This is a genomic window from Streptomyces sp. MGP-P1 (assembly GCF_057766565.1).
This window is the reverse complement of sequence record NZ_JBYMEM010000001.1, coordinates 1,490,143-1,547,365: the sequence shown is the minus strand read 5'-3', so window position 1 is coordinate 1,547,365 and position 57,223 is coordinate 1,490,143. Positions and strand designations below refer to the sequence as shown.

The window sequence follows — 57,223 nt, the reverse complement described above, 5'->3', positions numbered from 1 at the left end:
TGGCCAAGCTGTACGCCACCGAGACCGCGCAGTACGTCGTCGACGCCGCCGTCCAGCTGCACGGCGCCCGCGCCCTGCGCCGGGGCCATCTGCTCGAACACCTCTACCGCGAGGTCCGCGCGCCGCGGATCTACGAGGGCGCGAGCGAGGTGCAGCGCACCATCATCGCCAAGGAGCTGTACGCGAGCGCCGCCCAGCGGTCCGAGCCCGTGCGGTCCGAGCCCCTCGCCCAGCAGCGCCCTGACGAACAGCCCCGTGACCAGCTGTCCCGTGACGGGCAGTCCCTCGCCCAGCAGCGCCCTGACGAACAGCCCCGTGACCAGCTGTCCCGTGACGAGCAGTCCCTCGCCCAGCAGCCCGCCGCCCCGGAGCCCGTGGAGCCCGCGGGTCTCACCCAGGAGCCGCCCGCATGAGTCCGTCCCACCGGATCAACCCGGCCGAACTCTCCCCGCCCACCGGCTTCAGCCATGCCGTCGTCGCCACCGGCGGGCACCTGGTCTTCCTCGCCGGCCAGACCGCACTCGACCCGGAAGGAGAGGTCGTCGGGGCCACCCTGCCCGACCAGTTCGCCGTCGCCCTGGGCAATCTGCTCACCGCTCTCCACGCGGCCGGCGGCGCCCCCGCCGACCTCGCCCGGGTCACCGTCTACGCCACCGACATCGCCGACTACCGCTCCCACGCCCCCGAGCTGGGCCGGATCTGGCGCAGGCTCGCGGGGCGCGACTACCCGGCGATGGCCGTCATCGGCGTCGCGAGGCTCTGGGACGAGCAGGCGATGGTCGAGCTCGACGGGGTCGCCGTCCTGCCCTGAGGCCCACGCCCGACCAGCGGCGCGGCCCCGCGCCACGAGACCCGGGTGATGCTCCGCGGCTGCGACGCCACCGGCAACACGCCGTACCGCGACCACAGCGGACCCTGCGCCGGACACGGCTGAGGCGTCTCCCGGAGACAGCGGCCGGGACGTGCGCGGCGCGCCGGTCGAGTGAATGAGCCGGAGAGATATATCTGTATTTAGTGCCTTTTATCTCGGATGCTCCGCCGCCCGAACCGGACACCCCTCGGTGATCGCGCTCATCGTCGCCCACTTCGCGCTCGCGGCCTGCGCGGGCCCGCTGGTGCACCGGCTCGGCCGACGGGCGTTCGTCGTGCTGGCCCTGCCGCCGGCGGCGGCCACCGTCTGGGCCCTCACCCGCTGGGGCACCGCCGCGTCCGGAGGGGCGGACACCTGGTCCTGGCAGTGGATCCCGGACTACGGCGTCGCCCTCGACCTGCGCCTGGACGCGCTGGCCGAACTGATGGTGCTGCTCGCCGCCGGGGTCGGCGCGCTCGTCCTGCTCTACTGCGCCTCCTACTTCACCGACGACACCCCGCAACTGGGCCGCTTCGCCGGGAACCTGCTCGCCTTCGCGGGCGCGATGCTCGCCCTCGTCCTCGCCGACGACCTGATCACGCTCTACGTGTTCTGGGAACTGACCACGGTCTTCTCCTACCTGCTGATCGGCCACGGCAGCGAACACCGGCACAGCCGCCGCTCCGCCCTCCAGGCCCTCGTCGTCACCACGTTCGGCGGCCTCGCCATGCTCGTCGGCTTCCTGATCCTCGGTCAGGCCGCCGGGACCTACCGGATCTCCGCGATCGTCGCCGACCCGCCCGGGACGACCCTCGCCGTGTCCGTCGCCGTCGTCCTCGTGCTGTGCGGGGCCCTGACGAAGTCCGCGATCTGGCCGTTCTCCATGTGGCTGCCGAACGCCATGGCCGCGCCGACCCCCGTCAGCGCCTATCTGCACGCCGCCGCGATGGTCAAGGCCGGTGTCTACCTGGTCGCCCGGCTCGCCCCCGCCTTCGCCGACGTACCCGTCTGGAAACCCGTCGTGCTCGTCCTCGGCGGCGCGACCATGCTGCTCGGCGGCTGGCGGGCGCTGCGCCTGAACGACCTCAAGCTCGTCCTCGCCTACGGGACCGTCAGCCAGCTCGGCTTCCTCACCCTGCTCGCCGGGACCGGCAACCGGGACGCCGCTCTCGCCGCCGTCGCGATGATCCTCGGGCACGCCCTCTTCAAGGCCCCGCTGTTCCTCGTCACCGGCATCGTCGACCACGCGGCCGGCACCCGTGACCTGCGCGCACTGTCCGGGGTCGGCCGCTCCCTGCCGTACGTCGCCGGTGTCGCCGCCCTCGCCGCCGCCTCCATGGCCGCCCTCCCGCCGCTGCTCGGCTTCGCGGCGAAGGAGGCCGCGTTCGAGGCGCTGCTGCACGGCTCCGCCGCCGACCGGTGGGCGCTGGCCGTCGTCGTCGCGGGCTCCGCACTGACCACCGCGTACAGCCTGCGGTTCGTCTGGGGCGCGTTCGCCCGCAAGCCCGGCGTCCCCGACACCCCCGTCCACCGCGTCGGGTGGGCCTTCCTCGCCCCGCCCGCCCTGCTCGCCGCCCTCGGCCTGGTCCTCGGCCCCGGCGTCGGCTGGACCGACCGGCTGCTGGGCGCGTACGCCGACACGTTCCCGGCCGAGGGGAAGCCGTACCACCTCGCCCTCTGGCACGGATTCGGCCTCGCGCTGCTCCTGTCGGCGCTCGCCTGGGCCGCCGGCGCCGTGCTCTTCCTCGGCCGCGCCCACGTCTCCCGGCTCTCCCGCCGGATCGCCTGGCCCACCGCCGACAGCGTCTTCGGCCATCTCCTGCTCGGGCAGGAACGTCTCGCCCTCCAGGTCACCGGCTTCATCCAGCGCGGCTCCCTCTCCGTGTACCTCGCCACCACCCTCCTCGTCATGCTCGCCGGGCAGCTCACCGTCCTCATGGTCGACACCCCCTGGAACGGAGCCGTGCGCCCCCGGCTCTGGGACAACCCGCTCCAGGGCGCGGTGGCCGCCCTGACCTGCGCCGCCGCCCTGCTCTGTCTGACGGTGCGCCGGCGCATGAAGGCCGTCGTCCTGGCCGGCCTCACCGGATACGGCACCGCCCTGCTCTTCGTCGTCCAAGGAGCACCCGACCTGGCGCTCACCCAGTTCTGCGTCGAGACCGTCTCGATGATCGTCTTCGTGCTGGTGCTGCGCCGGATGCCCGTCCACTTCCACGAGACCGTCAGCACCTGGCGGCGGGCCGCCCGCATCCCGACGGCCCTCGCGGCGGCCGCCACCGTCGGCGTCGGCATGTGGGTCGCCGCTGCCGCGCGCACCGCCGAACCGGCCGGCGCCGCCATGGTCCGGGAGGTCGCCGACCACGGGCTCAAGGACGTCGTGGCCACCATCCTCGTCGACCTGCGGGCCTGGGACACGATGGGGGAGTCCGCCGTGCTCGCCGCCGCCGCGATCGGCGTCACCAGCCTCATCTACCTGCACCGCCGCAGCGAGGGCACCATGGTCCAGGAGGAGTTGCGGGGGCGTACCGCCTGGTCCCTGTCGGCGCACCACTCCTCCCGACTGCCGCAGGGCGACGACGCGGCCCCCGAACGCGGCTGGCTGGCCGCCGGAGCCACCCTCGCGCCCGAGCACCGCTCGATCGTCTTCGAAGTGGTGGCCCGGCTGCTGTTCCACCCGATCCTCGTGCTCTCGGTCTATCTGCTGTTCTGCGCCGAGTCCCTGCCCGGCGGCGGGTTCGTCGCGGGACTCGTCGCCGGACTCGCCCTGATCACCCGCTACCTGGCGGGCGGCCGCTTCGAACTCGCCCAGGCCGCCCCCCTGCAACCAGGACTCTTCACCGGCCTCGGCCTCTTCATCTCCACCGGCGTGGGCCTCCTCGGACTCGCCGAGGGCACCGTCCTGCACGCCTTCACGTACTACGGACACCTACCGGTCTTCGGCGCGTACCACCTGAGCACCTCGGTCCTCTTCGACTTCGGCGTCTACCTGCTGGTCCTCGGCGTCGTCCTGGACATCGTGCGGGCCCTCGGCGCCAAGATCGACCGGCAGATCGAACGGGCGGCGGGCGTCCTCGCCCCCGAAGGCGGCTCCGAGGCGGGAGGGACCCCCCGATGACCGTCAGCGCCTCGCTTCTCGCCACCGCCGTCGTGCTCTGCGCCGTCGGCGGCATCCTCATGCTCACCCGCCCACTGACCCGCATCCTGCTCGGCGCCGTCATCCTTGGCAACGGCATCAACCTGCTGGTCCTCTCCTCCACCGGCCGGGCCGGTGCGGCGCCCCTGCTCTACGGGGTGTCCCTGAGCCGGGTCACCGACCCGCTGCCCCAGGCCATCGCGCTGACCGCCATCGTCATCACCCTGGCCACCACCGCCTTCCTGCTGGCCATGGCCTACCGCAGCCACCAGATCACCGGCACCGACGAGGTCCACGACGACCTGGAGGACCGCCGCGTCGTGCTGCGCGCCGAAGTGCTCGGCGAACGCGCCGAGTTGCGCGAACAGTTCCGGTCGGGGGCCGAACCCACCGCCGAGGAGCGCGAACGCTACCGGGAGGAGCGCCGCCGGCTCCGCGACCGGCTCCGCGCCGACCGCGCCCGCCAGGCCCGGGGCCGCGACGCCTCCGGCAACCTGTGGAACGACGTGCTGGGCGCGGACCCGGAGGACTACGCACGTGACGGCGACGCCAAGGCGGACGACCGCTACCCCCGCGACCGAGGAGCCGACGGATGAACGCGCTCGTCCCGCTGCCCGTGCTGCTGCCCCTGTGCGCCACCGGCCTCAGCCTCGCCTTCGGCACCCGCCTGGGGCGCTTCCAGCGCTTCATCAGCGTCGCCGTGCTGTCCGCCGTGCTCGCGCTCTCGGTGGTCCTCATGATCGCCGCAGACCGGCAGGGCCCGCTCTCCGTCCACCTCGGCGACTTCGCCCCGCCGCTCGGCATCACCCTGGTCGCCGACCGGCTGTCCGGGCTGATGCTCACGGTCTCCTCGGCCATCACGCTCTGCGTGCTCGTCTACTCCCTCGGCCAGGGCATGACCGACCGGGACAAGGAGACCCCGCTCGCCGTCTTCCACCCCGCCTATCTGATCCTCGTCGCCGGGGTCTCCTGCACCTTCCTCGCCGGCGACCTCGTCAACCTCTACGTCGGCTTCGAGATCATGCTGGTCGCCAGCTTCGTCCTGCTCACCCTCGGCGGCACCGGACCCCGGATGCGGGCGGGCTCCACCTACGTGATCATCTCGCTGTTCTCCTCGATGCTCTTCCTCACCGCCATCGCCATGACGTACGCGGCCACCGGCACCGCCAACTTCGGCCAGCTCGCGGGACGGTTGGCCGACCTCCCCATCGGCGTGCAGACGCTGATCCAGGCGCTTCTGCTGACCGTCTTCGCGATCAAGGCGGCCGTCTTCCCCCTCGCCGCGTGGCTCCCCGACTCCTACCCCACGGCCCCGGCCCCCGTGACCGCCGTCTTCGCCGGACTGCTCACCAAGGTCGGCGTCTACTGCATGCTCCGCACCGAGACCCTGCTCTTCCCCGGCAACCGTCTCGGCGACCTCCTGATGGCCGTCGCGCTGGCCTCGATGGTCATCGGCATCCTCGGCGCGGTCGCCCAGACCGACCTGAAGCGGTTGCTCTCCTTCACCCTGATCAGCCACATCGGTTACATGGTCTTCGGGATCGGCCTCGCCACCCGCGAGGCGTACGGCGGGGCCATCGTTTACGTCGCCCACCACATCACCGTCCAGACGACCCTGTTCCTCGTCGCCGGGCTCATCGAACGCCGGGGCGGCACCACGGAGCTGACCCGGCTCGGCGGGCTGGCCAGGGCCGCGCCGATGCTCGCCGTGCTGTTCTTCGTCCCCGCGATGAACCTCGCCGGGATCCCCCCGCTGTCCGGCTTCATCGGCAAGCTCGGGCTGATGCGCGCCGGCGTCGCCGACGGCGGTGGCTGGGCCTGGCTGCTGGTCGCGGGCTCGGCGGCCACCAGCCTGCTGACGCTGTACGTGGTCGCCAAGGTGTGGAACCTGGCCTTCTGGCGGGCCGCCCCGCCCGGCCAGGCCGCAGCCGGCACGGTCCTGGAGTCCGGCGACGACAGCGACGACGACGCGGACGCGGGCCCCGACCTGATCCGCGGCACCGGTGACGAGGGCATCGCCCCGGCCCACCGCCCGGCGGGGCAGGCCGTCGCCGCGACCCTGCACGGACGGGCCGTCATCACCACCAGCCGGCTGCCCCGCCCGATGATCGCGGCCACCGCGGCGACCATCGGGATCGGCCTCGCCTTCACGGTGTTCGCCGGCCCGCTCACCGCCTTCACCGACCGCACGGCCGCCGAGATCCTCCGGCGGACCCCTTACGTCCAGGAGGTGCTGGGCCGGTGAAACGCATCCTGCGCCTCTCGTTCCGCAACGCCGACCTGCCGCCGCTGAGCTGCGAGTTCGGCACCCGCCGACGTGTGCTGGACCTGCCGCTGATCGCCTGGCTCACCGTCATCTGGGTGCTGCTCTGGTCCACCCTCACCTGGGCCAACGTCATCACCGGCCTGGTCGTCTCGGTCGCCGTCTGCCTCGCCTTCCCGCTGCCCCGGGTCGACCTCGGACTGCGGCTCCACCTCTGGGGCATCCTGCGCCTGGTCGGCTACCTCGTCTGCGACATGTACACATCGGGGGTGAAGGTCACCCGGCAGATCTTCTCCGGCCTGCCGCACCGGGCCGCCGTGATCGGGGTGCCCCTGCGCTGCCGCAGCGACCTGATGCTCGCGGCCACCGCCGTCGCCGTCTCCAACGTCCCCGGCGGCTCCATCATCGAGGTGCGCCGGGCCACCGCCACGGTCTTCCTGCACGTCCTGGACGCCGACCGGCCCGAGGAGCTCGAAGCCGCCCGGCGCCAGGTGTGGCGGATCGAGGAACTGACCGTACGGGCGTTCGGCACCCCCGACGAGATCGCCCGGGTCGCCGAACCCCCGCCACCGCCCCAGCTCGCCGCAGGGAGACCCGCACCATGACCGCGCCCGAACAGGTCGACCACATCCTGCTGACCGCCGCCGTCGTCCTGATCCTGCTCGCCGGGGCCCTGCTGCTGGCCCGGATCTGGCGGGGCCCCTCCATGCTGGACCGGGCCATCTCCCTGGACGTGTGCGCAGCCCTGATCATCGCCGGCCTCGCCGCCAAGTCGGCGTTCGCCCGGGACCCGTTCTACTTCCCGATCATGCTGGTGCTGGCGTTCCTCGGGTTCACCGGCTCGGTGGGCATCGCCCGCTTCATCGCCGTACGCGACCGGCCCCGCGACACGTCCCGCTCCCCGCGCCCCGACGACACCGAGGAGGGCCCGGGATGAATCTCTGGCACCAGATCGCCGACACGGCCGGCGCCGCACTGCTCCTCGTCGGCGCCGCGATCTGTCTGCTCGGGGTGATCGGCATGATCCGGCTCCCGGACGTCCTCTCCCGCAGCCACGCGGCGACCAAGCCGCAGACCCTCGGCATGATCCTGGTCCTGGCCGGGGTCGCGCTGCGCCTGCGCGGCGGCATGGAACTCGCCACCCTCGGTCTCATCGCCTTCTTCCAGATGCTCACCGGCCCGGTGGCCTCGCACCTGGTGGCCCGTTCCGCGTACCGCACCGGGCAGATCGAACACGGCGACCTGCTCTTCGACGAACTGGACGAGCAGCTCACCGACGGCAGGTGAGCACGCGCCGGAGTGCGCTCACGCCCCGCTGCCCCGGAGGCGAGGGGGCTCCGTGTGCGGGCTCCCGGGGAGCTGGGCGAGAACCTCACCACCCGGGGCATCGACCTGCTCGCCCTCCCCACCGGCACCCGCTTGAGGATCGGCGACGACGCGGTCGTCGAGGTCACCGGTCTGCGCAACCCCTGCCTCCAGATCGAGGCCTTCCAGGAAGGGCTGCTGAAGCAGGTCGTCGGCCGGGACGCGACGGGCGCGGTCGTGCGCAAGGCGGGTGTCATGAGCGTGATCCTCCGGGGCGGTGTGGTCCGCCCGGGCGACACGGTCGCCGCCGAACTCCCCTCCGGGCCGCACCGCCCGCTGGAACGCGTCTGATCCCCACACCGTCCTGTCCCCGCCAAAGCGCCCACGAGCCGGTGTGCGCGTGCCATGATGCGGGCAATGCCGGACGCTGGGGGGCGTATGGGAAGCACGGGCACAGTGCTGCGCGAACTGCGCGGCGCACAGAAGAGCGCCAAGGGCGTCTCGCTCTATTCGCGGTACGTGAACCGGCCCGCCGGGCGGGTGCTCGCGGCCGGGGCGTACCGCCTGGGTATGACGCCCAATCACGTCACGCTGACAAGCGCGCTTTTCACGTATGGAGCGGCGACGTCGGTCGCGCTCGTCGAGCCGTCCTGGGCGCTCGGCGTCCTGGTCTGGGCGGCCCTGGCGGTCGGCTTCGCCTTCGACTCCGCCGACGGGCAGCTCGCCCGGCTCACCGGCAGGGGAGGGCCCGACGGGGAGTGGCTGGACCATGTCGTGGACTGCGGGAAGCTGCTGCTCGTCCACGCCGCGGTCCTGATCTCCTTCTACCGCTTCGGCGAGCTGCCTTCCGAGGCCTGGCTGTTGCTGCCGCTGGCCTTCCAGCTTGCGGCGGTGGTGACCTTCTGCGCGGGGCTGCTGCGCGAACAGCTCGGCAAGGCGGCGGTGAGCGCCCGGGGTCCGTCCTGGGCGGCGCCGGACGCGGCGGCGCCCGTCTCACGGGTGCGGGCCGTGGCGCTGCTGCCCGCCGACTACGGGGTGTTCTGCCTGGTGTTCCTGCTGCTCGGCGCACCCGGGGCCTTCCGCGCCGGGTACGCCGTGCTCGCGGTGGTGCAAGCGGTGTTCCTGGCGGCCTTCCTCGCCAAGTGGTTCAGGGAGCTGAAAGCGCTCCGGGCCGGTTGACGAGCACGTCCAGCGCCCGGCGCAGCTGGGTGCTGGACGTGTGCACGGTGTACGGGAAGTAGACGACCTCCACGCCCACTTCGGCGAAGTCGCGCTCCAGCTTCTCCCCCTTGTCCGTGCCCCGCCAGTCGTCTCCCTTGAAGATCACGTCGAACCGGACCTGCTGCCAGGTCTCGACCTTGTCCGGCACGGTCTCCACGAACGCGGCGTCCACGAAGCGCACGCTGCGGACGATCTCCAGTCGTTCGCGGAGCGGGATCACCGGCGTGTGGCCCTTGGCGAGGGCGGCCATCTCGTCCGACACGACCCCTGCGACCAGGTAGTCGCACTGACTGCGGGCATGCCGCAGGATGTTGAGGTGCCCGACGTGGAACAGGTCGTACACCCCGGGTGCGTAACCCACCCTGTGCTGCACCATCCGTATCTCTCCCCCCACGGTGAACGTGATCCGGTGATGTTCCACCGACCTTACTGTGAAGAACACTTGTGCAAGCCGTGAACGGATAAGCTCGGCAGGGGCTGTTCCCCGGTGGGGGCAGCGGCTGTCGTGGGGGGAAGGCGATCGTCCGATGTCCGAAGCACCAAGGCCCAGTCCGATCCGAGGCCGCCGACTTCTGGTGGTTTCGACCAACTACGCACCGGAGCTCACGGGCATAGGCCCGTACGCCACGCAACTGGCCGAGCACTGGGCCGCGTCCGGAGCCCGGGTCCGGGCGCTCACCGGTATGCCGCACTACCCCTCCTGGCGGTTGGAGGAGACGTACCGGGGCGTCTGGAGGACGGTGGAGATACGCGGCGGCGTCGGCGTGCACCGGCGCCGGCACTATGTGCCGCCCAGTCAAACCGCTCTCAGACGTGCCTCGTTCGAAGCGAGCGTCCTCGCGACCGGACTGTTCGCCCCGCCGCCCGGACGCCCCGACGCCGTGATCTCCCAGATGCCCAGCCTCGCGGGCGGCGTCATCGGAGCCCGCCTCGCCCGTCGCCACCGCGTTCCCCACCTGCCCGTCGTGCAGGACCTGATGGGCGCCGCCGCCGCCCAGAGCGGCATCCGGGGCGGAGGCAGGGCCGCCACCGTCGCCGCGGCCGCCGAGCGGTACGCACTGCGCGGGGCCGCCCTCGTCGGCGTCATCCACGAGAGCTTCGTCCCCGGCGTCACCGCTCTCGGCGTCGACCCCGGGCGTATCCGCCTCGTCCCCAACTGGACCCACGTGCAGGCCCCCACCGCCGACCGGGCCGCGACCCGCGCCCGGCTCGGCTGGCCCGAGGGCGCCCCGGTCGTCCTGCACTCCGGCAACATGGGGCTCAAGCAGGGGCTGGACGTCCTGGTGGACACCGCCCGCCTCGCCCCCGACGTCCGCGTCGTCCTGATGGGCGACGGCAACCAGCGCGACGCCCTGCGCGCCCGCGCCGAGGGACTGGCCAACGTGGACTTCCTGGAGCCCGCGGCGGCCGAGGAGTTCACCGACGTCCTCGCCGCCGCCGACGTCCTCGCGGTCACCCAGCGCGCCTCGGTCCTCGACATGAGCGTCCCCTCCAAACTCACCTCCTACTTCACCTCCGGACGCCCCGTGATCGCCTCCGTCGCCGACGAGGGCGGCACCGCCGACGAGGTCCGCCGCTCGGGCGCCGGGGTCCTCGTCGCCCCCGAGGACCCGGCCGCCCTGCTCGAAGCGGTGCGGAAGCTGGTCGCCGACCCGGCCGCCGCCGACGCCCTCGGGGCCGGGGGCCCGCACTACGTCGCCCGCCACCTGAGCCGCGAGGCGGGCCTCGCCCGCTTCGACGACCTGCTCGCCGAGGCCCTGCCGGACCCACAAGGGAGCCCCCGCCGATGACGTCGCACCACCGCACCCCGGACGACCAGGACGAGCCGGCGCTCCTGCGCGACCAGTTCCGCCAACTCCTGCGCTACCGATCCCTGCTGGCCAGCGGAGTCGTCGTCGGCCTCATCGGCGGCGGCTATCTCGCCCTCGGCGGCGACGACACCTACACCGCCACCGGCGAGGTGCTCGTCCGCTCCGCGATCTCCGACCCGTTCGCCGCCGGATCCACCGCGGACAAGGGCATCAACATCGGCTCCGAGCGCCAGACCGCCGTCAGCGACACGGTGGGCACCCTCGCCGCCGGGACCCTCCTCAAGGCGGGCGACGACGTCACCGCCCGCAAGCTGCTCACCGGACTCCAGGTCACCAACCCGCCCAACACCCTCACCCTCCGCTTCTCCTACACGGCCGCCACCCCCGAGCAGGCCCGCGCCCGCGCCGAAGCCCTCGCCGGGGCCTACCTGTCCCACCGCAAGGCGCGCACCCTGGAGAGCATCCAGAACATGTCCGAGGGCTACCGGGCCCAGCTCCGCCCGCTGGAGGAGAGGCGCGACCTGCTGGAGGACCAGACAGGAACGGGCGCGGAGGACGACGTCAGCAGCGCCCGCGCCAACATCATCGTCTCTATCTCGGAGCTGAGCCGGAAGATCTCCGAACTGAAGGCCCTGGACACCACCCCCGGCTACCTCAACAAGAAGCCCGTCGCCCCCACGTCGCCCACCGGCCCCGGACTGCCCCTGCTCCTCGGGCTCGGCGGCGTCGTCGGCCTGGCCCTGGGACTGCTGCTCTCCTGGGTGCGCCTCGTCTTCGACCCCGCCGTACGCTCCCCCCGCGAACTGGTCCGCTCGCTCGGCGCGCCCCTGCTCGGCACCCTGCCCCGGGAACGCGCCGCCGCGGGCACCCTGCTCGCCATCGGACGCGGCACCTCCCGGCTGGCCGAGGAGTACCGCGCCGTCGCCTTCCGGCTCGCCTACGACCCGTCGTTCGCCGAGAGCCGCCGCCTGCTGGTCACCGCCCCCCGTGGCGACAACACGGCGGCCGCCGCCGCGGCCGCCAACCTGGCCGCCGCCTTCGCCGAGATGGGCCGCGACGTCCTGCTCGTCGAGGCCGACCTGCGCACCCCCTCGCTCGCCCGCGAGCTCGGCTCCGGCTCCCACGAGGTGCGCCCGCCCCGCTGGGCCGCCGAGGAGGGCGGCGGCTGGCCCGCCGGCGGTCGCACCAACGTGGACGTGCCCGGCTCCGGGGCCTTCGCCCTGATCCCCGGGACCACCGTCGACAACGTCCCGCGCGCCCTGACCTCCCCGCCCGTCGGCCGCATCGTCGCCGAGGCGGACGGTGCCGGCAACGTCGTCATCGTCCTCGCCCCGCCCGTCCTGTCCTACGCGGACGCGGTCGCCCTGGTCGACCGGGTGGAGGGCGTCATGGTCGTCTGCGACCCGCGCGAGGTGCACCGCAGCGACCTCGAACGCATCCGCGAGATCATCGGCGCCTCCGGCGGCGCCGTCCTCGGCGCGCTGCTCCACCCCGGCCGGAGGCGGCTGCGGCGCGCGGAGCGACGGGCGAAGCCGACCCGACGCCGGGGCGGTGGCGGCGGCCCCGCCCCCACCGCCGGGCCGGACGCTCCAGGGACCACCGGCGACCCCACCGAGACCCTCGGCCTGCGCGCCTTCACCCAGCCGGCCGCGCGCAGGTGAGAGCCCGCACCGCCGTCCTCTGCTCGGTCGCGGACCAAGGTGTGGCGGCCCTCACCAACATCCTGGTACTGGTGGCGGCCGCCCGGCTCTCCACCGTCTCCGACTTCGCCCGCTTCTCCGCGGTCTACCTGGTCTTCACGGTGCTCCTCGGCGTTTCGGGCGCGTACACCGGGCAGCCGCTGGTCCTCAAGCGCGGCGCGGGGGAGGAGACCCGGGGCGCCTGTCGGTCCGCGCTCGCCTTCACCGTCCTCGCCTCGGCCGCCCTCGGCGCGCTGCTCGCGGCGGTCTGCTTCCTCGTCCCAGGCGACACCGCCCGCGCGCTGATGATGCTCGGCCTCGTGCTGCCCGTGGTGCTGGGACAGGACGCGGGACGGTACGCCTTCGCCGCCCTCCAGCGCCCCCACCTCGCCCTGGCCGCCGACCTGTTGCGGCTCGCCTGCGTGCTGGGGGCGCTCGCCGCGCAGGGCTACGGCGTGTCCCCGGCGCGCCTGATCGCCGCCTGGGGCCTCTCCGCGCTGCCCGCCCTGCTCCTGTCCGCCGTCCTCCTCCACCGGGCCACCGCGGGGGCCCGGACCCGACTGCGCCCGATGCTGCGGCGCGGCCATCTCGGACAGCGCTTCACCGTCGAGTTCGGCGTCGGCAACGCGACCGGTCAGCTGTCGGTCCTCGGCCTCGGCGCGGTCGGCAATCCGCTCCTGGTCGGCGCGCTGCGCGGGGCGACCACCCTGTTCGGACCGCTCAACGTGCTCTACACCTCGGCCACCTCCTTCGGCCCCCCGCTGCTCGGCCGCATCGCCGACGAACGCCGCCGGGTCCGGGCCACCGCCGCCCTCGCCGCCGTCCTCGCGGCCACCGCCGCCCTCTGGGCCACCGTGCTCGCCCTGCTGCCCGCGCGCGCCGGACGCGAACTGCTCGGCGACACCTGGCCCAAGGCCGCCGCCCTGCTCCCCGCGACCGGCAGCCAGTACGCGGCGATGGCCGTCGGCACCTGCGGGCTGCTCGCCCTGCGGATGCTCGACCCGCGCACCACGCTCTCCATCCAGGTCGTCTTCTCGCTCACCGCCGTGGCGCTCCTCGCGGGCGGTTACGTCATCGGGGGCGTCCCGGGCGCCGCCTGGGGGCTCGCCCTGGGCTCGCTCTGCAAGGCCATCGCGACCTGGACCAGGGTGGCCCGGCTCCGCCGCCGGGGGCCCGCGCCCCAGGAACCCGTCAGCGCCGACGCGCTGCCCGCTGCTCCCTGAACGTGGTGATCAGCATCAGGCACAGCGCCGCGATGGCCAGCTTCCCCACCGCCTGCAACAGCGGCCCGCGCAGCAGGATGAAGGTGTATCCGGCGATCAGCGGGGCCGCGATCGCCAGCACACTGTCGGCCCCCGGCCCCGCCCGGGTGACCGCGAGGGCGTACCTGCGGTCGGTGCGGGCCGACGCGTAGCCGATCAGCGCCAGCCCGCCGACCATCCCGGCCGGACCGAGATCGACCCAGAACTCGGTCCACAGCGGGGCCGAGAGGTTGGTCATCCGCAGCCCCATCCACTGCCCGACCCGGACCCCGGTGTCCTCCGGCTTCCCGCTCCACACCGCGCGCGGCACGAAGAACAACGCGGAGCCCGTCAGCTGGCGGCCGTAGGTGTGCCCCCGGGTGTCCACCCACGAGATGGTGTTGGCGAACATCACCATCTGGTCGTAGTCCTTGGTCACCAGCGGATCGAAGACCGAGGCCGACTGCACGGGCCGCTCGCCCCCCTCCTCGTACCGGAACTTGTCCGCGTACGGGAACACCACCAACGCCCCCACCACCCCCGTCGTCAGCACCGTGCGGTAGAACGCCGCACTGCTCGGGAACGCGGTGAACACGAACGCCATCAGCACCGTCAGGAACCAGTAACGGGCATTGGAGACCGGGTTGTTCACCACGAGGTTCAAGGCCGCCAGCGCCACCCACACCAGCACCGTCGACGGGGTGCGCCGGGCCCGCCGGGAGGTCGCCAGCCTGCGGGTGTAGAACAGCAGCGCCAGCAGCGCCGGGACCTGGCCGAAGCCCTTGATGAACGCCGAGCCCACATTGGACCCCTCCGTCACCACCCCGCTCGCCGCGACGGTCTCGTTGATCTCCTGCCGGCTGGAGAAGAAGACCGCGGGCCCGCCCAGCTTCAGCACGTAGAACGCGCTCGCCGCGAACGCCAGCAGCACGAGGAGCCGCAGCCGCACCGGATGCGCCCGGGCCGGCCCTCCGCCCGAACCCCGTGCGGAGGGGGTACGGCGGCGCAGCGGACGCCGCGACGCCAACAGCGCCCCCAGGTCGTAGGCCGCACACCCCACCAGGATCATCGCGATCGCGGTCACCAGGTCCTGACGCGGCCCCACCATCGGCGTCGGCGTCTGCCCGATCACCACCTGGGCGAACGGCGCCACGCCCATCGCGATGTACACGAACATCCAGAAGACGCCCTGGAGCAGCCGCCGCCGGGTCGAGAGGATCATCGTCGCCAGCCGGGCCCCCGCGTAGCAGGTCAGCACCAGCTGGAGCCAGTAGGCCGTGTCCCGGACCCCGCTGCCGGGCTGGGCGGCGATCACCGCGGGCAGGAAGCAGACCAGCCCCAGGATGAGCGGCACGGACAGCGCCCGCGACAGCATCGACCAGGCGATCGGCCGCTCGGGCGGCTCCGGGGGGCCGCCCTGAGCTCCCGGCCGCGCCGGACGAGCGGCCACGCGGTCGGCCTCCCCCCGCGCCGACGTGTGCACCGACGTCATGCGCCCCCCAGGGATCAGTGAACCGCTGCACACTCTAACGAATCCGCCCACGTGAGGGAGGGTGATGGCTACTCTGTGAACAAGTGGCCGTGATCGAGGGGAACTCCGGTGAAAATCCTGCATGTTGTCACGCTCCACACTCCGGACCACGCCTTCGGCGGTCCGACCCGGGTGGCGTTCAACCTGTCCAGGGTCCAGCGCGCGGCCGGGGACGACGCCCGCGTCATGGCCCTCGGCGACGGCTTTCCCGACGGTGAACTGCCCCGCCAGGTCGAGGGGGTTCCGGTCCACCTCTTCCAGGCGCGGCACCTGCTCCCGATGTTCGAGGTCAGCGGCATAACCTCCGCGGCGCTGCTGAACACCGCGCGCCGCATGATGCGTGGCGCCGACCTCGTGCACGTCCATCTGATGCGGGACCTGGTGACCCTGCCCGCGGCGCTGCTGGCGCTCGCGACCCGAACGCCCCTGGTTGTCCAGACCCACGGGATGATCGACCCCACCGAGAAGAGGGTTGCCCAGCTCACCGACCTGCTCGGGGTCCGCAAGGTGCTGCGCGACGCCGACGCCGTCCTGCACCTCACCGAGATGGAGCGGGTCGATGTGAACGCCGTCGCCGCCCCCGTCCCGCTCACCCGCACCGTACGGCTGGTCAACGGGGTGCGCCCGCAGGAGCGCAAGCCCGCCCGCGACCCCGGCCGTCCGCCCACCGTGCTCTTCCTCGCCCGGATCCAGGAGCGCAAGCGGCCCGAGGACTTCGTCACCGCGATGCCCCACGTCCTCGCCCGCCACCCGGACGCCCGGTTCGTGCTGGCCGGGCCGGACACCGGCGCGCTGGCCGACACCCTCGCCCTCGCCCAGAAGCTGGGGGTGGCCGACTCCCTCGACCACGTGGGTCCGCTGGAGCACGATCAGGTCCTGGCCGCCGACCGCGAGGCCGATGTGTATGTGCTGCCGGCGATCGAGGAGCCGTTCCCGGTCTCGGTGCTGGAGGCGATGTCGGTCGGCACCCCGGTCGTCATCACCCGCACCTGCGGCCAGGCCCCCGATGTGGCCGGGGCGGGGTCGGGCCGGGTCATCGACAGCCGGGTCGGCGAGGACGCGGCCAACGCCCGCAAGGTCGCCGACGCGATCCTGGAGCTGCTGGAGCCGGAGGCCGCCGAGCAGGCGGGCAAGGCCGCCTGGGAGCTGGTGAACGAGCGGTTCACCATCGAGGCCGTCACCGCCACCCTCCGGCGGACCTACGAGGACGTGGTCCGCCGGAGGCGGGGGTGGTGAGCGGCCTGGTCGTCAACGCAACGGCTTCTCCCGCGACTTGAGCGCGATCTGCCAGCGGTAGAAGCTCATCGCCAGCGCGAAGTCGAAACCCGCCCGGCCGTCCAGGAAACCCCGCTTGTAGAGGTACATGTAGGCGAAGGACACCACGGGCTTGAACGGCGCCTTGTGGAACAACTGCCCCTGGCGCGACTTGACCTGGCGCACCTGCTCCTTCACCCCGGGGTGCTGCTCCAGCCACGCCTCCCAGTCCGAGTAGCGGTTGTGCCGCTCGAACCAGGCGGTCACGGGATCGAGGTCCTGGTGCTCGATGGGGTGGGTGAGCGTCCCCACCGTCGCCGCGACCGGTTGGTAGTGGCCTTCCACCTCGCCGATGCCGGGGGCGTCGAGATCCCCGACCTCCGGATAGTGGGAGCGGGTCCGGTCGGTCAACGACCGCTTGCGGATGGTGTATCCGTGCCGCAGCCGCTTCCCCGAGAACCAGTAGCCGAGCGGTATGTCGTACGCGGCAGGCTTCGGGGCCGATGGGTCCCGGAAGGTCTCCCGCAGCTCGGCCAGCAGCCCGGGGCTCAGCCGCTCGTCGCCGTCCAGGAGCAGGATCCAGTCCAGGTCGGTGCGGACGTTCTCCAGGCACCACTGCTTCTTCCGCGGGTGGCCCCCGTCCCAGGTGTACGTGATCACCTCGGCCCCGCACTCCTCGGCGATCTTGACGGTGTCGTCGGTGCTGTGGGAGTCCACCACCACGACCGCCTCGAAGTGGCCGAGCACCGATCTCACCGCTTCCGCGATGTTCAGGCCCTCGTTCTTCGTGGGGATCGCGACGGCTATCGGCAGCTTCGGCTTTCCTGCGGTCATCCCTCGGCTCCTTCGGGCAGCCAGGCGTAGCAGCCTGTGGAGGTGAACGTGCGGGCGGACTTCGGGACCGTGATCGTGCGGGAGGCGCCGGTGTCGGACGTGCCCGCGGACAGCTCCTTGCCACCGGTCCCGGCGATCTGCCAGGAGCAGGCCGTGGTGGGGGAGGCGGACCGGTAGACGCCCGGCCGGAGCCTCTTCCCGGTGTGCGTGCCGTCGGGGTAGGCGTACGCGGCCTCGTCCACCAGGTCCTGGTGCTGGGGGCAGAGCCCGGCGACCGCGTCCGCCCCGTCCGGGATCTCGCCCGTCGCGATGGCGCCGACGGCGGTGTCCCGGTCCGCCTTGACCAGATAGCGGAGCTTGTCGCACGCCTCCTGGCCGGTCTGGAGCACCGCGGCCGGGTCCATGCCCTTGGGTACCCGGTCCGCCAGGTACTCCTTCTGCTTCTTCGTGAACGTCCCGGTGGCCGGGGTGATCTCGTCGGACGGTGTCTTCGGGCCCGTGGCAGGGGCGGAGGGGCCGGCGGCGGTGGCCGGCGCCCGGGCTCCCCGGCGGCGGGCGTGGCGGGTGCCGTGGGCGTGCCGGCGGACGGACCGGGGGCGGCGGGCCCGGAGGCCGCGGGGCGCTGGGCGCCCGCGGCCTCCGGACCGTTCCCGCCGGCGGACGAACCGCAGGCGGCCAGCGCCGCCGTCGTCAGGACGACGACGGCGCCGGCCAGGAACGGGTTCCTCATCGGATCAGCCATTCCTCAGGGCGTAGTGCGCGCTGACCTGCGAAGAGGTCAGCGTGGTCGGGTAGACGGCGGTCTCGTCGATCTGCCCGGCGAAGAAGTTGCTCGTCGGGCGGTTCGGCCAGCCGGACAGGTTGTCCCCGCCGACCCGCCAGTGGCCGGGGTAGTTCTCGTTGTTGGAGACCAGGATGTTCGAGGCGCGCAGCTGCCCGTCGACGTACAGCGACATGCCCTGCCCCAGGGGGCCCTGGGTGGCGACGACGTGGTGCCACTTGCCGTCGTTGTAGGCGCCCGAGGTGGTCACGGTCCGTGCCCCGTTGCTCTGCACGCCGAACACGAGCCGCCCGTCGTTGCGCATGTAGACGTGCTTGTCGTGACGGGTGCTGTTCTGCTGTGTCAGGTTCCCGAAGCCGATGATCTTCCCGCCCCGGTCGGTGGTGGTCCTGATCCAGGTCTCCACCGAGAACCGGGTCGGCGCGGCGTGCAGCCGGTTGCTGTACGCGTAGTCGTCGGTGCCGTTGAAGCCGATCGCCGTCGAGGGTCCGGCGACCGCCGCCGGGGTCTGCCGGTAGGCGGGGCCGTTGCGCAGGAAGCCGTTGTTCAGGTTCCCGCTGCTGTCGTGGGCGAAGGTGGACGTGCCCTCGTCGTAGCGCCAGTAGAGGCTCGCCCCGTCGGACCTGACCCGGGCCGGATACGCCTCCGTCGAGCCGGCCACGGTCGCTGTCTGGGCCGGGGACTTGGCGCTGGTGTTGGTGCCGTCGGTCACGCTGATCCGGTACGAGTGCTCCTCGCCGGGTGCGACGTCGGTGTCCGTCCAGGTCAGCTGGGGCCGGTCCCAGAAGACCGAGTAGCCGGTCGTCGTGTGGACCGGGGTGTTCGAGCCGTCCTTGTAGATCCGGTAGGTCAGCTCACCGTCGTCGGTGTCGAAGCTGGTCTGCCAGTTCACGTCGATCCGCCCCGGGGTCAGCGTGGACAGGCTGACGTTGGGCACCCAGGGCGCGCCCGTGTCGGGGCCGTCCGCGAACCGGGTCAGCCCCTGCTGCCGGTCGCCGTTTACCGTGGTGAACTCGCCGCCCACCCACAGGTAGTGGCGGCCTCCGCTGCTCGCCTGACTCATCACGCGCGGCCCGACCGGCTCGCCGATGCCGTCGTTGGTGTCCGGGAACCAGGGGAGCAGTTCGGGGTCGTCGACCGACTGGGCCAGCAGATGTTTGCGCGGCTGGTCGGGGAAGGACCCCATGCTGGCGCAGTCGTGGGCGTGGCTGCCGCTGTACAGCACGCCCGAGTGCACCAGCACCGCCTGGGTCGCACCGAGGCAGGTGTCCCGCCAGCGCTGGTCGAAGTCGTCGAGATCCAGTGCGATCCGGCCGTCGAAGACCCCGCCGCCGGTGCCCTCGTTGCCGGTGTAGAAGCCGGTGGCGTCGGTGGTGATGTCCTGGACGGTGGAGTTGTCGTGGATGAACCCCGGGTACGACTTGGTGAGTTGTCCGGTGGTGGCGTCGACCACGGCCAGGGCGTGGGTGTTCGTTTCGTTGATCCGGAAGAAGTCCCCGCCCAGCAGCACGTTCTGCCCGTCGGGGGTCACCTCGACGGCCCGTGCGACCTCGTCGGCGTTGGCCGTGAAGGGCAGCAGCGCGGCTCCGGTCGTGACGGCGGCGAAGTGGCTCCTGGTCTGCCCGCCGACCGTGGTGAAGTCGCCCGCCAGATAGACCGTGTCGTCGGTGACGGCGAGTCCCCGCACGGTCGCCGAGACTCCGATCTTGAAGGTGTTGCTGACCGTGCAGGTCTCGGTGTCGATCGCCGCGATGTTGCTCACCCCGACGCCGTTCACCGCCCCGAACTGGCCGCCCGCGTACAGCGTTTCGCCGTCCGGGGACAGTGCCAAGGATCGGACGGTCGCGGTCCCCGAGGAGATGGTGAAGGACAGCGAGCAGTCGGTGGGCGCCCCGGTCGCCGCGTCGATCGCGGCGAAGTTCACCGCGGGCTGCTCGTCCGTTCCTGGGGCGGCGGTGGGGGGCCGCAGGGTCGAGAAGGTGCCGCCCGCGTAGACGACGCCGTCTCCGGCGGCCATCGCCCAGACGATGCCGTTGGTCTGCCAGGTGGTGAGGTCGTCAGCGGTGATGGCGACCGGTGGTGTCAGCGCCGCCGCCGGAGAGGTCCCGGCCGCGGTCGCGGTCAGGGCTCCGGCCAGTAGGCCGAGAGCGGCGGAAGCGGCCCGTACACGGCCGCGTCCTCCGGTTCTCTGCCCCGTACTTCCGTTCATCATTCAGCTCCGAAGGTGAGATTCGAGCTGCGGCCTGGAGGCCGCGGATTTTGCCTCGCCCGATCGGACGCGCGGGACTGTCCGTCCCGTCGCCGGTCGAGCGAGTGAGTAGGCGGAGCCGAGGGCTCCGCCCGGTGCGGGCGCGGTGAGCTCCACCGACGGATCGGTGGAGACGGCGGTCGCGCCGGTGATCGTCCCGAGCGCGGGCGCGGCTGGCGCCGGCCGGGAGTTGGGGGTGACCGAGGATGCGGTCCGGGCGCCGGTGAACGGCACCGCTAGGGCGCCGTCGGTGGAGGCGGCCGTAGGGCCGGGCGGGTCCGCCGGGTGTGCGCGCGGAAACGTGCCGCCCGGCCCGTTCACCTGTCCACCCGGACGGCGGCGCCGCTCAGCTGGTCGTCCAGTCGGCGGATGTCGGCGTCGACCATGATGCGGGCCAGCTCGCGCGACCTCACCTCGGGCTTCCAGCCCAGCAGCCGCTCGGCCTTCGACGCGTCACCGATCAACGCGTCGACCTCGCTGGGGCGTTCGTACTTCGGGTCGTAGCGCACGTGCTCGTGCCAGTCCAGCCCCGCGTGGTCGAAGGCGAACTCCACGAACTGCCGGACGCTGACGCCCTCACCGGTGGCGACCACGTAGTCGTCGGGGGTGTCGCACTGGAGCGTCCGCCACATGGCGTCCACGTACTCCGGCGCGTACCCCCAGTCCCGGACCGCGTCCAGATTGCCCAGGTGCAGGCGGTCCTGGAGCCCGGCCTTGATCCGGGCGACGCCCCGGGTGATCTTCCGGGTCACGAAGGTCTCGCCCCGGCGCGGCGACTCATGGTTGAAGAGGATCCCGTTCACCGCGAACATGCCGTACGCCTCGCGGTAGTTGACCGTGGCCCAGTAGGCGTAGACCTTTGCCACGCTGTACGGGCTGCGCGGGTGGAACGAGGTGTCCTCGTTCTGCGGGGGCGGGCTGGCGCCGAACATCTCGGAGGACGAGGCCTGGTAGATCCGGGTCTCGATGCCGCTGGCCCGGACCGCCTCCAGGAGTCGCATGGTGCCGAGGCCCGTGACGTCACCGGTGTACAGCGGGGCGTCGAAGGACACCCGCACATGCGACTGCGCGCCCAGGTTGTAGACCTCGTCGGGCTGGATGTCGCGCAGCAGGTTCACCAGGGCCACCCCGTCGGACAGGTCCGCGTGGTGCAGGACGAAGGAGCGCTCCGGCTCCTCGGGTCCCTGGTAGATGTGGTCGATCCGCTCGGTGTTGAAGCTGGAGGAGCGGCGTATGAGGCCGTGCACCGTGTACCCCTTGTCGAGCAACAACTCGGCCAGATACGAACCGTCCTGGCCGGTCACTCCGGTGATGAGCGCGGTCTTCGCCACGATTCCCCCTTCTCTGCTGATCGCCTCGGCGGCGACGTTCACCGACATATCTGAATTGGGACGTTCTGCGGCGAAGTGTCACCGCAGTTCCCTTCTGCTGGCACAATCCGAGCCATGACGACCGAACTTCCCGTCCCTTCCCAGGAATCCGACCGCTCCCTACTCCGTCCCGGCTCCCGCATATTCGTCGCGGGCCATCGCGGCCTGGTCGGCTCGGCGGTGGCCCGCCGCCTCGCCGACGACGGCCACGAGGTGCTCACCCGCGGCCGCGACCTCCTCGACCTGCGTGACGCCGCGCGGACCGGGGCGTATCTGAAGGAGGTGCGCCCGGACGCCGTGGTGCTGGCCGCCGCCAAGGTGGGCGGGATCATGGCCAACAGCACGTATCCCGTGCAGTTCCTGGAGGACAACCTGCGCATCCAGCTCAGCGTGATCGCCGGCGCGCACACGGCCGGGGTCGAGCGGCTGCTCTTCCTCGGCTCGTCGTGCATCTACCCCCGGCTCGCGCCCCAGCCGATCCGTGAGGACGCGCTGCTCACCGGCGAGCTGGAGCCCACCAACGAGGCCTACGCCCTCGCCAAGATCGCCGGAATCGTCCAGATCCAGTCGTACCGGCGGCAGTACGGCGCCTCCTACATCAGCGCCATGCCCACCAATCTCTACGGGCCCGGCGACAACTTCGACCTGGAGACCTCGCACGTGCTGCCCGCGCTGATCCGCCGCTTCCACGAGGCGCGGCGGGACGGGGCCCCCGAGGTGACCCTGTGGGGGTCCGGCTCCCCGCGCCGCGAGTTCCTCCACGTCGACGACCTCGCCGCCGCCTGCGTCACCCTGCTGGAGGCCTACGACGGCGACGAGCCCGTTAACATCGGCTGCGGCGACGATCTCACCATCCGCGAACTCGCGGAGACCGTACGGGAGGTGACGGGATACCGGGGCAGCATCGGCTGGGACACGTCGAAGCCCGACGGGACGCCCCGCAAGCTGCTCGACGTCACCCGCCTCTCCTCCCTCGGCTTCACGCCGCGGATCCCGCTGCGCGACGGCATCGCCCGCACGTACGCCTGGTGGCTCGGCCAACTCCAGCCCGCACGGTGACCGTTCGCCGCCGAGAGGTGTCTCGCGGCGGCGAACCGGCTGTGTTCCCCGCATCCGCACGCCCCCCGTCCTCAGTACGCCCCGCGGCCGTCGGTGACGGCGCGCACGGTGCGGGCGAGGAGTCCCATGTCGGCGGCGACCGACCAGTTGTCGACGTACCAGAGATCGAGCGAGACGGTCTCCTGCCAGGTCAGATCGGAGCGGCCGCTCACCTGCCACAGGCCCGTGAGGCCCGGCTTCACGGTGAGCCGACGGTGCTCCCGTTCATCGTAGCGCGAGGCCTCCTCCGGCAGCGGCGGCCGCGGGCCCACCAGCGACATCTGGCCCAGCAACACGTTGACCAACTGCGGGAGTTCATCGATCGACGTCCGCCGCAGCAGCCGCCCGACCGGCGTCACCCGGGGGTCGCCGCGCATCTTGAACAGCGGGCCGTCCGCCTCGTTGGCCGCGGCCAGCCGCGCCTTGAGTTCCTCCGCGTCCGCCACCATCGTGCGGAACTTCCACATGGTGAACGGCCGGTTGTGCTGCCCCTGCCGGACCTGCCGATGGAAGACGGGACCCCGCGAGGACAGCCAAACGCTGAGCGCCACCGCCAGGAGGAGGGGTGTCAGGGCCAGCAGTCCGAAAAGGGCCCCCGTACGGTCCAGCACGTTCTTCAGCACTGCCTGCGGCCCCCCGCGCAGCGGCGGTGCGATGTGCAGCAGGGTGAGCCCGGCCGCGGTGGCGGGGCGCACCCGCTCGGCCGCCACCCCGGACAGCTCCGAGACCACGGACAGGGCGACGCCCCCGTCGTGCAGCCCCCAGCCGAGCCGGCGCAGCCGGTCCCCGGTCAGCTGGGGCCCGGGAGCCACCAGCACCAGGTCCGCCGCGTGGGCGTAGACCCCGCCGAGCACCGTCGTCACGTCGTCGTCGGCCGGGCAGGACGCGAGGCGCCCCGGCACCTGCACCCCGTCCAGCTCCAGTCGGGTGGTGCCCACGGGTATCGCGGCGACCAGGCAGTAGCCGTGGCCCGTCCCGGAGTTGAGCAAGTCGGCCGCCCGGGCCACGTCCGAGGCCTCGCCGACCAGCAGCACCCGGCGGACCCGGTGGCCCCGTCGTCCGGAGCGCTGCCACCGGCGCAGCCCCGCCACCGCCGTGGCGATGAGCAGCCCCGGTGTCACGGCCACGACGGCCGTGGCCGGGTCCACCGGACTTCCCGCCGCCGTGTGCAGGACGGCCAGCAGGCCGATGAGCACGAGCCAGTCCCCGGCCGGGCCGAGCGCGCTGCCGGGCCCGGCCCCCGACCGGTCCGTGTACCGCCCTCGGACGCCGCGCAGCCCGGCCCAGAGGAGCCCCGCCACCACGGCGGCCGCCACCGGGCGCGGCTGGTCGCCGGCGCGCAGCAGCAGCCAGGCCGGACCGGCCAGGCCCAGCAGGTCGGTCAGCGCGGCGAGGGCCGGGCCGGGGGCCCGCTTCCGCCGGGCCGGCGTCCGGCCGGCCGGGTCGCGCTGTGCTGTCGGAGCCCTCCACAGCTGTTCCAGGGCCGCCGTGCGGTTCCGGGACGCGGCGGTGCGGGGGCGCGGTGCGCCCCGGAGCCCCACCGGCCCGGTCAGGTCGGTATCAGGTATTTCGACATGCCCCATGGACCCCCCAGTCACAGTCGCACCCCCACAAACAGGACGCATCCGCCGATCACATGGACTGACGGATGCGCCCTCGCTCGGTGCACGATATCCACACACGTGCCATTTCGCTGGAGTTCCCGTGAAGTTCAGACGGCTCGGTCCAGACGCCGCCGATGGGCCGGAAGCATCCGATGTCGTCCTGTGGGTACAGATGGTGATGGAGCGACAGACGGTAAGCGCTTGCGCCGCCGTCGGCAGCGGCTCGCGGCGGCCTGGTTCAGGTGCGCTCCTTGGGGAACGCGCGAACCGGCAGGCGGGCGGTCCCGGCCCCTGGGGTCAGCCGGATGAGTCGGTGAGCAGCAGATTCCGTGCCCGTGCCCGTGCCCGGAGCTCCGCGCCGGCGCGGTCCGCTCAGTGCCCGCTGCTCTCGTAATGGCGGGACTGCCGCTCCCAGAAGCGGTACGCGGCGTACATGAGCGCGACGCCGATGCCCGGCGTGCCCCAGGCGAGCCATTCCGGTACGGCGAGTTCCTCCTCCCGGTCCATCAGCACGGTCGCCGGCAGATAGGCGACGAAGGCCAGCGGGAAGACGAAGGTCAGCCCGAAGCCGGCCACCGGGCCGAAGATCTTCAGCGGGTAGTTGCCGAAGTCGCTGAAGATCATGTCGATGGCGAACTTGATGGGGGAGACCCTCTTCATCCTGAAGACCAGTGCGGAGGCAGCCAGTTGCAGTGCGCCTTCCACCAGAGCGCCGCCCACCACCGCGAGCAGGAGGAAGCAGACGGCCGACGGCGACCAGTCGACCGGCGCGGAGGTCGAGGCGATGGACAGGAGAACCGCACCGCCCGCCAGGTCACCGAGCGAGCTCAGCCGCACTCTGCGAGTGAGGAGCTGGACCAGCGGCGGCACCGGACGGACGAGATAGCGGTCGTACTCGCCCTCGATGACGACCTCGTCGACGTGGATCAGCTGGTGACCGGGGAGCAGCCACAGGCCGTGGGCGGTGAGCCTCATGCCGTAGAGGAAGGCGATCTCCCCCAGGCCCCAGCCGCCGACCTGCCCGAAGCGATCCAGGACGGCCCAGATGAAGGCCAGGCCGACGCCCTGGTAGAACAGGCCGCCGATGATGTTGATGAACAGGTTCCCCCGGTACTGGAACTCGGCGCGGAACGCCGCACCGGCCAGCAGGAGATAGACCCGCGGACCTCGCATCATCCGTCATCCCCCCTGCGACATGACGCGGCGCCGGGCGCGCGACCAGACGAACGCGGCCAGTGCGCCGAGAGCGGCGATCCACGCGAGCTGGACCCCGAGGGCGGCCGCGATGCCGGCGCCCTCGGCCCGGCCCAGGTAGACGGCCGCCGGGGTGTACGCGGTGGCCTGGAAAGGCAGCCATTCCGCGGCTGTCCGGACCGGGCCGGGCATGAACCACAACGGGATCAGGGCCCCGGAGAAGAACTGTGCGACGAAGCGGTAGGCCATGAGGGCGCCGCTCACCTCCAGGGTCCAGAAGGAGACCATGCCGAGCAGCAGCCCGAGCAGCTGGTTCACGAGCAGCGCGCCGATCAGCGCGACCGGGTAGGCGAACCCCGCGGCCACCGAGGCGGGTGCCTGGCCCGCGCCGACCAGCAACGCGAACGGCAGTGCCACCAGCAGGACCGGCACCGCGGCCGAAGCCCACCCGAGCTGGCCGGCGAGCATCTGCCCGGGGAAGCCGATGGGCCGCAGCAGGTCCACCGCGACCTTGCCCTCCCGCACCCGCTGGTCGATGGGGGAGGACCGCCACGGGCTGACGAGCTGGTACTGGAGCGTCGTCAGCGTCGCGTACGCCGTCATGGTGGTGAGGCTGAGTCCGTCCACCTGCTCACGGCCGTCGTAGAAGGCCTTCCAGACCACCGTCAGCAACCAGATCTGGAGGAGCATCATCGCGAAGGACGACAGATAGGCGGTGCGGTAGGTGAGGGCGGCGCGGAACTCGATGCGGGCGCAGGCGAGATGGGCCCGCAGCGGCGTCCTGGACGCCGGCTTCACGGCGGCGCGGGCCGTCGGGGCGGTCATCCGCGGTCCGCGTAGATCCGGTGGATGACGCTCTCCAGCTCGGGTTCCACGATCGACAGATCAGTCACCCGGTGCTGCGCCAGCACCGCGGCCACCAGCTCGGCGGGTGGTGTGCGGACGGGGTCGAAGCGCAGCCACACCTTGCCGCCCTCGCGGCGGACGACCTCCGCGCCCGCGACGCTCTCCAGCCGGTCGGTCTGCACCACGAGTTCGCGGTGCGGGGCGTAGCGGCTCTTCAGCTCGTCCACCGCGCCGTCGTAGGCGACCTTGCCGTGGTCGATCAGGATGATCCGGTCGCAGAGTTCCTCGACGTCGTCGAGGTCGTGGGTGGTGAGGACGACCGTGGTGCCCGACTCGCGGTTCAGTTCCCCGACGAAGGTGCGTATCCGCTCCTTGGCGATGACGTCGAGCCCGACGGTCGGCTCGTCCAGGTAGAGGATGTCGGGGTCGTAGAGCATCGCGGCGGCGAGGTCGCCGCGCATCCTCTGGCCCAGGGAGAGCTGGCGGACGGGGGTGTCGAGGAACGGTCCTAGGTCGAGCACCTCGCTGAACTGCCGCTGCTTCTCGCGGAACCGGTCCTGCGGCACGTCGTAGAGACGGCCGATCAGCCAGAGCGAGTCGCGCAGTGGCAGGTCCCACCAGAGCTGGCTGCGCTGGCCGAAGACCACGCCTATCCGGCGGGCGTTGCGGGACCGGTCCCGCCAGGGCGTGGCGCCGGCGACCGTGACCGTGCCGGACGTGGGTACAAGGATGCCGGTGAGCATCTTGATGGTGGTGGACTTCCCCGCACCGTTGGGGCCGAGATAGCCGACCATCTCGCCCTGCTGGACCGTGAAGTCGACACCGTCCACCGCACGCTTGACGACCTGTTCACGAGTCAGCAGTGTGCGGATGCCCGCGAAGGCGCCCTCCTGCCGTCTGGGCCGGCTGAACTCCTTGACGAGGTCTGCCACCTCGATGACGGGCATGTGTGCCTCTCCTGGAGCGGGCCGTGCCCAGTCGGGCGGGGCCGGGCTGAGAGTGTGCACACGAGGGCTTGGTCCAGTCCAACCAATTTCTTACGGGTCGTTCCTCACCGTGCCCCGATGAAGACCGCCAACGTGCCGTCCGCGAGGAGGATTTCGGGGCCGCCCCGCCCGCCTGGAGGGGCGGGGCGGCCCCGAGGGTCAGAACGCTCCGTTCGTGCGCCTCCTGGTACGCCGGTGGACCAGCAGCCCGGTGCCAACGAGCGCCGCTGCCACGAGTGTTGCCGACACCACTGTGACCCCGGTGGCGGCCAGGCTGCCGCCGCCGGATGTGGTGACGGCCCCGGTGCCGCCGCCGGTGCCGCCGCCGACGGCGGAGCCGGTGCTGCCGGACGCGCCGGAGCCGTCGGCCGTACCGGTGGAGCCGGAGCCCCCGGTGGTGGAGCCGCCGCCCGACCGCGTACCGCCCTCGCCACCTGTCGTGCCGGAACCTGTCGTGGCGTCACCTTCCGTGCTGCCGCCGCCGGTCGAGGCATCGCCGTCGCTGTCGCCGCCCGTCTCCCCGCCACCGGTGGCTGCCGCCGTGACGGTGAGCGTCGCGGCCGAGGTGCGGGTGGTGCCGACGTCGTTGCGGAACTCGGCGCGGTAGCGGTAGCCGTCCTGCGCGGTCCTCGCGGTGAACGTGAGGGCCGGCCCGGTCGCGCCCTCGACGTCCTTCCAGGTCTGCGCGCCATCGGCGCTGATCTGCCAGCGGACCGTGGGCTCCGGGGAGCCCTCCGCCGCCGCGGTGAGGGTGACTTCCTGGCCGTCCTCGGCCGCCAGGTCGGCCGGCGCGCGGGTCACCAGCGGCGAGACCTGCCGGACCAGCCTGGTGATCTTTCCCTCGGCGGGGCTCGTCACGAAGACGGTGGCCCCGCCCGGTTCGACGGCGAGCGAGGCCGCGCCGGACTGGGAGTGGTTGCCGGGCAGTGACAGGTCCCTCGCGGCCACGGCGAAGTCCTCGGTGTCGTACACGGTCAGCGTGCCGTTGTTGTCGTCGGCCGGATCGGAGAGGTCCCCGCCGTCCTGCCAGACGACGTAGGCCCGGCCCGTCGCCGCGTCGAAGGCGGCGTCGCGGGGCAGGTCCGCGCCGACGAGCGTCTTGAGCGGCTTGCCCGCGGCGTCGAGGACCAGCACGGACCGGTCGACGCCGACCCACACCGCGCCGGTGGCCGGGTCCGTCTCGGTGAATCCGGCCATGCCCTGGGCGCTGGGCAGTTCGAAGGACGCGGTGACCGCGAACGAGGCGAGGTCCACCCGGTGCACCTGCCCGGCCGCGAAGTCGCTGAACCAGAGCACGCCCCGGGCGGGATCGGCGGCGAACTGCGCACCGCCCGGGAGGGTGAGGCTCCGGGTCGCCGTTCCGGTGGCCCGGTCGATCTCGGAGAGCTTCGCGCCCTGGGCGACCAGTACCGTGGCCGGGGTCGTACCCGGGGCGATGTCGGTGACGGTGGACCCGGTGAGCCAGACGCCCGAGGCCTTCTCGTCACCGGCCTTGGCGCTCCCGACGCCCCGCAGCGGGTAGTTGTAGACGACGCCGTCGCCCGGCAGCGGTCCCGCGATGCGGGCGGCCGCCGAGGCGCGCACCTCCCCGGTGGGTCCGGGGGCCTGGCTGATCCAGCTCTCGGCCCTGCCGTCCCCGGGGTTCAGCACATAGAGGCCGCGCTCGTCGACGTCGGCGGTGTCGGGCAGGTTGTCCGCGCCGACGTACAGCTTCTTCGAGTCGGGGTGCAGCAGCAGGTCCAGCGGCTTGCCGGCCGAGGTGAAGTCGGCGGCGGCCTTGTAGGAGACGGTCCCCGCGGGCACGTCGACGCCCTCGCCCGGTTCGCCCGGCCCCTGGCCCGCGAAGGCGACGGGTATGCGGACGTCCTGCGACCGGTCGCCGCTGGAGCGGTGGTCGGCCCGGGTGACGAGGGAGCAGGCCACCGCGGCGCAGTCGAGGCCGTCGCCCTTCGCCGAGATCTCGATCTCCACGTCGAAGGTTCCGCCGGGCCCGAAGGGGCGGGCGAGGTCACCCTCGTAGGGGTCGCCAGGGGGCACGATCCACTGCGAGGTCTTCGAGCCGCCGCTCATGTCCGCGCCGCCGAGGCAGGGGGAGGGTACCCGGTCGTCGCCGTTGTCCTTGCACAGAGCGACGTAGATGCCGGATTCGAGGCCGTACCCCTCGCCGGTGACCCGGACCTTCTCGCCGGCCGGGTCGAGTCCGGTGGTGGCCGAGGCGGTCAGCTTCTGCCCCTGGGGGCCGGTGGCGGTCTTCGGGGTGCCGGCGTCGGCGCTGACCGCCGCGCCCGTGGGGATTGCCGCGAGCAGCAGGGCGGCGACGGCGGCCGTCCCCGCCGGGCGTCCGAGTCTGCGGCGGCCGAGTCTGCGGCGGCCGCTCGGCGGGGTGCCGGGAGCGGTGCCCGGAGTGGATGTCATGTCATTCCTCGTCACGACGCGGGGGAGCCCGGCCCCGGCGCCGGGGCGTGTCCGCACCGTCTCGTCCGGCCCGCGCGGCGGGCGAACGGCGATACGGCGGACACTCCCCAGCGGCCGGAGCCGGGCGAATGGCTGTGCTGCCCAGGTGAGTTGGGCAGCGACGGGCCGGGCGGAGTTGTGCGGTACCGCTCGCGGCCGGTCGGCGTTACACGAAGTTGATCGGCGCGTGGACGTCGTACTTGCGGTCGTTGGTGTCGGTGTGGTCGGCGCGGGTCACGATGGCGCACTCGACGGTGTCGCCGCAGACGTTCCCGCCGCCGAGGTCGGCCTTGACGTGTATCCGGACGCTGAAGGTGCCGCCCGCGCCGAACGGTGAGGTGTTGGGGAGGCCGCCGCCCAGGCTGGACACCCAGTGCGAGGCGCCGGTGGTGCCGGACTGGTCCTGGCCGCCGAGACACGGCGAGGGCTTGTTGGCGCCCTGCGCGCCGTTCACCACGCACAGGCTCACGTAGACGCCCTGTCCGGCGTTGTAACCGTTGCCGGTGACGGTGATGTTGGCGCCTGCGGCGGCCGCGGTGTCGGGTCCGGAGAGCGACAGGTTGTAGGTGGCGCCCCGTCGGTGACCGTACGGGTACCCGTCGCGGCGGCGGCGGGGGAGGCGAGGGTCAGGGCCAGCGCGGCGGCGGCGAACGCGGCGAGGCCCGCGCGGGCGACGGTACGGGTGGAGGGAACAGCACTCATGAGATGAGCACCTTTCTCGGCATCGGTAACCAGAACCACGGACACCCAGTCGACTTAGGTAAGGCATACCTAAGTCGATGTCTGTTGGGTTGTCAACAACGGTGCCGGCCACGGGTGATGTTCACGGGTGCTGTTCACGGGCGGCGAGGGATGACGGTCCCCACGGGCGGTTCGGGTCACCCGGTTCCGGTCGACGGCAGGGCCTGCCCGGTCCGGCCGGTCTTCCCGGTCGGGGCGCACCGCGTGCCCACCGCCGGACGAGCAGCTGCGCGGACGAGAAAGGGTCCGCGCCCATCGGGCGCCGGGCTCAGCGCACCCCGTCGGGCCGGAACTGCACGCTGATGCGCGGTCCGACGGCCCGCGCGGTCTTGGGGATCGCGTGCTCCCACGTGCGCTGGCAGCTGCCGCCCATGACGATCAGGTCGCCGTGCCCGAGCGTCCTGCGGACGGGGGCGGGGCCCGGGCGGCGGGGCCGCAGCGCGAGGTGCCGGGGGGCTCCCAGCGAGAGGATCGCGACCATCGTGTCCTCGGTGCTCCCCCGGCCGATGGTGTCCCCGTGCCAGGCCACCCCGTCCTGCCCGTCCCGGTAGAAGCACAGCCCCGCCGTGGTGAACGGTTCGCCCAGCTCGGCCGCGTAGTGCTCGCCCAGCCCGGTGCGGGCGGCTTCCAGGGCCGGGTGCGGAAGAGGGTCGCGGCGGCCGAAGAAGGCCAGCAGCCGGGGGACCGCCACCACGCGCTCGTACATGACGCGCTGCTCGGCGCGCCAGTCGACCTCGCGGACCAGTGTCTCGAACAGGGTGTCCGCGCCCCGGAGCCACTGCGGCAGCACGTCGATCCAGGCTCCGTACCCCAGGTCGGTACGCCGCACTCCGCTCAGGGGGCCGGTCTCGACCTCGGCCCCCTGGTCGAAAAGCGAGCTTTGCAGGTGTACGGCCATGGGGAGAGCGTAACGTTAATCGAGCAAATGTGCGAATAACGTTCGGTGGCGAGCTCCTGCTCAGCCTTCCTCGACCGGATCGGCGCACTTCTCGCCGGTCACCCGCTGACCCGCTGCTACGGGGATCGACCCGGGGCTCGGTCCCGGAAGTTCCGCTCCGCAGCCGCACCGTGCCCCGGGGTCGTGTTCGGCTACCGTTCCCTCCGTACCAGCCGACGTCCCCAGCCCCCGCTGTTCTCCGAGGAGTTGCCCCCATGCCGCAGATCACCGTCGACTACTCCGGCACGCTCGCTGCGGCCTTCGACCGGCAGGCCTTCGCGCTCGCCCTGCACCCGATCGTCGTCGCCACCGTCGACGCCCGCCCGGAGGCCTGCAAGACCCGCTTCCGCCGCGTCGACGACTTCGTCATCGGCGACCGGACCGAGGGCCACGCCGTCCTGCACATCGAGATAGGCCTGCTCCACGGCCGCACCGACGAGACCAAGATCCGCCTCGCGAACGCCGTACTCGATCTGATCGCCGCCCGCGTCGAGCCGGCCGACGGCGTGACCCTGCACGCCTCCGTCGAGGTCCCCAACCTGGACGTGGCCTTCCGGAAGCGCTGAACGGGCACCGCGTCGGGTAGGTCGGGTGGGCAGGACCGGAAGGCCGGAACATCGAATGAGCGGAGTGCCAGACATGCGTGGAGGCAGCGTCGCCGTGGTCGGCGGCAGCGTAGCGGGGTGTGCCGCGGCCCTGGCCGCCTCGCGCGGGGGAGCCGAGCGGATCACCGTCCTGGAACGCGCCGATGCCCGGCTCCGCGACAGAGGGGTGGGAATCGCCCTCCACAGCGACCGCTACGACGAATTGAGGGAGGCCGGATACGTCGCCCCGGAGATGCCCTGGGCGCCGCTGACCCGGCGGGTGTGGAGCGTGCGGGACGGCGACGCCGAGCACGGCCGGGTCGTCGGCGAGCAGCCGTTCCCCTTCCGTGCCTACAGCTGGGGCTCCCTGTGGAGCGAACTGCGCCGGCGAGTGCCCGAGGGGGTCTCCTACCGGTCCGGCGCGGTGGTCTCCGGGGTCGAGCCGGACGCCGACGGGGTGACGCTGCGCCTCGCGGACGGACACCGGGAGCACTTCGACGTGGTGATCGGGGCGGACGGATACCGCTCCGTCGTCCGCAAGGCCATGTTCCCCGGCGCGGACGCCACGTACGCCGGATACATCGGATGGCGCGGCACGTCGCCGGACGTCGCCGACCTCCCGTCGGACGGCCGCGACGCGCACAACATCGTCTTCCCCGGCGGGCACTGCGTGATCTACCGCATCCCGGACGGCCTCGGCGGACACCGGCTCAACTGGGTGCTCTACACCGCGCCCCCCGGGGCCGACGGCCTCCACCCCGACCTGCGGGCCCCCACCTCCCTCCCGCCGGGCCGGCTCGACTCCGAGCTCATCGCCCACCTGAGGGCCCTGGTCGCGGACAACTTCCCGCCGTACTGGGCGGCCAGGGTGCTCCGCACCCCCGCCGAGACCACCTTCATCCAGCCCATCTACGACCTGGAGGCGCCGCACTACACCTCGGGACGGATGGTGCTCGTCGGTGACGCCGCCAGCGTCGCCCGGCCGCACATCGGCGGCGGCAGCGTGAAGGCGCTCCAGGACGCGACCGCCCTGGAGGCCGCCTGGACCGCCGGGGGCAGCTGGAAGGAGATCCTGGAGAGCTACGACGCCGGGCGCGGGCCCATCGGTTCGGCCATGGTCGCGCTCGCCCGCCGGATGGGCGCCGCGCAGGTCGAGCAGACACCCGACTGGCCCGCCATGGACCGGACCGCGTTCGACACGTGGTGGCAGGACCAGAACCAGGGCTCCGACCGGAGCAGCGGCTTCGGCGGCCACCGGCTGAAGGCCGGGTAGGCCTCCCGGGGACGGGAAAGAGGCGTCGGGAAAGGGCGGGAAAGGGGCGCGGCCCTGTGCCTCGCCCCTTTCCCGCTCGCGTATCAGACCGCCGTCGGCGCCAGCTCCAGCGCCGCGTGCAGCGCCGTGCCGTCGGCGCGGGCGTCCGCACCGTCCATGCGTAGCGTCGTCCGCCCCGAGGTGAGGACCGTGAGCGCCCCGGCGGACTCGACGGCCTGGGCGGGGCTGGGGGAGACCAGCAGGACGGCGATGCCCTCGGCCGCCAGCGTGGCCACCAGCCCGTGGACCTGCCGGACGAGCACCGGGGCGAGGCCCTCGGTCGGCTCGTCGAGGAGCAGCACCCGCGGCGAACCGAGCAGGGCGCGGGCCAGCGCCAGCATCTGCTGCTCGCCGCCGGACAGCTCCGCACCCCGGTTGCCCCGGCGCTCGCCCAGCCGGGGCAGCAGCTCCGACACGCGCGCGGGGGTCCACACGCTGGGCCGCTCCGCGTCGCCCCGGCGCGGCGGACGGTACGACAGCCGCAGGTGCTCGTCGACGGTGAGCCCGGCGAACACCCGGCGGCCCTGCGGTACGAGCCCGATCCCGGCACGGGCGATCCGGTGCGCGGGCTGCCCCGTCACCTCGCGGCCGTCGAGGCGTACGGTTCCGGCGCTCGGGCGCATCAGTCCGGCGACGGTGTGGACGAGGGTGGTCTTGCCGGCGCCGTTGTGGCCGACGACGGCGTGGACCGTGCCGGCGGGGACCGACAGGTCGAGCCCGTGCAGGACGGTGCCGCCGTGGTAGCCCGCGGTCAGGCCGGTGAGTTCGAGCATCGGGCGTCGGTCATCCTCTCGCTGGTGCGGCGGCCGGGCCCGCCGTCGAGCCGGTGCCGTGGTACGCGTCGCGGACCTCGGGATGCGCCAGAACCTCCCGGGTCGGACCGGTGACGAGCAGTTTCCCGGCGGCCAGCACCGTGACGGTGGACGCGACCCGGGCGACCACCTCGACGTGGTGCTCGACCAGGACGACCGCGACGTCCGGAGGCAGACCGTCCAGAATGGCGAGCAGCCGGCCGATGTCGTCGTCGGTCAGTCCGGCCGCCGGCTCGTCCAGGAGCAGCAGCCGGGGGTCGCCGGCCAGCGCGGCGGCGAGGTCGAGCATGCGGCGCTGCCCGTGCGAGAGCGTGGACGCCGGCCGGTGGGCGAGGTCCGCGAGACCGACGGTCTCCAGACGGCGGGCCGCGGACTCGGTGTGCAGCCGGTAGCGGGACGGGCTGCGCCAGGCCCCGCGGCGCTTCGGGTGGTGCGGCCAGCCGGCCAGGACGATGTTGTCGAGCACCGACAACTCCCCGATCACGGACGGCTGTTGGAAGCTGCGGGCGATCCCGAGACGGCTGCGCCTGGCGGTCGGCGTCCGGGTGATGTCGGTGCCGTCCAGGGCGATCGTGCCGTGGTCGGGCCGGTCCGTGCCCGCGATCAGGTTGAGGAGGGTGGTCTTGCCGGCGCCGTTGGGACCGATGACGGCGTGCCGGGCCCCCGCCGGGAGCCGCAGGCTGACGTCGTCGACGGCGGTGAGGGTGCCGTACCGGCGGGTGAGCCGGGCGAGGTCCAGTACGGGGGGCTCCGGCGCTGCCGCGGTAGGTGCCGGTGTCATGGGGAGACCTTCCCGACGGGGTGGGGGGCGGGCGTCGACGGGGGCCGGCCCCCGGTCACGGGAGCCTCGGGCGGCGGCCCGCTCCCGCCGCCGGTCCCACCGCGCAGCCCCGCGAGGCCGCGCGGCAGCAGGTACACGGTGGCGACGAAGAGCACGCCGAGCAGCAGCGGCCCGTGGCCCGGCCACGAACCGGCGACCCAGTCCCGGGTGGCGACGATGAGCCCGGCGCCCAGCAGGGCGCCGATCACGGACGTCGTACCGCCGATGACCACTGCCAGCAGAGCGAACGCGGCGATCTCGAACCCGACGTCGGCGGGGGCGAGATACTGCTGGACGGTCACCATCAGGGAACCGCCCACCCCGGCCAGCGCGCCCGCGCAGATGTGGGCCACCCACAGGTAGCGCCCCACCGGGTGTCCGGAGGCGCGCATCCGCGCCTCGGCGCCCCGGGTGCCGGTCAGCAGCTTCCCCGCAGGGGAGCGCAGGACGAGCAGGGTGGCGGAGACGGCGACGACGGCGACGACGAGCGCGTAGGTGTAGAGCTCGCTCTCCTCCAGCATCTCCTCCCCGCCCCACAGCGCCCGGGTGGCCGGGAAGCCGACGAGTCCGTCGGCGCCGCCGGTGACGGACTTGAGCTGGTTGACGACCGCGCCGGTCAGCTCGCCGATGGCGAGCGTGATCATCAGGACGGTCGTGCCGCGGGCCCGGATCACCGCCGGACCCACCACCGCGGCGAAGACGGCGGCGGCGAGCGCCGAGATCACGAGCTGCACGGGCCCCACCGCCCACCCCGCTTCCGCGAGGTTCGCGGTGGCGTACGCCCCCACGGCGAACGGCGCGGTCTGCCCGAGGGTGGGCAGTCCCGCGTAGCCGGTGAGGATGGTGACGCTGACCGCGAGCAGCCCCAGGGCCAGGGCGGAACCGGCCAGGGAGATGCTGTACGCGTCGAGCACGGTCGGCAGGGAGACCAGCACGACGAGCAGGACGAGCAGCGGGGCCGCCTGCCGCCACGCGGCCCCGCCCGGCAGCCGGCCGGCCCAGGCGGGCACCCGGCTCGCGTGCTCGCGGGGCGCCGCGCCGGCCCGGTCCGCCCCGGCCACCTCCGCGGTCGGGCCTGCTCCGGACGCGCCTGCTGTACCTGGCGCCCCAGCTGTCCCAGGCGTCCATGCTGTTCCCGACGCGCCCGCTGTACCTGGTGCCCTCGCTGTCCCTGACGTCGATGCTGTTCCCGACGCGCCTGCTGTACCTGGTGCCCTCGCTGTCCCTGACGTCGATGCTGTTCCCGACGCGCCTGCTGTACCTGGTGCCCTCGCTGTCCCTGACGTCGATGCTGTTCCCGACGCGCCTGCTGTACCTGGTGCCCTCGCTGTCCCTGACGTCCATGCTGTTCCCGACGCCCCTGCTGTCCCAGCCGTCTCTACTGCCCGCGACGCCCCAGCTGCCCCTGAGGTCTCCGCGGCTCCTGCCGTCCCCGGCGTCCCGCGCGGCCGTCGTCGCAGACGGCCGGCGAGGTGGTTCCGGAGCCGGGCGACCGGGTCCGGCCCGGGGTCCTCGGGGCCGTGCCCCGCCGCCGGTTCCGTGAAACGGGAGCGCAGCACCAGCACCGCCGCCATCGCGGCGAAGAGCAGGTACGGCGCCAGATCGGGCGCCAGCGAGACGCCCAGCGTCTGCACCTCGCCCACCGCGATCGCCGCGAAGAAGGTCGCCCACAGCGAGCGCAGCCCGCCGAGCACGACCACCACGAGGGAGAGCATCAGCACGGTCTCGGACGTACCGGGGCCGGGGCCGATGATCGGCGCCCCGAGCACGCCCGCCGCCCCGGCCAGCGCTCCGGCCGCCGCGAGGACGCCGGTGTGCACCGCCCGGGGGTTGCGTCCGGTGGCCGCGAGCATCTGCGGATCGTCGGCGGCCGCCCGCACCGCGGCTCCCATCCGGGTCCGGGTCAGCACCCAGGTCCCGAACGCCGCCAGCAGCACGGCCATCACGATGAAGCAGAGCCGGTAGGCGGGGTAGCGGTGCCCCAGCAGCATCACCGAGGAGTCGAGCGCCTCGGGAACGCGCACGGGAAGTTCGTCCGCCCCGAAGAGCTGGATGAGCAGATCACCGCCGATCAGGGCGAGCCCGAACGTCAGCAGTGCCTGCGCCAGATGCCCACGCCGGGCGAGCGGAGCCGTCGCGGCGGAGAGCCCCGCCCCGGCGACGCACGCCGCCGCGGTTCCGGCGGCCAGGCCGAGGGCGAGACCGCCCCAGGTCCCGTCGCTCAGCTCGGCCCCCGTGTAGGCGCCGATCGCGTACAGCGTGCCGTGCGACAGATTGAGCACACCCGCGGTGCCGAAGGCGAGACTCAGGCCGGCGGCGACCACGAACAGCAGCAGCCCGAAGGCCACCCCGTCCACCGCCGGTATGAGGTGGGCGTCGAGGAGATCCATGTCAGCTGCCGAGCGTCGCCAGGTCCTGGACCATGACGTTGGCCAACCGGGCCCCGTCCGGCCGCACCTGGCGCAGGTACCAGGTCTGCACCGGCGAGTGGGCCTTGTCGCCGAACTCCCACGCGCCGCGCGGGCTGTCGATCTGGCCCAGACCCGCGATGGCCTTGTTGATGGTCTGCGACGTGACGTCGCCGTCCTTCGCCGCGTCGGCGATCGCCTTGTCCAGTACGGCGGCCGCGTCGTACGACGCCATCGCGTAGGTGGTGGGCTGCGTGTCGTGCTCCGCCGTCCAGTCGGCGGCGAACGTGCGGTTCGCCTCGTTGTCGAGGTCGGCCGCGTAGTTCAGGACCGAGTAGATGTCCTTCGCCGCCGCGCCCTGCGCCTGGAGCACGCTGCCCTCGGTCACGAAGGCCGTGTACAGCGGCAGATCGGCGATGTCCGACTGGGCGTACTGCTTGGCGAAGTCGATCGCGGCCTTGCCGGCGTAGAAGCAGTACACCGCCTTGGCGTCCGTCTTGGCGATCTCCGCGAAGTACGGCATGAAGTTGGTCGTCTTCGGGAACGGCGTCCAGGTGGTCTTGCCGTCCGGGTTGGCGAGCTTCCCCTTGATCCGCTTGAACTCATCCGTGAAACCGCGCAGTTCGTCGTGACCGCCCTGGTAGTCGGGGCCGATCGCGTAGACCGGCCCGTCGACCTTGTCCTTGATGTACGGGGCGATGGCCCGGCCCGGCTCGTCGGACAGGAAGCTGGTCGTCCAGACGTACTCGATGTCCTTGACCGGAGGCCTGGCGTTCGATCCCAGGAACGGGATCCTGGCCTGCTGGATCAGCGGCAGGACCGCGTTGACCGAACCGCCGCCGACGAGGCCCGTCAACACGTCGACCTTGTCCTTCTTGACGAGCTTGGTGGCCGCCGGCACGGCGGTCGGCGGGCCGTCGCCTTCGTCCGCCACGATCAGCTCGACCTTTCGGCCGCCCAGTTTGTTGCCGTGGGTCTCCAGGTACAGCTTGAAGCCGTCCCGCAGCTCCGTGCCGACCGGCTCGTAGGTGCCCGACAGGGAGGCCACCAGGCCGACCTTCACGGTGCCGTCGTCGGCTCCGCTGTCGCCGCTGCAACCGGTGACGGCCGCCAGGCCGAGGGCGAGGGCGGCAGCACCGGCCGGCCGGAATCTGCGGCGGTGGGGGCGGGGGAGAGCGAAGGGGAACATGGGGCTCACATCACAGTCTCGGGGGCAGGAGTGTCGTGCGTGCCGGTCAGGACGGGTACGGCGGGTGGCCGCCACCGGTGGGAGTCCGGACCGGCGAGCCGTACGTGGGTGGGAGACGCCCGTACCGGCGGTCAGCGGAGGGGCGGGAGGCTCGGATCGCGGAGCTGGGGAGAGAGCGAGTCGCCGACCTGGTTGATCAGTTCGGACATCATGTAGCTGACCTCGCCGATGTCCGCGTCCCTGGTCGTGGTGACGAGGAGCGAGGCACCGCTGGAGACGGCCATGGAGAACATGTAGCCGCCCTCCATCGCGGTCAGGCTGTGCTCCACGGGATCGGTGTTGGTCAACTGGGCCGCCGCGGACAGCAGGTTGACGACGCCTGACGCGATGGCGGCCAGCCGCTCGGCGTCGTCGCGTTCCACACCCGTGTACGCCAGCGCGAGTCCGTCCACGGACACCGCTATCGCCTGGGTGACTTCCGGGAGGCGCCCGGCGAAATCGCTCAGGATCCAGCTCAGGTCGGAGGAGGTGGTCATTTCTCGGTCCGTTCGGTGTTGTCGTCCGGGGCGGAACGCCCCCGGTGGTTCGTGCTCCGGTTGATGCCCTGGGCGTACGCCGCGAGCACGTCGGAGACCTGTCGGGAGTCCCGGCGGCGGGGCGCCGGCCGCGGCGCGCCGGCCCCGGGGCGCTGTTCGGCGCCCTCCCGCTTCCCCGCGGCGGGCCACTGCTGAGGCGCTCTGCGCTGCCGCACGGGCAGCCCCGAGGAGCTGACGCCGGCGACGCGCGACACCGGCTCGTCGTGCACGGGGTGCGGCGCGGGCGTGGTGCCATGGTTCCGCTCACGGGTGGAGCCGCGGGGCCTGGCGTGGCCGGGCGGGGTCTCCCGCCCGCCGCCTGCCGGGGCGCCGACGCCCGGCCCGACGCCCGGCCCGACCGGGGCGCTGTCGTGGCCGGGGCGAGCTTTCGCGGTGGCCGGCTGCGCGTGGCCCCCCGGCCCCGGCGGGGTGATCGGCCGGGGCGCCTCGTAGCCGACATCGCCGCCGAGCGGGCCCGGAGTCGGAGCCGGGTCCTCCTTCAGGTCCCGTGCCAGCACCTTCGCGGGCAGCGTGACCTCGGCGATGGTGCCGGGGCCCGAGGAGTCGCGCAGCTCCACGACGATGCCGTGGCGCGCGGCGAGCCGTGCCACCACATGCAGCCCCATGGACCGTACGTCGCCGATGCCCGCCCGAGGTTCGAGCAGCGCGGTGTTGTGGACCGCGCGGCGTTCCGCCGGGATGCCCACGCCCTCGTCGACGATCTGCACGACGGCCCGGTCCCACAGCCGCCAGACGGCGACCCCGACCTGCTTGTCCGGGGGCGAGTAGCGGGTCGCGTTGTCGAGCAGCTCCGCCAGGATGTGCGCCACGTCGTGCACGGCGCGGGAGGTGATCCCGATCCCCGACTCGATCGCGCCGAGGGAGACGCGCTCGAACCGCTCGATCTGCTGGGCGGCGGCCACGATGACGGTGGAGCAGCCCACATCGGCCGAGCGCACCCGGGCGTTCCCGTAACCGCCCAGCACCAGGAGGTTGTTGGTGTTGCGCTCCATGCGGACGGCGAGGTGGTCGAGAGCGAAGAGGGTCTTCATCCGCACGGGGTCCGCCTCGTCGCGCTGCACCGTGTCCAGCTCGGACACCATGACCGCGGTCAACCGTGCTCCCCGGCGTGCGACACCGACCAGCGTCTCCGCCAACTGCTCATGAACATGTGCCTGTTGGGCGGCGAGACGGACGGCCTCGTGGTGGACGGCGTTGAACGCCTCACCGACCTCGCCGATCTCGTCCTCGCCCGTGGTGCTGACCGGGTCACCCGTCCGCCGGGCCACCTCCTCGGGCGTCGCGCCGCGCAGGGCGCCGGGCTGGGACAGCTCGCTCATCACGGCGGGCAGCCCGGAGTGGGCGACCTCGTGCGCGGCGTTGCGCAGATCGCGCAGCCGCCGGATCATGACGCGGCCCAGGCGGACCGCGACGACGACCACACCGACCAGGGTCAACACCACCAGCGCGACCTGCGCGCCGGCCGTCCAGAGGAGAGCGGTGCGTAGGTCCAAGACCTGGGCGAGGACGGCCGCGTCGACCCTCTTCTCCACCGAACGCAGCAGCTCCTGGCGGTCGTTGGCCGCCTTCTGCCATTCCTTCGGGGTGACGGTGATGTCCTTGCCGGCGCCCGTCCGCCCGATCTCGTCCTCAAGGCGTCGGGCCTCCAGCGCCTTCGTCCCGGAGAGCGTGCGCTCCAGCCAGGTCCGCCACTCGCCCGGCCCGAGGTCGAACATGGCGCCGGTCGACTCGGTGTAGCCCATCCGGCCGGCGTCGAAGGTCCGCTGCGAGGCGATGGTGAAGCCGCCCGCGGCCTGCGCCCTCGCGACGGTGACCTGCTGCTGGGCCGTGTGCTCCGCGGCCTCGGACAGGGCGGCGGCGGCGCGGATCCGGTCCGCGATGTCGGCGTCCACGCCGTCCGCCTGCGCGATCGCGTCGCGGTAGCTGTTGAGGTCGGCGATCACGATCCGATAGCCGAAGGCGAGGGCGGAGACGGTGCTGCTTCCCGAGCGCACCTGTGCGCGGAGGCCGGGCATTTCCTCGATGAAGCGCTCGATACGGTCCAGGGCCCCCCGCGCGCTGCCGGGTACCGCGGAGAGCCCCTTGGTCCGGCCGCGGAATCCGGCGATGCTCTCGTCGGTCGCGTTCGTACGTAACCGGAACGCCTCCGCGTCTCCCTGTTCGGAGATCAGGGCGGTGGCCGCCGCCCGCTCACGCTGTAATCGGCTGGTCAACTCGCTTGCCGCGTCCGCTACTTCGACCATCGAGGCCAGTCGGTCGGCCTGGAGTGCCTGGTTGGTCGCGGGAGCGAGTGCCAGGACCGAGAAGGCGACGGCCACGGTGAGCGGTGCGGTGACGAGGAGTACGAGGCGACGATTGATTTTCACTGCGCGGCTCCGTCGCCGGAACCGGGCTGGAGTATCGGTGACACGCGGATACCTGTACCTGTTGACGAAGGGTGGGGGTGTCGGTGAGGGCGTGCTGATGAGGGGGACGATGACGGTGGGGGGAGACATGACGGTGGGGCAGGAGAGGCCCCAGGGCGCGGCATGATCCTATGCCGTAGTACACGCCGCCGGATGGGTGAATCAGCGAAAAATGTGCGCACCGGGCGCACAGAGATGTTCGGACTTCGCCCTCAAGTAAGCACAGAACAAAGGTTTTTGACTGCGTCTGCGCGAACGCGGCCCAGACGGTCAGGATTCGGACGCCGACAGCGCTCGTTTCGCACAGCTCCGTGCCGACCTCTCCCACAGCTCCGTGCCGACCCCCTGGATTCGGGGAAAGAGGCACGGCTGTGGTGAGGGGCTGAGGGCCGGTGTCAGGAGGCCTGTCCCGACCGAACCGCGGCGATGGCGCCCAGGCAGGCGCCCACCGCCAGGACGAGGAGCCCCCTCAGCCACACCTCGCGGTCGATCTGGGTGGCGAGCATGACGCAGGACAGGGCTCCGAGGACCGGAACGAGGGTCGGCGCCCGGAAGTGGTTCTGCGAAGCCGTGTCGCGGCGCAGCACGAGGAGTGAGGTGTTGACGAGGAAGAAGACCACCAGGAGCAGAAGGACCAGGGTGGAGGCGAGGGTGGACACGTCGCCGGTCAGGGCGAGGAGCAGGGACAGCGCGGCGGTCGCGGCGATGGCGGCCCAAGGAGTGCGCCGACCGGGCAGGACTTTGGTGAGGAAGCGGGGAAGAAGGCCGTCCCGCGCCATGCCGTAGGCCAGGCGGGAGGACATGATGCCCGTCAGCAGGGCTCCGTTCGCGACGGCCACCAGGGCGATGGCGCTGAACAGCTCGGTGGGGACTCCTCCGGCCGCCCGGACGACTTCGAGGAGCGGTCCGCTGGACTCCGTCAGCTTCGCGGTCGGCACGGCCACCGCAGCGGCCACACCGACCAGGGCGTACACCGCCCCCGCGGTGACCAGGGCGCCGAAGAGCGCCCGGGGGTACGAGCGGCGGGGGTCACGCGTCTCTTCGGCTACGTTGACGGACGTTTCGAAGCCGACGAAGGAGTAGTAGGCGAGCACCGCGCCGCTGAGCAGGGCTGCCGCCGGACCCTGGCGCGCGGTGCCCAGGTCCGTGAGCCTTCCCAGGTCTCCGTCGCCGCGCAGCACGATCCAGGCGCCGAGCCCGATCACCAGGAGCAGTCCGCCGACCTCGATGACCGTGGCGACGACGTTGGCCCGGGTCGACTCGCTGATGCCTCGGGCGTTCAGCAGCGCCAACGCGGCAAGGAAGACGATCGTCACCAGCACGATGGGGAGGGAGACGAACTCGGACAGGTAGTCGCCGCCGAACCCTCGGGCCAGAGCGGCCACCGACACCACGCCGGCCGCCAGCATGCAGAAGCCCGCGAGGAACCCGAAGAACGGCCCATAGGCCAATGTGGCGTAATGCGAAGCGCCGCCGGCGCGCGGATACTTGGTGACCAGCTCCGCGTAGGAGGCGGCCGTCAGCAGAGCCAAGCAGAGGGCCGCGAGCAGGGGAGCCCACACCGCGCCGCCGGACTCGGCGGCCACCTGGCCGACCAGGACGTACACGCCTGCTCCGAGGACGTCTCCCAGGATGAAGAAGTAGAGCAGCGGGGTGGTCAGAGCCTTCTTGAGCGGTGCCTGGGAGTCCGGGGCCGGAGGAGGCGCCGTGGGAAAGAGTTTCACGTGGTACCGCCTACCCGGCCTGCCGCCCAGCAGACGGAGACTCCCTCCGATGCCCGCGCAAGTGGACGCGTGGGCCGGGAGGGGACGAGTACGGGAGGGCCGGTGGATTTAGTGGATTCACCCAGGCCTGGAGAAGCCGATGGCTGTACGGCGCCGATCGATCGAACGTCCCGTCGAGGTTCTCCGGGCGGTTCTCGCGGATCCCACGCGGTACGGGCGACTGGGTAGGGATCTCATCATCGCCGAGGGCGACCGCGGCCGCAGCGCCTTCGCAGGGGACTTCCTCGCCTGGATGCCAGCCTTGCCGCATGAACACCCCCAGAGCATCACGACGCGCCCGGACACTCAGTGCTTTCTCGTCCGACCCGCCGTCTCGTGACGGCCCCGTTCGGAGGAGGAACCGGGGCATCTGCGCGATCGAAAGGGTGAAAGTCAGCCCGCAGGCCGGAGAGGATTCGCCTGGGCGGACCCGGTACGCGTCCCAGTAATGGTGCGTCTCGCAGCCGGGGGAATCCGGATAGAAGGTTGTTTCCCTCAGGTGCTGGTGGGCTACACGGGGTTCATGGATACCTCTGGGAACCGGGGCCGGGTACTTGATGTTCTTCGTGCGGTCCTGCCGTCCTCCGCGGGTCCGGGGCGTGTTCTGATCGCGCTGGACCGAGTGGAGCATTCCGAGCGCGCGGACCGGCTGGTCGACGCGGCGCGGGTTGTTGTCCGGGCAGTGCCCATGGGGCGGGGCCGGGATGTTCTGCACGGCCGGTGGCTGGGGCATCCGGTGCATCCGTTGATGGTGCAGTTGCCGATGGGTAGCTGGATGTCGGCGGCGGTCCTGGACTTCGTTCCGGGCCGGCAACGGGCTGCACGCACCCTGGTGGCGGTCGGGCTGGTGGCCGCACTTCCCGCCGCCGTGGTCGGCTGGACCGACTGGGCGGAGCTACGGCGCCCGCAGATGCGCGTCGGCCTGGTTCACGCAGCGTCGAATGCCGTCGGCGTGGCGTTCTACGGTGTGTCCTTCGCCGCCCGTGCCCGCAGCCGGTTCGCTCGTGGCCGCTTGTGGGGCTTGGCCGGGCTCGCGGCCGTCAGCGTGGGTGGTGCGGTCGGCGGTCACATGGCGTTTCGGCAGGCATCGGGCGCCAACCACGCCGAGCACGTCCCTGAACTGCTCGGGAGAAGCTGGCATCCGCTCGGCGACCTGACCGACTTCCCTGTCGGGGCCCCCGTGCGCAGCCGCCTGGGCGAGGTGCCGGTGGTCGTGGTGCACGAGCCGTCCGGGACGGTACGCGTGCTGGCCGACCGGTGCAGCCACATGGGCGGCCCGCTTTCCGACGGCGAGGTGACCGACGGCTGCATCCGCTGCCCCTGGCACGGCAGCACTTTCCGCCTCTCGGACGGCTGGAACACTTCGGGACCGGCCACCGCAGCCCAGCCGGCGTTCACGACCCGTCTCACCGGCACCCTCATCGAAGCCCGGCTCCAGCACATCAGCGACGACGTGCCGCCCTCAGCCGCGACTGCCGGGCAGGACGGATGGTAGAGCCGGCGCCCCGGGCAACCTCGCACGAGAACGAAACGCCACACGATCCCGCTGGGGAACTCTCCGACGAGGGCAGGATCTGGCGTCTGCCCGGCGTCTACGCTCCCCAGGCCGACAGCTACCTCCTCAGCGCCGTCATGCGGCGCGAGGGGATCGGCGCCGGCATGGACGTCCTCGACGTGTGCACCGGCAGTGGTGTCCTGGCACTTGGGGCGGCGCGGCTGGGGGCGCGCGTGACGGCCGTGGACATCAGCCGCCGGGCGGTACTGTCCGCTCGGCTGAACGCCCTGGCGGCCAGGGCGCCCGTCAACGTGCGCCGGGGGGATCTCCTCACCGGGGTTCTGCCCGGTTCGTTCGATGTGGTGGTCAGCAACCCGCCCTACGTACCGGCCCCCGAGACCCGGCTGCCGCGCCGCGGGGCCTGCCGGGCCTGGGACGCGGGGCTCGACGGCCGCATCCTGCTGAACCGTATCTGCGAGCAGGCCCCCGCCGTCCTGAGGCCCGGAGGCCGTCTACTGATGGTCCACTCCGCACTCTGCGGCCCGGACGAAACCGTGCACCGGCTGACCCGGGCGGGACTCTCCGCCGAGGTGAGCGACCGCCTGTCCATCCCCTTCGGCCCGGTGACGACCGGACGAATCCGCTGGCTTCGCGAAAACGGCCTGGTGCCGACCGGGATGACGACGGAGGAACTCGTGGTCGTCCGAGCCCTCCGAACCTGAAGCACCCACGAACTTTCCCCGGTCCCTCGGCCGGGAGAAAACGCAGAAGCGTCTCCGCGCACGGTTGACGCCTTCGCAGCAGAGGCCCATCGAAGCTGCCGAGGAGCGAGTGGGCGCCGACGCACCTGCCCGACGACTTCCTGTCCGTTTTGTCCAAGAGCCCAAAGAATGCAAGGAGTACACGGTGAGCGAGCAGAACCCGATCAAGGCCGCGGCGGAAAAGATCGCGGACACGCTGCGCGGCGAGGAGAACAGTCCACAGGACGGTGTGCCGGGCAAGCCGGCTCCACTCTCCCCGCCGGTGCACGAGCCGACCGAGCCGGTCCAGCCGCTGCCGCCCAAGACGGACCAGCACGGCCCGGAAACCGTCAGCCCCACCGGCCAGCCCACCGGCGCTGAACAGGCCCGGATGGCGCAGAGCGGCCCGTACCTGACCACAGCGCAGGGCGCCCGGCTGCACGACACCGACCATTCGCTCAAGGCCGGACCGCGGGGCCCTGTGCTGCTGCAGGACCACCACCTGCGCGAGAAGATCACCCACTTCGACCACGAGCGCATCCCCGAGCGCGTCGTGCACGCCCGCGGGGCGGCCGCCCACGGGGTGTTCCAGGCGTACGGCACGGCGGCCGCCGTGTCCAAGGCGTCGTTCCTGTCCAAGGATGTCGAGACTCCGGTGTTCGTGCGGTTCTCCACCGTCCTCGGTTCGCGGGGTTCGGCCGACACGGTGCGCGACACCCGGGGCTTCGCGACGAAGTTCTACACCGAGGAGGGTGTCTTCGACCTGGTGGGGAACAACATCCCGGTGTTCTTCATCCAGGACGCCATCAAGTTTCCCGACATCATCCATGCGGGGAAGCCGCACCCGGACCGGGAGATCCCGCAGGCGCAGAGTGCCCACGACACGTTCTGGGACTTCGTCACCCTCCACACCGAGGCCACCCACCACACGCTGTGGAACATGTCCGACCGGGGAATCCCGCGCTCCTACCGGATGATGGAGGGCTTCGGCGTCCACACCTTCCGTTTGGTCAACGCCGAGGGTGCCACGACGCTGGTGAAGTTCCACTGGAAACCCAAGCTGGGTGTGCACTCCCTGGTCTGGGAGGAAGCCCAGATCGCGGCCGGCGTGGATCCGGACTTCCACCGTCGTGACCTCGCCGACGCCATCGAGGCCGGTGCGTTCCCGCAGTGGGAGCTCGGCATTCAGACGTTCCCCGACACCCCGGAGCAGAACTTCGCCGGGATCGACCTGCTGGACCCGACGAAGATCGTGCCCGAGGAGCTTGCCCCCGTGCAGCCGATCGGGCTGCTCACCTTGAACGCCAACCCGTCGAACTACTTCGCCGAGACCGAACAGGTCGCCTTCCACCTCGGCCACCTCGTCCCCGGCATCGACGTCACCGACGACCCGCTCCTCCAGGGCCGTCTCTTCTCCTACCTCGACACCCAGCTCACCCGCCTCGGCGGACCCAATTTCGGCCAGCTGCCGATCAACCGCACCCACGCCCCGGTCAACGACATGCTGCGCGACGGCATGCACCAGACCGCCGTGCACCGCGGCGTGGCCCCCTACCGGCCCAACAGCCTGGACGGCGGCTGCCCGTTCCTCGCCGGCGAGGACACCGGCGCGTTCGTCGAGGTGCCCGCCGAGGTCGCCGCGAGCGTCAAGGAACGCAAAGCACCGGCGTCCTTCGACGACCACTTCAGCCAGCCTCGCCTGTTCTGGCTCAGCATGACCCCCACCGAGCGCGAACACATCATCGCCGCCTACACCTTCGAACTCGGCAAATGCTACGAGCAGGCGATCAAGGAACGGGCTTTGCTCGTCCTGGCGAACATCGACAGCCGGCTGTGCGAAGAGGTTGCCGCCGGCCTGGGCCTTCCCGCACCCGCCGGGGACAGCCGGCTCGCCGACCCGGTCTCCAGCCCCGCCCTCTCCCAGATCGGCCGGACCTGGCCGCTGGACGGCCGGATCATCGGTATCGTCGCCGACGCGAACGCAGACCTGGACGGCGTCCGGTCCGTGCGTCAGGCAGCTCTGGATGCGGGGATGGTTCCCCTGGTCATCGCTCCGGCCGGCGGCACGCTCGGCGCAGACGACGACCCGGTCACGGTTCAGCGCACCTTCGCCACCGCACGCTCGATCGAGTTCGACACCATCCTCCTGGCAGGCGCCCCCGCCGTGGGCGCGGACGCCCACGGCGCCCGGGACGCCAAGGCGGGCGACACCACGTCTTCCACCACCGACCCAAGGCTGCTACTGCTGCTGAACGAAGCCTTCCGCCACGGCAAGGCCATCGGCGCCTGGGCCGACGCGGACAGTGTCCTGGCCGACGCCGCCATTCCCAGCGACGCACCCGGTGTCGTCCACGGCGACAGCGTGACGAACACCCTCGAAAAAGTCATGCAGTTGCTGGGGTCCCACCGCGTCTGGGAACGCTTCCCCGCCACGGTCTGACCGCTGAACCCGGGTACCACCTCCACGCGTGGGCGCGGCCCCCGAGGCATCACCGGCCTACTGAGCGGATATCGCCCAACGGCCCCCCACGCAACCGAGCAGGGAAAGGAGTAGGGCACCTCCGGGGGTACCTAAAGGGTCCCGCGCCGCTGCAATGCGTCCGAGCGCGGCCGGCGCGGGAAGATGACAGTCGCTGTACCGGCGAACACTCCTCGCCGGTACAGCACCTATTGCCAGCGGCATCTCCCAGCGGTCCCGGCGCGCCCGATCCGAGCGCCGGGACACCGCAGGCCGCGGCAGTTGCGGCGCTTCGGCGCGCCGGTGCCCCATGCCTTCCTGTCGACTGAACCCGTCCACGCTTGACCTTCTTCGGCTCCACCTGAGCGCAGGAATCCAACCGCGGATCCTGAACAACCTCCGGGAGTTCTGGGAAGCGGTCATATCCAGCACTCCAGGATTCGACGGCACGCGCCTGGGAAACGCACTGCCCATCCCGCGCGGACCCGGGCGGGGCTCAGGGCCTGGCTGTCGTGCAGGTCGGCCCCGGAAATACAGAATGCCGACGGATACGGGCAGACCTTGTCTGTTGCCTTCGACGCCGGGGAAGAGGCACGCGGGTACCGATACGAAAACGGTGGCCATGATGAGCCGGGTCCTGCGGGCGGACCCTGCCCGCCGACCAAGCACTTCCGCAATCGTTTCAACCGGCTTGCATTCAACGGACGGATTCAGGGCATCCGTGAGAACCGAGTAGGAGCACGGACCGAGCCGTCACCCCAACGGCCCCCGTGGCAAGCCTTCGACCGCTGAGTGGGGCAGCATGGATCACCTGGAGCGCGGGCTTCACCGTACGGTGCGCGCACGGCTTTGTATCCCTTCTGTTGTTCGCGGGCCAGGGTGGCTCAGACGTGACCGAACGAGGAGATCATCGTGGCCGATCCACTGGCCCCCCACCGTCCGGACGAATCGCCGCTCCGAACGCCTGGCACTCCCCGCGGCGTGGAAGCGACGGGAAGCCACGCACCCGGGCCCGCGTCCCGCGCCGGTGGCACCATCCGGATCGCGTCGGTCCCGGCCAACCACGTCTACGTACGCCACCTGTCCCCCTCCGAAGGCGACCGGGTGACGCGGCTCGACGACCCCCGCCCCTGCGGCGCTCCGAGCGGTTCCCAGCAGTGGTGGCCGCCGGTCATGCTCGACCCGGGCTGGGTGGACGAACACGCCGACGCCTTCGACGTGTTCCACCTGCACTTCGGCTTCGACGCACAGACTCCCGCCGCGCTGAAAGAACTCCTCGCGGCCCTGCGCGGGAACGGGAAGCCGCTGGTCTACACCGTCCATGACCTGGTCAACCCGCACCACCTCGACGAGGGCGAGCACCGGGCGCAGCTGGACGTGCTCATCCCCGGAGCGGACCGGCTCATCACGCTCACCCCGGGCGCCGCACAGGAGATCGCCGCACGGTGGGGTCGCACCGCCACAGTCCTGCCGCATCCGCACGTCGTGGAACCTGCCGGACTGGTGCGCCCGCGTCCCCAGCGCGACCGGTTCACCGTCGGGGTGCACGCCAAGAGCATCCGACCCAACATGGATCCCCTGCCAGTGGTCCGGGTACTCGCCGACGTACTGCCGGAACTCCCCGGCGCGGTGCTCCGCGTCGACTGCCACCCGGACGTCGACGACCCGGCGAGCCACTGGTACGCGCCCGGCGTGCTCGACGAACTGCGCGGGATGAGCAGCGAGGGCCGACTGGAGCTCAGCGTGCACGACTACTTCGACGACGACGCGCTGTGGGACTACCTGATCGGCCTGGACGTGTCCGTGCTGCCCTACCGGTTCGGCACCCACTCCGGGTGGCTGGAGGCATGCTACGACCTCGGCACCACCGTCCTCGCCCCCTCCTGCGGGTTCTACGCGCAGCAGCGCCCGTGCCTCACCTACGGGCACGACCGGCAGGGCCTGGACGCGGCGTCCCTGCGCGACGCCGTACGCACGGCCTACGCGGAGCGCCCCGCCTGGCGTGCCGACCCGGTGGAGCGCGGAGCCGAACGCTTCCGGATCGCCCGGGCCCACGAGACGCTCTACACAGGGCTCCTGTGACCGGCGCCCGGGGGCCCGCGGCACCCTTGCGCATCGCCCTGATCGCGTCCGCCCGGCACCCGATCGCCCAGCCCTTCGCCGGGGGTCTTGAGGCGCACACATGGACGCTGTCCACGGCCCTGCGGTCCCGCGGCCACGAGGTCACCGTCTTCGCGGGGCCCGGGTCCGATCCGGAGCTGGGCGTGGTCGAGATGCCGTTGCGTCCGGCCCGGATCAGTGAGAGCGCCTGCCGGGACACGAGCATGGTGGCGGCACCGTGGCTCGAGGAGCACCACGCCTACCTCCAGCTGATGCTCGACCTGGCGCGCGAGCCTTCGCGGTACGACCTCGTGCACAACAACAGCCTGAACTACCTGCCCGTGGCGATGGCCCCCGCGCTCCCCGTCCCGGTCGTCACCACGCTGCACACCCCGCCCACCCCGTGGATCGAATCAGCCATCCAGATCGCACCGCACTGCCCGGTGCACTTCAGCGCGGTCAGCGCCCACACCGCCGCCGCCTGGCGGCACGTGGTCCCCGCGGCGACCGTCGTCCACAACGGCATCGACACCCAGCGCTGGAAGCCCGGGCCCGGCGGGGACGATCTGGTCTGGTCGGGCCGGATCGTTCCGGAGAAGGGCGCGCACCTGGCGATCGAAACGGCGGAACAGTCCGGCCGAGGGCTGCGGATCGCCGGCCCGGTGGGAGACCCCGAGTACTTCGAGGCGTGCGTCCGCCCCCGGCTCAGTCGCACCATCACCTACGAAGGCCACCTCCACCAACCGGACCTGTGCGAACTGGTCGGCTCCTCGGCCGCCGCCGTCGTGACGCCGTGCTGGGACGAACCGTACGGGCTGGTGGTGGCGGAGGCCCTGGCCTGCGGCACGCCGGTGTGCGGGTTCGACCGGGGCGCGCTGCCCGAGATCATCACACCCGCCTGCGGCCGCCTCGTACGGCCCGGCGACAGTACGGCGCTCGCGAAAGCCGTCGAGCCCACAGCCGGCCTCTCCCGGTCCGACGCCCGCCGGCACGCGGAGACCTTCTGCTCCATGGACGTCATGACGCGCAGCTACGAACGCTTCTACCGGTCGGTATCGGCATGATCGGCTACTACGTACACCATCAGGGCAACGGCCATCTGCACCGCGCCCGGTCCATCGCAGCCCACTGCCCCTTCACGGTGACCGGGCTCTCCTCCCTCCCCGCGCCCCACGACTGGCCCGGCCCCTGGGTACGCCTGCCGAGGGACGACGACGGCGACCCGAGCGCGTTCGGCGACGTGACGGCGGGCGGACGGCTGCACTGGGCACCGGTCCTCCACACCGGGCTCCGAGGACGCATGGCACGGATCGCCGAGTGGATCGCGGCGACGACACCGACGCTCCTGGTGTCCGACGTCTCGGTGGAAGTCGCGCTGCTCGCCAGGCTCCTGGGGACCCCGACGGCGGTCGTGGCCATGCGCGGCGAACGCACCGACCCGGCGCACCGGACCGCCTACGACCTGGCCGAACTGCTTCTCGCCCCGTGGCCGTCGACGCTACCGGAGCCCGGTTGGCCGCGGCACTGGGAAGCCAAGACGGTGCACACCGGAGCGTTCTCCCGCTTCGACGGCCGCCCGCCCGCACTCCTGGACGAGGACGGAGACGGAGCACCCGCCCGGAGGGTCCTCCTGCTCATGGGGGCAGGCGGCAGTGACGTCTCCACCGCAGAGGTGGAGGCGGCACGGGCCGCCAGCCCCGGTTGGCGATGGGTGACGCTGGGGGGCCCGGACGGGCGGTGGTCGACGGACCCATGGCCGGCGCTCTGTACGGCGGACGTCGTGGTCACCCACGCCGGCCAGAACGCCCTCGCCGAGTGCGCTGCCGCGCGCCGCCCGGCGGTGGTCCTGCCCCAGGAGCGCCCCTTCGGCGAACAGGCGGCCACGGGCCGCGCCCTCGCCCGCGGCCGCCTGGCCGTCGTCGCCCCCCGGTGGCCGAAGGCCGGCGAGTGGGCCGCTCTCCTGGAACGCGCCCGCGCGTACGGCGGAGAACGCTGGTCGCAGTGGGCACCCGGTGACGGTGCCGCCCGCGCCGCTCGCGCCCTGGCTGATGCCACACGCCAGGTACAGCCTTCGTGATGCGCACCGCGGTGATCACTCTCGCCGCCGGACGGCACCGGCACCTCGTCCTCCAGCAGGCCGGACTCGCAGCCGGCTCACGTCCACCGGACCAGTACGTGGTCGTCGCCATGGACGATCCGCGCCTCGGCGCGGTCCTGGCCGACCGAGGACCCGCCGCGACGGTCATCGACTGTCCGGTGAAGGACGGGCGCCTGCCGCTGGCCCGCGCCCGGAACCTCGGAGCCACCCACGCGCTGGAGCACGGCGCCGAACTGCTGGTCTTCCTGGACGTCGACTGCGTCCCCGGCGAACAGCTGCTGGAACGCTACCGGCAGGCGGCCCTCGAGCTCACGCCCCGAGGCTCCCTGCTCTGCGGCACCGTCGCCTACCTGCCGCCTCCGGACCCGGCCGGATACCGACTGGCCGATCTCCACACGCTCGCCGAACCCCATCCCGGTCGGCCGACTCCCGGCGCCGACGAGATCCACCGGAACACCGAGTATGCGCTGTTCTGGTCGTTGTCCTTCGCCGTGACGGCCGACACCTGGCACGCCATCGGCGGCTTCTGCGAGGAGTACGAAGGGTATGGCGGCGAGGACACCGACTACGGCCAGCGGGCCCGCTCCGCAGGCGTCCCGCTCGCCTGGGTCGGCGGCGCACCCGCCTTCCACCAACACCACCCGGTCTCCAGCCCGCCCGTCGCACACCTGCACGACATCCTGCGCAACGCCGAGATCTTCCACCGCCGCTGGGGCTGGTGGCCGATGACCGACTGGCTCCGAGCGTTCGCGGACCGCGGACTTGCCCACCGAAACCGCCGCACCGGACGCTGGGCCCCCGGCCCCGACCCCGAGTGATGCCCCGAAGAAGCTCCGTGATCCGGAACGCACGTGCCCGGAAGAAGCTTGGTGAGACGCACGTGCCCGGAAGCTCGCCGGGCCGGGGAGCTTTCGGACGCCGTCGTCCTCATTCGTCATTCGTCATTCATCCGAGCGTGGGTCGGCGGGGCCGGTGTCACCCATGGCCCTGCGGTCCTCGTCGGTCCACTTGCTGGTGTCGCGGGGGGCGACGTACGGCTCCTCCGTCCGTGGGTGGCCGTCGAGGACGGCCCGCTCACGGGCCATTTCCGCGTCGAATTCCAAGCCGAGCAGAATCGCCAGGTTCGTGATCCACAGCCAGACCAGGAAGATGATCACGCCCGCCAGAGCGCCGTACGTCTTGTTGTACGAACCGAAGTTGGCGACGTAGAAGGCGAAGCCGGCCGAGGCCGCCATCCAGATCAGCAGCGCCAGCAGGCTGCCCAGCGACACGAACTTGAAGCCCCGGCCCTTGGCGTTCGGCGCCGCCCAGTACAGGAGCGCCAGCATGATGGTCACCAGCACCACCAGGACGGGCCATTTGGCGATCGACCAGACGGTCATGGCCGTGTCACCGACACCCAGAGCGGTGCCGAGCCGGCTGGCGATCCCGCCGGAGAGCACGACGATCAGCGCGCTCACACAGGCCAGCACCATCAGCACCAGCGTCAGGCCGACGCGGACCGGGAGCACCTTCCAGGCCGGCCGCCCCTCGGGTACGTCGTACACGGCGTTCGAGGTCCGGATGAACGCGGCCACGTAGCCGGACGCGGACCACAGTGCGGCCAGCAGACCCACGATGGCCATCACCCAGCCGGTTCCGCCGCTGGACTGCAGCTGGGTCACCGCGTTGGTGAGGACATCGCGGGCCGCTCCCGGCGCGAGCTTCTGCATGTTGTCCAGGACGGTCTGCGTGGCCTCCTTGCCCGCGATACCGAGCAGGGAGACCAGAACCAGCAGGGCCGGGAACAGGGCCAGGATGCCGTAGTACGTCAGAGCCGCGGCCCGGTCGGCCAGCTCGTCCCGCTTGAACTCGCCCAGCGTGCGCTTCAGCACCGCACCCCACGAGCCGCTGCCGAACTTCGCCGGCGATTCGGGCGGGGCGGTGTCCGCTCGCGTGTGCGTTCCGGGACCCGACCGGTTCCTCTCCGGGTCCGGGTTCTCTTGACCGTGCCGTTCATTCGTCATGGGAATCACACAACCTCAGCGGTGGACGGCCGGCGACTTCACGACCGCGTCATGCCGCGGCCGGAGGGGACGCCCGTTGGGCGAGGCCCCGAAACCGACGGGACCACGCCGGTGCGGAGCGCTTCGTGTCCTCGGACGGTCCTCCGGAGCGACCTGGTCAGTTGCCCGCTTCGCGGCCGGCTTCCCGGCCGACTTCGCGCAGCCCCGTCCCCGCCTCCTGCCCGGCCTCCTGTGCCTTCTGCTTGGTGGTCCGAGCCGCGTCCTGTGCGGTGCTCTTCACCGCGTCCACGGCTTCCGTGGCAGGCCCCCGCATTTCCTCCTTGACGTCCTGGGCGACGTCCTCAGCGGTCTGCTTCACGGGTTCGAGAAGTTCGTCGGAGTGTTCGCGGAGCTGGGCGCCGACGCGTTCCTCGGCGTCCGTGGTGGGGAGCAACGCGGCCGCGAGCATGCCGGCGCCGAAGGCGATGACGCCCGCGGCGACGGGGCTGCCCTGCGTCTGGCGCGTGATCCGGTCGGGGGCCCGGCGTACGGATCGGCCCACCTGGTCGGCGGTGTGCTTGACCGCGTCCCCCGCCTGTTCGGCGGTGTCCGCGACGCCTTGCCCGCCCGTGGCCGTGGTGTCGCTCGCCGCACCCATCACACGCTCCTTCACGCGGGTGATCCGCCGCTGCGTGGCGTCCGCCTTGCGCCGCGCGACCTTTCCCGGGGCGACCTTGTCCGCGAGACGGTCGACGTTGTGGGCGAGGTGGGCCCGGGTGTCTTCCACATCGGTCTTCAGCTCGTCGGGTTGCGTGCCCATTGCGCGTCCTCCTTCAGCGTTTCCACAGTGCGTTCGGGCTTGGCGCTGACCGTCCTGAGGCGCTTGCGGCCGACCACGAAGAGAACGGCGGCCAGAATCGCCCAGAACCCGGTGACGATCAGCGCGGCCCAGGCCAGGTCGACCACGTGTGCGAGGCCGAAGACGGCCGCCAGGCTGCCCATGAGCAGCATCAGATGACCGGCGTACCCGGAGCCGGCGAGCATCCCGGCCGCCTTGCCCGCTCGGGTCGCGCTCTCCTTGATCTCGGCCTTGGCCAGCTCGACCTCCGCGCGCACCAGCTGCGTGAGGTCTTCACTGATCTCGCCGACCAGCTCTCCGATGGAAGGATCCGCCGACGGTGCGCGGGTGGAGCCGGCGGACGGGGCGGCCGGCTGGGCGGTGGTGTGTTCCGAAGATGGTGTGACCACGGCTCGGTTTCCCCTCTCCCTACGGCTGCTGCGGATCCGGATACGGGTCGCTCACCGGGACCGGCCCCGGGGCGATCTCTCCCCCGTAGGACGGAGTGCGGGGCGAGGCCGACGTCGGGCGGTTTCCTTGGGCACGCGGCGCCTCCCGTCCCGTACCCGCCCGTGGCGTGCCTCGGTCCGTGGTACTCACGGATCGCTCGCCTCCGCTGTCCGCGGACTTGGCGCCCTTGGCGAGCCGGGCGGTGGCGAAGCCCGCGAGGGCAGCGCCCGCCAGGAACACCCCGGGGCGACGGCGTGCGAAGTCCTGCAGGTCATCGAGGAGACCGTCCGGCCCCCTGTCCTCCAGGTGGGAGGCGGCCTGGTGCCCGCGGTCCGCTATCTGCTTCACCGCACCCGCAGCGGAAGAGTCGCCGTCGCCGTCACGGCTCATGTCGTGCAGTTCGTCAGCCAGCCGCCGTACGTTGTCCGCCAGGCGCTGTGTCTGCGAGCGCGCCTGTTCCTCGAGATGACCGCGCAGCTCGCCCACCACGTCCTGGGCCCGTGCCGCAACCTCACCGGTCACATCGGCTGCCTGTTCCCTGGCGGTGCCGGCCACGTCACCGGCCTTGTCGGCCACCAGATCGGTGCCTTTGCTCGCCTTGTCCCGTGCGGTCTGTGCCGTTGTCGCCGTCGTTCCGTCGCCCGGACGGCTCGAACTTTCGAAGTCGCTCAAAGCTCCTCCTAGGTCGGCCCTGCTCGGAGAGGTGTGTCAGCCCCCTCGACGTCTTCTCCATGGTTGCAAAGACGCTGAACATGCGCGATAGGGGACAAAAGTGATCTTCTCGGCGGCGCATCGGGTTGGCTCCGCTCCCGGTGCGCTGCCCCAGGGAAGCCCCCGAGACTCCGCCACACCTCACCTCGCATTTTGCGGGTCAGGAGAGGTGTGACGGTGCTTCTTCAGGCGAGAACGCAACGCGGACGTCGAGCGCCTCCACTTCCTTGAGCTGGGACTCGTCGAAAGGCACACGGCGAGTCGCGCCGGTCAGCCGCGGGATTGAGCCGCTCTCGGGGGCCGAGGACCCGGCACCGATCAAGAACCCGAGGTTCCGCAGCCACCGCCGAGAGGCTTGCGCGCCTCGGGGTCGCCGCCGCGGATCCCCGCCGTCATCCCCGGGATGGCGGCGTTGTGCCCTCGCGTTGCCGGGCGCGCTGCTGCCTGTCCAGATCCCGCTGGTACCTGGCCTGCGCCTCTTGTCGACGTTGCTGTTGGCGCTGCGCTTCGGCCCCCACGCCGACCAACCCATGGGAGCGACGGCTCATTCTCCACAGGCTCTCCCCACCAGCGGCCCGGAGCGTGCACACCGAACCCTGACCCCATGACCAACAGTGATGGAGCGACTCCAATCAGTAACTCTCCGTGCACCCGCGCCCTTGCCGCAGATGCCCGTACGCGGGGGGTGGCGGTCCGGGGGAACATGGGGGGCCGCCCGTGCGCGCCCTGCCAACTCCCCCGAGAACGAGGGTATTCCTGCTGTGAGTACAGAAGTTCCGGCCATCCCGTCGGCCGCCGTCCCGCCCTCCCCGCGAACCACCCGACCCGTCCGGCCCGTCCGCCTCACCCGTACGGCAGAGTGCCCGTTCTGCGACATCGTGGCCGGCACGGCACCGGCCCGGGTCGTCCGGGAATGGCCGGACGCCCTCGCCATCGCGCCGACGGACGGTGTGACGGCCGGGCACACGTTGGTGATCCCCAAGACCCATGTGGCCGATGTCGGCGTCGATCCGGAGATCTCGGCCGCGACGATGCTGCGCGCGGCCGAGCTTGCCGCAGAGCTGGGGCCGTGCAACAT

At 72.1% G+C, this 57,223-nt stretch carries 46 protein-coding genes and 3 pseudogenes (2 of these 49 running past the window's edge); 25 read left to right on the top strand and 24 right to left on the bottom strand.

The window, feature by feature from the left end:
• From AC3CH1_RS06815 to AC3CH1_RS06770, 10 genes and pseudogenes are all read left to right on the top strand, one after another.
• Positions 1 to 413, top strand: the 3' portion of a protein-coding gene (locus tag AC3CH1_RS06815) for an acyl-CoA dehydrogenase family protein (RefSeq protein WP_488462037.1). The gene continues 922 nt to the left of window position 1, outside the view; 413 of the gene's 1,335 nt are visible here — the last part of the coding sequence; the start codon falls outside the window, past its left edge; its stop codon occupies positions 411 to 413.
• Positions 410 to 811 (top strand): RidA family protein, encoded by a 402-nt coding sequence (locus AC3CH1_RS06810; protein ID WP_488462036.1) that lies wholly within the window; start codon positions 410 to 412, stop codon positions 809 to 811. The genes AC3CH1_RS06815 and AC3CH1_RS06810 overlap by 4 nt, the downstream gene beginning before the upstream one ends.
• Positions 812 to 1,061: 250 nt before the next feature.
• Positions 1,062 to 3,965 (top strand): Na+/H+ antiporter subunit A, encoded by a 2,904-nt coding sequence (locus AC3CH1_RS06805; RefSeq protein ID WP_488462035.1) that lies wholly within the window; start codon positions 1,062 to 1,064, stop codon positions 3,963 to 3,965.
• Entirely contained in the window at positions 3,962 to 4,579 is a 618-nt protein-coding gene (locus AC3CH1_RS06800) for a Na(+)/H(+) antiporter subunit C (RefSeq protein WP_488462034.1), read from the top strand. Before AC3CH1_RS06805 ends, AC3CH1_RS06800 begins: the two co-directional genes overlap by 4 nt.
• Complete coding sequence (locus AC3CH1_RS06795; RefSeq protein WP_488462033.1) at positions 4,576 to 6,228, top strand: Na+/H+ antiporter subunit D; 1,653 nt, start codon at positions 4,576 to 4,578, stop codon at positions 6,226 to 6,228. The genes AC3CH1_RS06800 and AC3CH1_RS06795 overlap by 4 nt, the downstream gene beginning before the upstream one ends.
• Positions 6,225 to 6,851, top strand: a complete 627-nt coding sequence (locus AC3CH1_RS06790; protein WP_488462032.1) for a Na+/H+ antiporter subunit E — start codon at positions 6,225 to 6,227, stop codon at positions 6,849 to 6,851. The genes AC3CH1_RS06795 and AC3CH1_RS06790 overlap by 4 nt, the downstream gene beginning before the upstream one ends.
• On the top strand, positions 6,848 to 7,183 hold the full coding sequence (locus AC3CH1_RS06785) for an MrpF/PhaF family protein (RefSeq protein ID WP_488462031.1): 336 nt from the start codon (positions 6,848 to 6,850) through the stop codon (positions 7,181 to 7,183). The genes AC3CH1_RS06790 and AC3CH1_RS06785 overlap by 4 nt, the downstream gene beginning before the upstream one ends.
• Positions 7,180 to 7,533, top strand: coding sequence for a monovalent cation/H(+) antiporter subunit G (gene mnhG, locus AC3CH1_RS06780; RefSeq protein ID WP_488462030.1), 354 nt, complete (start codon positions 7,180 to 7,182; stop codon positions 7,531 to 7,533). Before AC3CH1_RS06785 ends, mnhG begins: the two co-directional genes overlap by 4 nt.
• A 60-nt stretch (positions 7,534 to 7,593) precedes the next feature.
• Positions 7,594 to 7,902, top strand: a pseudogene (locus tag AC3CH1_RS06775) (MOSC domain-containing protein); the annotation flags it as partial.
• Between the two features lie 87 nt (positions 7,903 to 7,989).
• On the top strand, positions 7,990 to 8,730 hold the full coding sequence (locus tag AC3CH1_RS06770; RefSeq protein WP_488462029.1) for a CDP-alcohol phosphatidyltransferase family protein: 741 nt from the start codon (positions 7,990 to 7,992) through the stop codon (positions 8,728 to 8,730).
• Here the strand turns inward: AC3CH1_RS06770 and AC3CH1_RS06765 are convergent.
• Entirely contained in the window at positions 8,699 to 9,148 is a 450-nt protein-coding gene (locus AC3CH1_RS06765; RefSeq protein WP_265598598.1) for an FAD synthase family protein, read from the bottom strand. The two genes, AC3CH1_RS06770 and AC3CH1_RS06765, sit on opposite strands and share 32 nt — an antisense overlap.
• Before the next feature lie 151 nt (positions 9,149 to 9,299).
• Between AC3CH1_RS06765 and AC3CH1_RS06760 the strand changes: the two genes are divergently transcribed.
• Genes AC3CH1_RS06760 through AC3CH1_RS06750 form a run of 3 tightly spaced genes read left to right on the top strand, consistent with a single transcriptional unit; the run spans position 9,300 to position 13,485 of the window.
• The gene (locus AC3CH1_RS06760; RefSeq protein ID WP_488462028.1) at positions 9,300 to 10,562 is read left to right on the top strand and encodes a glycosyltransferase; all 1,263 of its coding nucleotides are present in this window, start codon (positions 9,300 to 9,302) and stop codon (positions 10,560 to 10,562) included.
• On the top strand, positions 10,559 to 12,244 hold the full coding sequence (locus AC3CH1_RS06755; RefSeq protein WP_488462027.1) for a P-loop NTPase family protein: 1,686 nt from the start codon (positions 10,559 to 10,561) through the stop codon (positions 12,242 to 12,244). The genes AC3CH1_RS06760 and AC3CH1_RS06755 overlap by 4 nt, the downstream gene beginning before the upstream one ends.
• Positions 12,241 to 13,485, top strand: coding sequence for an MATE family efflux transporter (locus AC3CH1_RS06750; protein ID WP_488462026.1), 1,245 nt, complete (start codon positions 12,241 to 12,243; stop codon positions 13,483 to 13,485). The genes AC3CH1_RS06755 and AC3CH1_RS06750 overlap by 4 nt, the downstream gene beginning before the upstream one ends.
• On the opposite strand, the gene AC3CH1_RS06745 is transcribed toward AC3CH1_RS06750, so the two are convergent.
• On the bottom strand, positions 13,454 to 14,995 hold the full coding sequence (locus AC3CH1_RS06745) for a hypothetical protein (RefSeq protein ID WP_488462025.1): 1,542 nt from the start codon (positions 14,993 to 14,995) through the stop codon (positions 13,454 to 13,456). The genes AC3CH1_RS06750 and AC3CH1_RS06745 overlap by 32 nt on opposite strands.
• Before the next feature lie 108 nt (positions 14,996 to 15,103).
• Between AC3CH1_RS06745 and AC3CH1_RS06740 the strand changes: the two genes are divergently transcribed.
• A complete protein-coding gene (locus AC3CH1_RS06740; RefSeq protein ID WP_488462024.1) occupies positions 15,104 to 16,270 on the top strand; it encodes a glycosyltransferase in 1,167 nt (388 codons plus the stop codon).
• Between the two features lie 12 nt (positions 16,271 to 16,282).
• On the opposite strand, the gene AC3CH1_RS06735 is transcribed toward AC3CH1_RS06740, so the two are convergent.
• From AC3CH1_RS06735 to gmd, 4 genes and pseudogenes are all read right to left on the bottom strand, one after another.
• A complete protein-coding gene (locus AC3CH1_RS06735; protein ID WP_488462023.1) occupies positions 16,283 to 17,122 on the bottom strand; it encodes a glycosyltransferase family 2 protein in 840 nt (279 codons plus the stop codon).
• Positions 17,119 to 17,852, bottom strand: a pseudogene (locus AC3CH1_RS06730) (Rv1352/Rv1906c domain-containing protein). The gene AC3CH1_RS06735 and the pseudogene AC3CH1_RS06730 overlap by 4 nt, the downstream one beginning before the upstream one ends.
• 4 nt (positions 17,853 to 17,856) lie before the next feature.
• Positions 17,857 to 20,115, bottom strand: a complete 2,259-nt coding sequence (locus AC3CH1_RS06725) for a LamG domain-containing protein (protein ID WP_488462022.1) — start codon at positions 20,113 to 20,115, stop codon at positions 17,857 to 17,859.
• Between the two features lie 353 nt (positions 20,116 to 20,468).
• On the bottom strand, positions 20,469 to 21,482 hold the full coding sequence (gene gmd, locus AC3CH1_RS06720; protein WP_488462166.1) for a GDP-mannose 4,6-dehydratase: 1,014 nt from the start codon (positions 21,480 to 21,482) through the stop codon (positions 20,469 to 20,471).
• Positions 21,483 to 21,596: 114 nt separating this feature from the next.
• Here gmd and AC3CH1_RS06715 point away from each other — a divergent pair, with 114 nt between their 5' ends.
• On the top strand, positions 21,597 to 22,580 hold the full coding sequence (locus AC3CH1_RS06715) for a GDP-L-fucose synthase family protein (RefSeq protein WP_488462021.1): 984 nt from the start codon (positions 21,597 to 21,599) through the stop codon (positions 22,578 to 22,580).
• Between the two features lie 71 nt (positions 22,581 to 22,651).
• On the opposite strand, the gene AC3CH1_RS06710 is transcribed toward AC3CH1_RS06715, so the two are convergent.
• The 7 genes and pseudogenes from AC3CH1_RS06710 to AC3CH1_RS06680 form a co-directional block, all read right to left on the bottom strand.
• Positions 22,652 to 24,202 (bottom strand): sugar transferase, encoded by a 1,551-nt coding sequence (locus AC3CH1_RS06710; protein WP_488462020.1) that lies wholly within the window; start codon positions 24,200 to 24,202, stop codon positions 22,652 to 22,654.
• 393 nt (positions 24,203 to 24,595) lie between these two features.
• Positions 24,596 to 25,396: an ABC transporter permease gene (locus AC3CH1_RS06705; RefSeq protein ID WP_488462165.1), complete on the bottom strand. Its 801-nt coding sequence runs from the start codon at positions 25,394 to 25,396 to the stop codon at positions 24,596 to 24,598.
• 6 nt (positions 25,397 to 25,402) lie between these two features.
• The gene (locus tag AC3CH1_RS06700; protein WP_488462019.1) at positions 25,403 to 26,242 is read right to left on the bottom strand and encodes an ABC transporter permease; all 840 of its coding nucleotides are present in this window, start codon (positions 26,240 to 26,242) and stop codon (positions 25,403 to 25,405) included.
• Positions 26,239 to 27,210 (bottom strand): ABC transporter ATP-binding protein, encoded by a 972-nt coding sequence (locus AC3CH1_RS06695; protein WP_488462018.1) that lies wholly within the window; start codon positions 27,208 to 27,210, stop codon positions 26,239 to 26,241. The genes AC3CH1_RS06700 and AC3CH1_RS06695 overlap by 4 nt, the downstream gene beginning before the upstream one ends.
• Positions 27,211 to 27,408: 198 nt before the next feature.
• Entirely contained in the window at positions 27,409 to 29,664 is a 2,256-nt protein-coding gene (locus AC3CH1_RS06690; protein ID WP_488462017.1) for a hypothetical protein, read from the bottom strand.
• 205 nt (positions 29,665 to 29,869) lie between these two features.
• Positions 29,870 to 30,405: pseudogene (locus AC3CH1_RS06685) on the bottom strand (hypothetical protein).
• 307 nt (positions 30,406 to 30,712) lie between these two features.
• Positions 30,713 to 31,342 carry an alpha-ketoglutarate-dependent dioxygenase AlkB gene (locus tag AC3CH1_RS06680; RefSeq protein WP_488462016.1) on the bottom strand — a complete coding sequence of 210 codons (630 nt, stop codon included), beginning with the start codon at positions 31,340 to 31,342 and terminating at the stop codon, positions 30,713 to 30,715.
• A 254-nt stretch (positions 31,343 to 31,596) separates the two neighbouring features.
• Between AC3CH1_RS06680 and AC3CH1_RS06675 the strand changes: the two genes are divergently transcribed.
• Complete coding sequence (locus AC3CH1_RS06675) at positions 31,597 to 31,947, top strand: 5-carboxymethyl-2-hydroxymuconate Delta-isomerase (protein WP_488462015.1); 351 nt, start codon at positions 31,597 to 31,599, stop codon at positions 31,945 to 31,947.
• A 73-nt stretch (positions 31,948 to 32,020) separates the two neighbouring features.
• Positions 32,021 to 33,238, top strand: coding sequence for an FAD-dependent monooxygenase (locus tag AC3CH1_RS06670; protein ID WP_488462014.1), 1,218 nt, complete (start codon positions 32,021 to 32,023; stop codon positions 33,236 to 33,238).
• A gap of 83 nt (positions 33,239 to 33,321) precedes the next feature.
• Here AC3CH1_RS06670 and AC3CH1_RS06665 read toward each other — a convergent pair whose 3' ends face one another.
• The 7 genes from AC3CH1_RS06665 to AC3CH1_RS06635 form a co-directional block, all read right to left on the bottom strand.
• Positions 33,322 to 34,050, bottom strand: a complete 729-nt coding sequence (locus AC3CH1_RS06665; RefSeq protein WP_488462013.1) for an ABC transporter ATP-binding protein — start codon at positions 34,048 to 34,050, stop codon at positions 33,322 to 33,324.
• A 10-nt stretch (positions 34,051 to 34,060) separates the two neighbouring features.
• Positions 34,061 to 34,870, bottom strand: a complete 810-nt coding sequence (locus AC3CH1_RS06660; protein WP_488462012.1) for an ABC transporter ATP-binding protein — start codon at positions 34,868 to 34,870, stop codon at positions 34,061 to 34,063.
• Positions 34,867 to 37,299 (bottom strand): branched-chain amino acid ABC transporter permease, encoded by a 2,433-nt coding sequence (locus AC3CH1_RS06655; protein WP_488462011.1) that lies wholly within the window; start codon positions 37,297 to 37,299, stop codon positions 34,867 to 34,869. The genes AC3CH1_RS06660 and AC3CH1_RS06655 overlap by 4 nt, the downstream gene beginning before the upstream one ends.
• Before the next feature lies 1 nt (position 37,300).
• Entirely contained in the window at positions 37,301 to 38,506 is a 1,206-nt protein-coding gene (locus AC3CH1_RS06650) for an ABC transporter substrate-binding protein (RefSeq protein WP_488462010.1), read from the bottom strand.
• A gap of 131 nt (positions 38,507 to 38,637) precedes the next feature.
• Positions 38,638 to 39,042, bottom strand: coding sequence for a roadblock/LC7 domain-containing protein (locus AC3CH1_RS06645; RefSeq protein ID WP_488462009.1), 405 nt, complete (start codon positions 39,040 to 39,042; stop codon positions 38,638 to 38,640).
• On the bottom strand, positions 39,039 to 41,468 hold the full coding sequence (locus AC3CH1_RS06640; protein ID WP_488462008.1) for a sensor histidine kinase: 2,430 nt from the start codon (positions 41,466 to 41,468) through the stop codon (positions 39,039 to 39,041). Before AC3CH1_RS06640 ends, AC3CH1_RS06645 begins: the two co-directional genes overlap by 4 nt.
• Before the next feature lie 434 nt (positions 41,469 to 41,902).
• Positions 41,903 to 43,231 (bottom strand): APC family permease, encoded by a 1,329-nt coding sequence (locus AC3CH1_RS06635; RefSeq protein WP_488462007.1) that lies wholly within the window; start codon positions 43,229 to 43,231, stop codon positions 41,903 to 41,905.
• A 538-nt stretch (positions 43,232 to 43,769) separates the two neighbouring features.
• On the opposite strand from AC3CH1_RS06635, the gene AC3CH1_RS06630 reads away from it, so the two are divergent.
• From AC3CH1_RS06630 to AC3CH1_RS06600, 7 genes are all read left to right on the top strand, one after another.
• Entirely contained in the window at positions 43,770 to 44,765 is a 996-nt protein-coding gene (locus tag AC3CH1_RS06630) for a Rieske (2Fe-2S) protein (RefSeq protein ID WP_488462006.1), read from the top strand.
• Entirely contained in the window at positions 44,759 to 45,487 is a 729-nt protein-coding gene (locus AC3CH1_RS06625) for a HemK2/MTQ2 family protein methyltransferase (protein ID WP_488462005.1), read from the top strand. The genes AC3CH1_RS06630 and AC3CH1_RS06625 overlap by 7 nt, the downstream gene beginning before the upstream one ends.
• A gap of 184 nt (positions 45,488 to 45,671) precedes the next feature.
• Complete coding sequence (locus AC3CH1_RS06620) at positions 45,672 to 47,945, top strand: catalase (RefSeq protein WP_488462004.1); 2,274 nt, start codon at positions 45,672 to 45,674, stop codon at positions 47,943 to 47,945.
• A 999-nt stretch (positions 47,946 to 48,944) separates the two neighbouring features.
• The gene (locus AC3CH1_RS06615; RefSeq protein ID WP_488462003.1) at positions 48,945 to 50,045 is read left to right on the top strand and encodes a glycosyltransferase; all 1,101 of its coding nucleotides are present in this window, start codon (positions 48,945 to 48,947) and stop codon (positions 50,043 to 50,045) included.
• Positions 50,042 to 51,127 (top strand): glycosyltransferase family 4 protein, encoded by a 1,086-nt coding sequence (locus AC3CH1_RS06610; protein WP_488462002.1) that lies wholly within the window; start codon positions 50,042 to 50,044, stop codon positions 51,125 to 51,127. The genes AC3CH1_RS06615 and AC3CH1_RS06610 overlap by 4 nt, the downstream gene beginning before the upstream one ends.
• On the top strand, positions 51,124 to 52,140 hold the full coding sequence (locus tag AC3CH1_RS06605; RefSeq protein ID WP_488462001.1) for a glycosyltransferase: 1,017 nt from the start codon (positions 51,124 to 51,126) through the stop codon (positions 52,138 to 52,140). The genes AC3CH1_RS06610 and AC3CH1_RS06605 overlap by 4 nt, the downstream gene beginning before the upstream one ends.
• Positions 52,140 to 52,979: a glycosyltransferase family 2 protein gene (locus AC3CH1_RS06600; protein ID WP_488462000.1), complete on the top strand. Its 840-nt coding sequence runs from the start codon at positions 52,140 to 52,142 to the stop codon at positions 52,977 to 52,979. The genes AC3CH1_RS06605 and AC3CH1_RS06600 overlap by 1 nt, the downstream gene beginning before the upstream one ends.
• Positions 52,980 to 53,102: 123 nt before the next feature.
• Here AC3CH1_RS06600 and AC3CH1_RS06595 read toward each other — a convergent pair whose 3' ends face one another.
• From AC3CH1_RS06595 to AC3CH1_RS06580, 4 genes are all read right to left on the bottom strand, one after another.
• Positions 53,103 to 54,167 (bottom strand): YihY/virulence factor BrkB family protein, encoded by a 1,065-nt coding sequence (locus tag AC3CH1_RS06595; RefSeq protein ID WP_488461999.1) that lies wholly within the window; start codon positions 54,165 to 54,167, stop codon positions 53,103 to 53,105.
• Positions 54,168 to 54,324: 157 nt separating this feature from the next.
• Positions 54,325 to 54,966, bottom strand: a complete 642-nt coding sequence (locus AC3CH1_RS06590) for a DUF3618 domain-containing protein (RefSeq protein WP_488461998.1) — start codon at positions 54,964 to 54,966, stop codon at positions 54,325 to 54,327.
• The gene (locus AC3CH1_RS06585) at positions 54,942 to 55,394 is read right to left on the bottom strand and encodes a phage holin family protein (protein WP_488461997.1); all 453 of its coding nucleotides are present in this window, start codon (positions 55,392 to 55,394) and stop codon (positions 54,942 to 54,944) included. The genes AC3CH1_RS06590 and AC3CH1_RS06585 overlap by 25 nt, the downstream gene beginning before the upstream one ends.
• 19 nt (positions 55,395 to 55,413) lie before the next feature.
• Positions 55,414 to 56,106 (bottom strand): hypothetical protein, encoded by a 693-nt coding sequence (locus tag AC3CH1_RS06580; RefSeq protein ID WP_488461996.1) that lies wholly within the window; start codon positions 56,104 to 56,106, stop codon positions 55,414 to 55,416.
• Between the two features lie 800 nt (positions 56,107 to 56,906).
• Here AC3CH1_RS06580 and AC3CH1_RS06575 point away from each other — a divergent pair.
• On the top strand, positions 56,907 to 57,223 hold the 5' portion of the coding sequence (locus AC3CH1_RS06575; protein ID WP_488461995.1) for an HIT family protein. Its footprint extends 139 nt past the window's final position; 317 of the gene's 456 nt are visible here — the first part of the coding sequence; it begins with the start codon at positions 56,907 to 56,909; its stop codon lies beyond the right edge, outside the window.

What these genes read in the sequence shown, in the direction of transcription:
- AC3CH1_RS06810 (WP_488462036.1), top strand. Translation starts at nt 410, where the DNA reads ATGAGTCCGTCCCACCGGATCAACCCGGCCGAACTCTCCCCGCCCACC.
- AC3CH1_RS06800 (WP_488462034.1), top strand. Translation starts at nt 3,962, where the DNA reads ATGACCGTCAGCGCCTCGCTTCTCGCCACCGCCGTCGTGCTCTGCGCC.
- AC3CH1_RS06795 (WP_488462033.1), top strand. Translation starts at nt 4,576, where the DNA reads ATGAACGCGCTCGTCCCGCTGCCCGTGCTGCTGCCCCTGTGCGCCACC.
- AC3CH1_RS06785 (WP_488462031.1), top strand. Translation starts at nt 6,848, where the DNA reads ATGACCGCGCCCGAACAGGTCGACCACATCCTGCTGACCGCCGCCGTC.
- mnhG (WP_488462030.1), top strand. Translation starts at nt 7,180, where the DNA reads ATGAATCTCTGGCACCAGATCGCCGACACGGCCGGCGCCGCACTGCTC.
- AC3CH1_RS06770 (WP_488462029.1), top strand. Translation starts at nt 7,990, where the DNA reads ATGGGAAGCACGGGCACAGTGCTGCGCGAACTGCGCGGCGCACAGAAG.
- AC3CH1_RS06765 (WP_265598598.1), bottom strand. Translation starts at nt 9,148, where the DNA reads ATGGTGCAGCACAGGGTGGGTTACGCACCCGGGGTGTACGACCTGTTC.
- AC3CH1_RS06760 (WP_488462028.1), top strand. Translation starts at nt 9,300, where the DNA reads ATGTCCGAAGCACCAAGGCCCAGTCCGATCCGAGGCCGCCGACTTCTG.
- AC3CH1_RS06755 (WP_488462027.1), top strand. Translation starts at nt 10,559, where the DNA reads ATGACGTCGCACCACCGCACCCCGGACGACCAGGACGAGCCGGCGCTC.
- AC3CH1_RS06745 (WP_488462025.1), bottom strand. Translation starts at nt 14,995, where the DNA reads ATGACGTCGGTGCACACGTCGGCGCGGGGGGAGGCCGACCGCGTGGCC.
- AC3CH1_RS06735 (WP_488462023.1), bottom strand. Translation starts at nt 17,122, where the DNA reads ATGACCGCAGGAAAGCCGAAGCTGCCGATAGCCGTCGCGATCCCCACG.
- AC3CH1_RS06725 (WP_488462022.1), bottom strand. Translation starts at nt 20,115, where the DNA reads ATGATGAACGGAAGTACGGGGCAGAGAACCGGAGGACGCGGCCGTGTA.
- AC3CH1_RS06715 (WP_488462021.1), top strand. Translation starts at nt 21,597, where the DNA reads ATGACGACCGAACTTCCCGTCCCTTCCCAGGAATCCGACCGCTCCCTA.
- AC3CH1_RS06710 (WP_488462020.1), bottom strand. Translation starts at nt 24,202, where the DNA reads ATGGGGCATGTCGAAATACCTGATACCGACCTGACCGGGCCGGTGGGG.
- AC3CH1_RS06705 (WP_488462165.1), bottom strand. Translation starts at nt 25,396, where the DNA reads ATGCGAGGTCCGCGGGTCTATCTCCTGCTGGCCGGTGCGGCGTTCCGC.
- AC3CH1_RS06700 (WP_488462019.1), bottom strand. Translation starts at nt 26,242, where the DNA reads ATGACCGCCCCGACGGCCCGCGCCGCCGTGAAGCCGGCGTCCAGGACG.
- AC3CH1_RS06695 (WP_488462018.1), bottom strand. Translation starts at nt 27,210, where the DNA reads ATGCCCGTCATCGAGGTGGCAGACCTCGTCAAGGAGTTCAGCCGGCCC.
- AC3CH1_RS06690 (WP_488462017.1), bottom strand. Translation starts at nt 29,664, where the DNA reads ATGACATCCACTCCGGGCACCGCTCCCGGCACCCCGCCGAGCGGCCGC.
- AC3CH1_RS06680 (WP_488462016.1), bottom strand. Translation starts at nt 31,342, where the DNA reads ATGGCCGTACACCTGCAAAGCTCGCTTTTCGACCAGGGGGCCGAGGTC.
- AC3CH1_RS06675 (WP_488462015.1), top strand. Translation starts at nt 31,597, where the DNA reads ATGCCGCAGATCACCGTCGACTACTCCGGCACGCTCGCTGCGGCCTTC.
- AC3CH1_RS06670 (WP_488462014.1), top strand. Translation starts at nt 32,021, where the DNA reads ATGCGTGGAGGCAGCGTCGCCGTGGTCGGCGGCAGCGTAGCGGGGTGT.
- AC3CH1_RS06665 (WP_488462013.1), bottom strand. Translation starts at nt 34,050, where the DNA reads ATGCTCGAACTCACCGGCCTGACCGCGGGCTACCACGGCGGCACCGTC.
- AC3CH1_RS06660 (WP_488462012.1), bottom strand. Translation starts at nt 34,870, where the DNA reads ATGACACCGGCACCTACCGCGGCAGCGCCGGAGCCCCCCGTACTGGAC.
- AC3CH1_RS06655 (WP_488462011.1), bottom strand. Translation starts at nt 37,299, where the DNA reads ATGGATCTCCTCGACGCCCACCTCATACCGGCGGTGGACGGGGTGGCC.
- AC3CH1_RS06650 (WP_488462010.1), bottom strand. Translation starts at nt 38,506, where the DNA reads ATGTTCCCCTTCGCTCTCCCCCGCCCCCACCGCCGCAGATTCCGGCCG.
- AC3CH1_RS06645 (WP_488462009.1), bottom strand. Translation starts at nt 39,042, where the DNA reads ATGACCACCTCCTCCGACCTGAGCTGGATCCTGAGCGATTTCGCCGGG.
- AC3CH1_RS06625 (WP_488462005.1), top strand. Translation starts at nt 44,759, where the DNA reads ATGGTAGAGCCGGCGCCCCGGGCAACCTCGCACGAGAACGAAACGCCA.
- AC3CH1_RS06605 (WP_488462001.1), top strand. Translation starts at nt 51,124, where the DNA reads ATGATCGGCTACTACGTACACCATCAGGGCAACGGCCATCTGCACCGC.
- AC3CH1_RS06600 (WP_488462000.1), top strand. Translation starts at nt 52,140, where the DNA reads ATGCGCACCGCGGTGATCACTCTCGCCGCCGGACGGCACCGGCACCTC.
- AC3CH1_RS06595 (WP_488461999.1), bottom strand. Translation starts at nt 54,167, where the DNA reads ATGACGAATGAACGGCACGGTCAAGAGAACCCGGACCCGGAGAGGAAC.
- AC3CH1_RS06590 (WP_488461998.1), bottom strand. Translation starts at nt 54,966, where the DNA reads ATGGGCACGCAACCCGACGAGCTGAAGACCGATGTGGAAGACACCCGG.